Origin of the sequence: Salinispora sp. H7-4 (assembly GCF_013416675.1) — a bacterium.
GTDB lineage: Bacteria > Actinomycetota > Actinomycetes > Mycobacteriales > Micromonosporaceae > Micromonospora > Micromonospora vitiensis.
Map to the genome: position 1 here is coordinate 1 of NZ_JABZED010000045.1, position 57,671 is coordinate 57,671.

At 71.1% G+C, this 57,671-nt stretch carries 44 protein-coding genes (1 of these 44 running past the window's edge); 16 read left to right on the forward strand and 28 right to left on the reverse strand.

The window, feature by feature from the left end:
• Nucleotides 1-129 precede the first annotated feature (129 nt).
• Entirely contained in the window at nucleotides 130-1,446 is a 1,317-nt protein-coding gene (locus tag H0524_RS17700; RefSeq protein ID WP_180199650.1) for an APC family permease, read from the forward strand.
• A 410-nt stretch (nucleotides 1,447-1,856) separates the two neighbouring features.
• On the opposite strand, the gene H0524_RS17705 is transcribed toward H0524_RS17700, so the two are convergent.
• The 18 genes from H0524_RS17705 to H0524_RS17790 all read right to left on the reverse strand — a co-directional run bounded on the left by H0524_RS17705 (nucleotide 1,857) and on the right by H0524_RS17790 (nucleotide 17,728).
• Nucleotides 1,857-2,396: a hypothetical protein gene (locus tag H0524_RS17705; protein WP_180199651.1), complete on the reverse strand. Its 540-nt coding sequence runs from the start codon at nucleotides 2,394-2,396 to the stop codon at nucleotides 1,857-1,859.
• A 165-nt stretch (nucleotides 2,397-2,561) separates the two neighbouring features.
• Nucleotides 2,562-3,830, reverse strand: coding sequence for a cytochrome P450 (locus tag H0524_RS17710; protein WP_180199652.1), 1,269 nt, complete (start codon nucleotides 3,828-3,830; stop codon nucleotides 2,562-2,564).
• A complete protein-coding gene (locus H0524_RS17715; RefSeq protein ID WP_180199653.1) occupies nucleotides 3,827-5,383 on the reverse strand; it encodes an AMP-binding protein in 1,557 nt (518 codons plus the stop codon). Before H0524_RS17715 ends, H0524_RS17710 begins: the two co-directional genes overlap by 4 nt.
• A 23-nt stretch (nucleotides 5,384-5,406) precedes the next feature.
• Nucleotides 5,407-6,141 (reverse strand): class II aldolase/adducin family protein, encoded by a 735-nt coding sequence (locus tag H0524_RS17720; RefSeq protein ID WP_180199654.1) that lies wholly within the window; start codon nucleotides 6,139-6,141, stop codon nucleotides 5,407-5,409.
• Nucleotides 6,138-6,839, reverse strand: a complete 702-nt coding sequence (locus tag H0524_RS17725; protein WP_180199655.1) for a DsbA family protein — start codon at nucleotides 6,837-6,839, stop codon at nucleotides 6,138-6,140. The genes H0524_RS17720 and H0524_RS17725 overlap by 4 nt, the downstream gene beginning before the upstream one ends.
• The gene (locus H0524_RS17730) at nucleotides 6,836-7,774 is read right to left on the reverse strand and encodes a thioesterase family protein (protein ID WP_180199656.1); all 939 of its coding nucleotides are present in this window, start codon (nucleotides 7,772-7,774) and stop codon (nucleotides 6,836-6,838) included. Before H0524_RS17730 ends, H0524_RS17725 begins: the two co-directional genes overlap by 4 nt.
• 15 nt (nucleotides 7,775-7,789) lie before the next feature.
• Nucleotides 7,790-8,578 (reverse strand): alpha/beta fold hydrolase, encoded by a 789-nt coding sequence (locus tag H0524_RS17735; protein ID WP_180199657.1) that lies wholly within the window; start codon nucleotides 8,576-8,578, stop codon nucleotides 7,790-7,792.
• On the reverse strand, nucleotides 8,575-9,573 hold the full coding sequence (locus tag H0524_RS17740; protein ID WP_180199658.1) for a beta-ketoacyl synthase N-terminal-like domain-containing protein: 999 nt from the start codon (nucleotides 9,571-9,573) through the stop codon (nucleotides 8,575-8,577). The genes H0524_RS17735 and H0524_RS17740 overlap by 4 nt, the downstream gene beginning before the upstream one ends.
• On the reverse strand, nucleotides 9,570-10,685 hold the full coding sequence (locus H0524_RS17745; protein ID WP_180199659.1) for a beta-ketoacyl synthase N-terminal-like domain-containing protein: 1,116 nt from the start codon (nucleotides 10,683-10,685) through the stop codon (nucleotides 9,570-9,572). The genes H0524_RS17740 and H0524_RS17745 overlap by 4 nt, the downstream gene beginning before the upstream one ends.
• The gene (locus H0524_RS17750) at nucleotides 10,663-11,817 is read right to left on the reverse strand and encodes a beta-ketoacyl synthase N-terminal-like domain-containing protein (protein ID WP_180199660.1); all 1,155 of its coding nucleotides are present in this window, start codon (nucleotides 11,815-11,817) and stop codon (nucleotides 10,663-10,665) included. The genes H0524_RS17745 and H0524_RS17750 overlap by 23 nt, the downstream gene beginning before the upstream one ends.
• Nucleotides 11,814-13,019 (reverse strand): beta-ketoacyl synthase, encoded by a 1,206-nt coding sequence (locus H0524_RS17755; RefSeq protein WP_180199661.1) that lies wholly within the window; start codon nucleotides 13,017-13,019, stop codon nucleotides 11,814-11,816. Before H0524_RS17755 ends, H0524_RS17750 begins: the two co-directional genes overlap by 4 nt.
• A gap of 4 nt (nucleotides 13,020-13,023) precedes the next feature.
• Entirely contained in the window at nucleotides 13,024-13,278 is a 255-nt protein-coding gene (locus H0524_RS17760) for an acyl carrier protein (RefSeq protein ID WP_018719849.1), read from the reverse strand.
• Complete coding sequence (locus tag H0524_RS17765; RefSeq protein WP_180199662.1) at nucleotides 13,275-13,865, reverse strand: 3-hydroxyacyl-ACP dehydratase FabZ family protein; 591 nt, start codon at nucleotides 13,863-13,865, stop codon at nucleotides 13,275-13,277. Before H0524_RS17765 ends, H0524_RS17760 begins: the two co-directional genes overlap by 4 nt.
• On the reverse strand, nucleotides 13,858-14,283 hold the full coding sequence (locus H0524_RS17770) for a 3-hydroxyacyl-ACP dehydratase FabZ family protein (protein ID WP_180199663.1): 426 nt from the start codon (nucleotides 14,281-14,283) through the stop codon (nucleotides 13,858-13,860). The genes H0524_RS17765 and H0524_RS17770 overlap by 8 nt, the downstream gene beginning before the upstream one ends.
• Nucleotides 14,280-15,020 (reverse strand): 3-oxoacyl-[acyl-carrier-protein] reductase, encoded by a 741-nt coding sequence (gene fabG / locus H0524_RS17775; RefSeq protein WP_180199664.1) that lies wholly within the window; start codon nucleotides 15,018-15,020, stop codon nucleotides 14,280-14,282. Before fabG ends, H0524_RS17770 begins: the two co-directional genes overlap by 4 nt.
• Nucleotides 15,021-15,103: 83 nt before the next feature.
• Nucleotides 15,104-16,369: a CaiB/BaiF CoA-transferase family protein gene (locus H0524_RS17780; protein WP_180199665.1), complete on the reverse strand. Its 1,266-nt coding sequence runs from the start codon at nucleotides 16,367-16,369 to the stop codon at nucleotides 15,104-15,106.
• Nucleotides 16,370-16,374: 5 nt separating this feature from the next.
• Nucleotides 16,375-17,526 (reverse strand): steroid 3-ketoacyl-CoA thiolase, encoded by a 1,152-nt coding sequence (locus tag H0524_RS17785; protein ID WP_180199666.1) that lies wholly within the window; start codon nucleotides 17,524-17,526, stop codon nucleotides 16,375-16,377.
• A gap of 4 nt (nucleotides 17,527-17,530) precedes the next feature.
• The gene (locus H0524_RS17790) at nucleotides 17,531-17,728 is read right to left on the reverse strand and encodes a ferredoxin (RefSeq protein ID WP_180199667.1); all 198 of its coding nucleotides are present in this window, start codon (nucleotides 17,726-17,728) and stop codon (nucleotides 17,531-17,533) included.
• Between the two features lie 175 nt (nucleotides 17,729-17,903).
• Here H0524_RS17790 and H0524_RS17795 point away from each other — a divergent pair, with 175 nt between their 5' ends.
• From H0524_RS17795 to H0524_RS17810, 4 genes are read left to right on the forward strand one after another with little or no spacing between them, the layout of a single operon-like run.
• Nucleotides 17,904-19,502 carry a (2,3-dihydroxybenzoyl)adenylate synthase gene (locus tag H0524_RS17795; RefSeq protein WP_180199668.1) on the forward strand — a complete coding sequence of 533 codons (1,599 nt, stop codon included), beginning with the start codon at nucleotides 17,904-17,906 and terminating at the stop codon, nucleotides 19,500-19,502.
• The gene (locus H0524_RS17800) at nucleotides 19,499-20,893 is read left to right on the forward strand and encodes an FAD-binding oxidoreductase (protein WP_180199669.1); all 1,395 of its coding nucleotides are present in this window, start codon (nucleotides 19,499-19,501) and stop codon (nucleotides 20,891-20,893) included. Before H0524_RS17795 ends, H0524_RS17800 begins: the two co-directional genes overlap by 4 nt.
• Nucleotides 20,894-20,923: 30 nt before the next feature.
• On the forward strand, nucleotides 20,924-21,154 hold the full coding sequence (locus H0524_RS17805) for an acyl carrier protein (RefSeq protein WP_012014027.1): 231 nt from the start codon (nucleotides 20,924-20,926) through the stop codon (nucleotides 21,152-21,154).
• A gap of 54 nt (nucleotides 21,155-21,208) precedes the next feature.
• The gene (locus H0524_RS17810) at nucleotides 21,209-25,162 is read left to right on the forward strand and encodes a non-ribosomal peptide synthetase (protein ID WP_180199670.1); all 3,954 of its coding nucleotides are present in this window, start codon (nucleotides 21,209-21,211) and stop codon (nucleotides 25,160-25,162) included.
• Between the two features lie 85 nt (nucleotides 25,163-25,247).
• Here H0524_RS17810 and H0524_RS17815 read toward each other — a convergent pair whose 3' ends face one another.
• Complete coding sequence (locus tag H0524_RS17815) at nucleotides 25,248-26,249, reverse strand: acyl-CoA dehydrogenase family protein (RefSeq protein ID WP_180199671.1); 1,002 nt, start codon at nucleotides 26,247-26,249, stop codon at nucleotides 25,248-25,250.
• A 168-nt stretch (nucleotides 26,250-26,417) separates the two neighbouring features.
• Here H0524_RS17815 and H0524_RS17820 point away from each other — a divergent pair, with 168 nt between their 5' ends.
• Both H0524_RS17820 and H0524_RS17825 read left to right on the forward strand, forming a co-directional pair.
• Entirely contained in the window at nucleotides 26,418-27,245 is an 828-nt protein-coding gene (locus H0524_RS17820) for a methyltransferase domain-containing protein (protein WP_180199672.1), read from the forward strand.
• 71 nt (nucleotides 27,246-27,316) lie between these two features.
• Nucleotides 27,317-28,324 carry an MBL fold metallo-hydrolase gene (locus tag H0524_RS17825; protein ID WP_180199673.1) on the forward strand — a complete coding sequence of 336 codons (1,008 nt, stop codon included), beginning with the start codon at nucleotides 27,317-27,319 and terminating at the stop codon, nucleotides 28,322-28,324.
• A gap of 24 nt (nucleotides 28,325-28,348) precedes the next feature.
• Here the strand turns inward: H0524_RS17825 and H0524_RS17830 are convergent, their stop codons facing one another.
• Nucleotides 28,349-29,839 carry an FAD-binding oxidoreductase gene (locus H0524_RS17830; RefSeq protein ID WP_180199674.1) on the reverse strand — a complete coding sequence of 497 codons (1,491 nt, stop codon included), beginning with the start codon at nucleotides 29,837-29,839 and terminating at the stop codon, nucleotides 28,349-28,351.
• A 48-nt stretch (nucleotides 29,840-29,887) separates the two neighbouring features.
• Nucleotides 29,888-30,382: a VOC family protein gene (locus H0524_RS17835; protein ID WP_255436049.1), complete on the reverse strand. Its 495-nt coding sequence runs from the start codon at nucleotides 30,380-30,382 to the stop codon at nucleotides 29,888-29,890.
• A 115-nt stretch (nucleotides 30,383-30,497) separates the two neighbouring features.
• On the opposite strand from H0524_RS17835, the gene H0524_RS17840 reads away from it, so the two are divergent.
• The 5 genes from H0524_RS17840 to H0524_RS17860 are packed head-to-tail and all read left to right on the forward strand — an operon-like array spanning nucleotide 30,498 to nucleotide 36,802.
• On the forward strand, nucleotides 30,498-31,892 hold the full coding sequence (locus tag H0524_RS17840) for an LLM class flavin-dependent oxidoreductase (protein ID WP_180199676.1): 1,395 nt from the start codon (nucleotides 30,498-30,500) through the stop codon (nucleotides 31,890-31,892).
• The gene (locus tag H0524_RS17845) at nucleotides 31,879-33,021 is read left to right on the forward strand and encodes an acyl-CoA dehydrogenase family protein (RefSeq protein ID WP_180199677.1); all 1,143 of its coding nucleotides are present in this window, start codon (nucleotides 31,879-31,881) and stop codon (nucleotides 33,019-33,021) included. The genes H0524_RS17840 and H0524_RS17845 overlap by 14 nt, the downstream gene beginning before the upstream one ends.
• A gap of 24 nt (nucleotides 33,022-33,045) precedes the next feature.
• Entirely contained in the window at nucleotides 33,046-34,113 is a 1,068-nt protein-coding gene (locus tag H0524_RS17850; protein ID WP_180199678.1) for an acyl-CoA dehydrogenase family protein, read from the forward strand.
• A gap of 20 nt (nucleotides 34,114-34,133) precedes the next feature.
• Nucleotides 34,134-35,159 (forward strand): methyltransferase, encoded by a 1,026-nt coding sequence (locus tag H0524_RS17855; RefSeq protein ID WP_180199679.1) that lies wholly within the window; start codon nucleotides 34,134-34,136, stop codon nucleotides 35,157-35,159.
• Complete coding sequence (locus tag H0524_RS17860) at nucleotides 35,156-36,802, forward strand: AMP-binding protein (protein WP_180199680.1); 1,647 nt, start codon at nucleotides 35,156-35,158, stop codon at nucleotides 36,800-36,802. The genes H0524_RS17855 and H0524_RS17860 overlap by 4 nt, the downstream gene beginning before the upstream one ends.
• Here H0524_RS17860 and H0524_RS17865 read toward each other — a convergent pair.
• Genes H0524_RS17865 through H0524_RS17885 form a run of 5 tightly spaced genes read right to left on the reverse strand, consistent with a single transcriptional unit; the run spans nucleotide 36,777 to nucleotide 51,400 of the window.
• Entirely contained in the window at nucleotides 36,777-37,529 is a 753-nt protein-coding gene (locus tag H0524_RS17865; RefSeq protein WP_180199681.1) for a thioesterase II family protein, read from the reverse strand. The genes H0524_RS17860 and H0524_RS17865 overlap by 26 nt on opposite strands.
• Nucleotides 37,529-38,656: a Gfo/Idh/MocA family oxidoreductase gene (locus tag H0524_RS17870; RefSeq protein WP_180199682.1), complete on the reverse strand. Its 1,128-nt coding sequence runs from the start codon at nucleotides 38,654-38,656 to the stop codon at nucleotides 37,529-37,531. Before H0524_RS17870 ends, H0524_RS17865 begins: the two co-directional genes overlap by 1 nt.
• Entirely contained in the window at nucleotides 38,653-39,729 is a 1,077-nt protein-coding gene (locus H0524_RS17875) for a saccharopine dehydrogenase NADP-binding domain-containing protein (RefSeq protein WP_180199683.1), read from the reverse strand. The genes H0524_RS17870 and H0524_RS17875 overlap by 4 nt, the downstream gene beginning before the upstream one ends.
• Nucleotides 39,726-44,930, reverse strand: a complete 5,205-nt coding sequence (locus H0524_RS17880) for a non-ribosomal peptide synthetase (protein WP_180199684.1) — start codon at nucleotides 44,928-44,930, stop codon at nucleotides 39,726-39,728. The genes H0524_RS17875 and H0524_RS17880 overlap by 4 nt, the downstream gene beginning before the upstream one ends.
• Nucleotides 44,927-51,400 carry a non-ribosomal peptide synthetase gene (locus H0524_RS17885; RefSeq protein WP_180199685.1) on the reverse strand — a complete coding sequence of 2,158 codons (6,474 nt, stop codon included), beginning with the start codon at nucleotides 51,398-51,400 and terminating at the stop codon, nucleotides 44,927-44,929. Before H0524_RS17885 ends, H0524_RS17880 begins: the two co-directional genes overlap by 4 nt.
• A 353-nt stretch (nucleotides 51,401-51,753) precedes the next feature.
• On the opposite strand from H0524_RS17885, the gene H0524_RS17890 reads away from it, so the two are divergent.
• The gene (locus tag H0524_RS17890; RefSeq protein WP_180199686.1) at nucleotides 51,754-53,454 is read left to right on the forward strand and encodes an MFS transporter; all 1,701 of its coding nucleotides are present in this window, start codon (nucleotides 51,754-51,756) and stop codon (nucleotides 53,452-53,454) included.
• A gap of 73 nt (nucleotides 53,455-53,527) precedes the next feature.
• Here H0524_RS17890 and H0524_RS17895 read toward each other — a convergent pair whose 3' ends face one another.
• The gene (locus H0524_RS17895; RefSeq protein ID WP_018728129.1) at nucleotides 53,528-53,950 is read right to left on the reverse strand and encodes a VOC family protein; all 423 of its coding nucleotides are present in this window, start codon (nucleotides 53,948-53,950) and stop codon (nucleotides 53,528-53,530) included.
• Nucleotides 53,951-54,181: 231 nt separating this feature from the next.
• A complete protein-coding gene (locus H0524_RS17900; protein ID WP_180199687.1) occupies nucleotides 54,182-55,390 on the reverse strand; it encodes a cytochrome P450 in 1,209 nt (402 codons plus the stop codon).
• Between the two features lie 157 nt (nucleotides 55,391-55,547).
• Between H0524_RS17900 and H0524_RS17905 the strand changes: the two genes are divergently transcribed.
• From H0524_RS17905 to H0524_RS17915, 3 genes are all read left to right on the forward strand, one after another.
• A complete protein-coding gene (locus tag H0524_RS17905; protein ID WP_180199707.1) occupies nucleotides 55,548-56,807 on the forward strand; it encodes a condensation domain-containing protein in 1,260 nt (419 codons plus the stop codon).
• Between the two features lie 50 nt (nucleotides 56,808-56,857).
• Nucleotides 56,858-57,217 (forward strand): MmcQ/YjbR family DNA-binding protein, encoded by a 360-nt coding sequence (locus H0524_RS17910; RefSeq protein ID WP_018728126.1) that lies wholly within the window; start codon nucleotides 56,858-56,860, stop codon nucleotides 57,215-57,217.
• 398 nt (nucleotides 57,218-57,615) lie between these two features.
• On the forward strand, nucleotides 57,616-57,671 hold the beginning of the coding sequence (locus H0524_RS17915; protein WP_180199688.1) for a hypothetical protein. Its footprint extends 385 nt past the window's final position; the window shows 56 of its 441 coding nt (coding positions 1-56); the start codon lies at nucleotides 57,616-57,618; its stop codon lies off the right edge, out of view.

Here is a 57,671-nt window from a genome sequence, read left to right on the forward strand (position 1 = left end):
GCCCACACATTGACCGACACCGCATCCGGCATCGCCCACCTTCACAACATCATCCTCGCCGGCTGACACCAGCACCGTTGCCGCACAACGCCTCCACCGAGTTACGAGACATCTCTTAGGGTCTGGTCCGTGGAGCGGTTGGCGCGGCGGCTGGGGGTAGCTGATGCGGTGGTCATCGGGGTGGGGGCGATGCTCGGCGCGGGCGTCTTCGTGGTGTTCGCTCCAGCTGCGGCGGCGGCCGGCGGGACCGGACTGCTGGTGGCACTTACGCTGGCCGGGTTCGTAGCGTTTTGTAATGCGACCAGCTCGGCCCGGCTGGCGGCCCGCTACCCCGAGTCCGGCGGCACGTACGTCTACGGGCGGGAGCGGCTCGGCCCGTTCGCCGGGTTCGTGGCCGGCTGGGGCTTCGTGGTCGGCAAGACCGCAAGCTGCGCGGCGATGGCGCTGACGGTTGGGGCATACCTCTGGCCGGACCGGGCCCGGCTCGTTGCCGTCATCGCCATCGCGGCCGTCACCGCCGTGAACCTGCGCGGTGTGGGGAAGACGGCGCGGGCCACGAAGGTCCTGGTCGGGGTGGTGCTGGGGGTCCTGTCCCTGGTCGGGGTGGTGCTGGGGGTCCTGTCCCTGGTCGCGGTGGTCGGCCTGACCGGCTTCGCAGCGGAGCGGATCGGCGGCGTCGGTTCGGTCAGCGGCCGGGTGCTCAGCGACGTCGACGGTGCCGGTGCGCCCGGTGTGCTGACCGCCGCAGGGCTACTCTTCTTTGCTTTCGCCGGGTATGCCCGGATAGCCACTCTCGGCGAAGAGGTACGCGACCCGAGGCGAACGATCCCCCGAGCGGTGCCGCTGGCGCTGGGTATGGTGCTGGCGATCTACTTGGTGCTAGCGGTGATCACGTTGGGGGTGCTCGGCCCGGACCGGCTGGCCGCCTCCACCGCGCCCCTGGCCGACGTGGTGACCGCCGTCGGGCTGCCCGGCCTGTCCTGGGTGGTCCGGGCCGGCGCAGCCGTGGCGGTGATCGGGGTGCTGCTCTCGCTGCTCGCCGCCGTGGGTCGGACCCTGCTGGCGATGGGCCGCCGACGGGACCTGCCGGTCGGCTTGGCCGCCGTGCACCGGGTGCACCAAGTGCCATACCGAGCAGAGCTGGCGGTCGCCGTGGTGGTTACAGCCGTGGTCCTCGTCGGTGACGTTCGCGGGGCAATCGGCTTCTCCAGCTGCACCGTGCTGGTCTACTACGCAATCACCAACGCCTCGGCGCTCACCCTCGGCCGTGACCCGGGCCGTCGGCTGCCGGTACGGCTGCTCGCCGTGCTGGGGCTGGCCGGCTGCGTCGCGCTGGCGGTCAGCCTGCCCCCAGCCAGCGTCGGGGCGGGAATCGGCGTGCTCACCATCGGCGCTGCCGGGTACGCGCTGCGTCGGCGGTACCTCGACCGTGCCGGAGGCCGTTGACCAGCTCTCGTAGCCTCCGTCGGAGACCCCACACCCCCTAGACCATCCTAGGAGGATGACCGGATGCGGGCGGCGAGCGGTCGCCACGGTGATGGAAATGCCGGCGGCATCACCATCGCGAGCGCTTCAGCCCAGCGCTGCCGGCCGCCAACCGGATGATGCCGTCGATCACGCAGATCAGCAGACACCACCAGCCGCGAGGGTGGGGCCCGCACCCCGCTGCTACAGCCAACGGGTCTGAGCCAGGACCGTATCGATCATCTCGAACGGCACCTGCTGAGTCAGCTCACCCAGCGGACCCGGCGCGAACGGGCCGGACCCGCACCCCGCGCGAAGTGACCGACTGAGCCAACAGCGGGACTCCCGACTGACCTCGGGGAGCTGGCCAGCTCCGAACACGAGGGCCGGAGTCAGGAGGCCGCGGAGAAGTCGCCCCGACGGCGCAGCCGACCGATCCAACCCTGGGCGGTGTGCCGGGGCACGCCGTAGTGCTCGGCGACTGCGGTCACCGTGCCCATACGGTTGAAAACCTCGACCACGTCATCCGGCATCCGCCGGTAGACCCGACCTTCTGGCACCACTGCCTCGGTGCGACGACGTGCGGCACCGGCCCCACCGGCACGACCCGACCCCGACCGGGCCCCACGTTTACCGTCGGCGCTCCGCGCCGGACGGGGTGCTTGCTCTACGCCGGACTCGGCCGCCTCGCTGGGCACCTCGACGGCTTCCTCGCCCTGAGCCGGTGGGACGACGACGGCGGTGGTAGCGGACGGAAACAGGGCCCGCAGGAGCAGGTTGAGATCGAACGACGGCAGGGTCGGTGCCGAGATGCCGTTGCCGGCCCGCATGGCCAGTTCAACAATGCGCGGCGTTGAGCCATCCACGTCGACAGAGACAACGGTCTCCGTCCCGGATTCCTCAGCCCTGATGGTGATTGTGTAGTCACCCATCGCCAACCCTCCACGTAAGGTCACATGGCAGCACACCAATCGGTAGTGTGGTCAGCCCTACGGCTCGTTCAGCCTAGCGGATTGGGCTGACCACGCGACAGAGGCCAGCGGAGTATGGCATGTTTGTTGCCGGCAGACAACAAAAACAACACACACGACATGCGTTCAGTGTCCAGTAAAGCTCCCGGGCAGGGACTTGACGCCGTTGACGAAGTTGCTCTCCAACCGGACGACCGGACCGGTCAGTCGAAAACGCGACAGATGCGGCGCCAGTTCCCGCAACATCGTTCTCGCCTCCAGTCGGGCCAGGTGTGCCCCGAGACAGAAGTGCGGGCCCATCCCGAAGGACAGGTGCGGATTCGGGTTCCGGTACAGCCGCAGGTCGTCTGGAGCCTCGAAGACGGCGGCGTCCCGGTTGGCCGAGGCGTACCAGAGCACCACCTTGTCACCGGCGGCGATCGGCGTGCCGCAGAGTTCGGTGTCCACGATCGCGGTCCGCCGGAACTGCATGATCGGGCTAACCCAACGCAGCAGTTCCTCCACCGCCGACGGCAGCAGTGTGTCGTCGGCGACCAGCCGCTCACGCTGCATCGGATTGTCGACCAGCGCCAGCACACTGCCGGTGATGAGGTGTCGGGTGGTTTCGTTGCCGGCTACCACCAGCAACAACCAGAAGTTGCAGAACTCTCGGTCGGTCAGCCGTCGACCGTCCGCCTCACCGGTGGCAAGCAACGTCATCAGGTCCCCGCGCGGCGTACGACGCCGCTCGTCGGCCACGCTGAGCGCGTACTGGAACGCCTCGAAAAACGTCTTCCGGTACGCCTCGACGTCGCCGCCGCCGTACTCCGGGTCGTCGAAGCCCACCAAGTTGTTGCTCCACTGGTAGAGCAGGTGCCGATCCTCGCGGGGCAGACCGAGCAGATCCGCGAGGACCAGCAACGGCAACTCAGCCGCGAGGTCGGCAACCACGTCGCACTCCTCTTGCCGAACCGCCCGCTCGACCAGGTTCCGGGCGTGCGCGGTGACGCTCTCGCCGAGTGCCCGGATCGCCCGGGGGGTGAACACCGCGGTGACCAGCTTGCGGACCCGGGCGTGCTGCGGCGCGTCCATGTTGACGAGCAACTGACGAGCCTGCTCCAGGTCCGCGGTGGTACGCGGATCCGCCAGAAATGCACCCTGGCGGCCGGAGGAGAACACCTCCGGCTGCCGAGACGCGGCGACCACCCCCTCGTGCGTGGTGACCGCCCAGAAGCCGGGGCCCTGGCTGAGTATCCGCCCCTCACCGGAGCGCCGCCACAGCGGCGCCTCCGGCACCCAGCTGACCGGCTCTTCACGCCGTAGCCGGGCAAACTCCGCATCCGGCACCCCGGCGGCGTACGTCGCGGGGTGCGCGATGTCCGCACGGTTGCCCGTCGACACAATCTCCGTGCTCATGACCGGCCTCCTGAAATCCCGGTGCCCAACAACCCGCGGAGCACCTCCTGGCGCAACTTGCCGGTGCCGTCACGGGGTAGTTCCGGGACGAAACGCCACCGCCGGGGCACCTTGAACCCGGCCAACGAACGTCGGCAGAACGCGGCGAGCACCTCCCCGCCCCGCTCCGGGGCGAGCCGGGCCGAATCCACCTCGACGATGGCGACCACCCGCTCGCCGTACTCGTCGTCCGGCTCGCCGGTCACCGCCGCGTCCCGGACCGCCGGGTGCGACAGCAACACCGTCTGCACCTCGGCGGGGTAGATGTTCACCCCGCCCGAGATCACGACGTCCCCCGTCCGGCCGGTCAGGTAGAGGTAGCCGTCCGAATCCAGGTAGCCGGTCTCACCGTAGGTGAACACCCCCGCGCGCAGGTGCGCGTCTCGGGTCTTCTGCGGGGCATTGTGGTATTCGAAGGTCTGCCCCACACGGTGGACGAACACCCGCCCCGCCTGGCCAGCCGGCACAGGGTTGCCATCATCGTCGACGATGATGATCTCGTTCGGGGGTACGGCACGGCCGACGCTGCCCGGATGCCGTAGCCAACTGTCGGCGTCCATGAGGGTCACCACGCCGGCCTCGGTGGCCGCGTAGTACTCGACCACCACCGGACCCCACCACTCGATCATCTGCCGCTTCACCTCGACCGGGCACGGCCCACCGCCGTGCCAGACCATCCGTAGGCTGCCGACGTCGGCCGCCGCCCGGACAGCCGCGGGGAGCCGCAGCAGCCGGACGAACTGGGTGGGGACCAGGTGGCAGGCGGTGATTCGGTGCTCCGCCACGGCGGCCAGGAAGGATTCCGGGTCAAAACAGTCGTGCATCACCAGCCGGCTGCCCCGCAGCAATGGGAGCAACGCAAAGAACACCTGCGCCGAGTGATACCACGGCCCCACCAGCAGCACCGCGCCGCGGGCCGGTACCCCGAGGACACGCCCGGCATAGGCGAGCAGTCGGTCCACCCGGGCAAACGGCGCCCCGACGCGGAACAAGCCGTTGCGCACCCCCTTCGGCGTGCCCGTCGTGCCCGAGGTGTACAGCAGGATGGAGCCGCAGACCTGGCCTGCGGGCTCGGCGGCGGGGAGTCCGGCCAGCAACGGCTCGACCGCGGTGCAGCCGGCGTGCTCCCGCTCGCCGGTCACCATGGCACGTACCGGGGCGGGGCAGGAGTGCGCTGCCTCGGCGACCACGGCCGCGTACCGGGGCTCGGTGATCACCAACCGGCTCGCCGAGTCCGACAACAGGTAGGTGATCTCGGGTGCGGTCAGGTGCCAGTTGACCGGCACCACGGTCACTCCGGTGTGGAGGGCGGCGAGCAGCACCTCGAACGTCTCACGCCGGTTGCCGCAGACCACGGCCATGGTGTCACCGACCTGTAGACCCTCGGCGCGCAGCAGGCGGACCCAGCGGTTGACCCGGGCATCCAGGGCCGACCAGTCCAGCTCACCGGCCGAGTCACGAAGAGCCGGTCCACCAGCCCCGCCGGCCAGCAGACCCGTCAGCATTACCACCATCGCGCTCCTTCGGGGTTCTCGGCTCAGTTCAGGAGGTCCGGCTGTTCACGGACGATGTCGGCGTACAGCGGGCGGAAGTTCAGCCGGGCGATCTCCGGCGTGCCGATCGTGCCGCGCGTCGCGGCGGCGGCCTCGTGGTCGATGGGCACCGGACTGCCGGCCGCCTCGGCCAGCAACTGCACCTGGCAGCTACGGTCCATCGTGATGAACCACCAGGCCGCCTCGGCGACGGACCCACCCACGGTGAGCAGCCCGTGGTTACGCAGGATCACCGCCTTGGCCGGCCCGAGCGCCTCGGCGATCCGCTTGCCCTCGTCGTCGGCCAACACCACCCCGGTGTAGTCGTCGAAAACCGCGTGATCCTCGTAGAAGGCGCAGGCGTCCTGCGTGATCGGGCTCAACGGACGGCCGAGAGTGCACCACGCCCGACCATAGGTCGAGTGGGTGTGTGCGGCGGCCACCGTGTCCGCCCGGGCGGTGTGCACGTGGGAGTGGATGACATAGCCAGCCGGGTTGATCCGGCCTCCGCCCTCCAGCACCGCACCCGCCGAGTCCACAAGCAGCAGATCACTGACGCGGACCTGCCCGAAGTGCATCCCGAACGGGTTGATCCAGAACCGGTCGGGGTGCTCCGGATCGCGGGCAGTCACATGACCACCGGCGCCCTCATCGAAGCCGAGGCGGGCGAAGAGCCGGCAGGTAGCGGCGAGCTGCCGCTGCCGCCGCAGACGCTCCTCGGTGGGGGTTCGCCCGGTCATCCGCAGCCTCCCGCGGTGTCGGTGTCGAAGGACGCGCCCGCCGGAACACCGGCCATCGGGTCGGTGGCCGATCCGGTGTGGTTCACCCCGGCGGGCTGCCAGGCGCGCAGGAAGTGGTCGACCCGGTCCAGGCCCCAGAACCGGTGCCGGCCCCACCGGAGGTACGGAATGCCGAACACGTCGTCCTCGTACGCGGTGACCAGGCACCCGGCCGCCTCTTCCCGGATCTGCTCGTCGTTCGGGGCGGCCTGGGCACCGGCCGCGTCGAGGCCGGCCGCCAAGGCAGCTCGACCGAGTACCTCGGATGTGCAGATGTCCGCGCCGCGCGCCCAGCGCTCCGTCACCAGAGCGTCGTAGAACTGCACCGCCCGCCCCTGCCGGCGGGCCCAGAGCCAGGCCAGATGCGGCAGTTCCCACCAGGAGTCGACATCGATCGGCCAGGCCATCGCCAGACCCATCTGCTCCGCCAGCCGCTTGGTGTCCAGCAGGAGGTACCGGTGCTTGGCCCGGCTCATCTGCACGTAGTGGAACTCCGCCCCCCGCTCTGCCAGCGTGGCCGAGGTCCTGGTGTCCGGGTCCCAGTACGGGTACCAGTCGAGCCGGTCGAACACGTCCGGCACCGCCTGCCGCAGCCGGTGCACCGCCAGCCAGCTGTACGGGCTGCGGAACGAGAAGTAGAGGCGAGGTCGGCGCTTCACTCCACGCCCCCGGACAGGGCACGGAGCACCTCGTCGTCGAACTCGGCCAGTTCCCCCGCGCGCGGACCGCTACTGATGGCGTAGCCGTGCAGGATCCGGGCGGTCGCGGTGTGCACCAGCCGGTCGCCTCGGCGGACGTAGCAGTCCATGCGGGCGTCGAACATGACGCCGCGTAAGACGTCGACGACGGTCAGCACGGTATGCACCTCCTCCTCCATCCCGGCCGTCCCCACCAGCTGCACCCGGGCCCGGGAAACCACCGGTATCCAGGACCGCTCGCGGACCAGCCGCCCCACGGAGATGCCCCGGTCGGCGAGGAACCGGTCCACCACCTCCTCCAACGCCCGGACGAATCCGGAGTGCTGCACCCGGTCGGAGAAGTGGCAGTAGAAGTACGGAGCCCGCCAGCTCCACAGGAAGGTGTTCGAGCCGACCGGGGTGAGCACGTCGGCGATGCTCTGGCCCGCAGCGATGGTCCGGTCGTCCGCGCGGGCGGGCACCCCGGCAGCGGCGATGGTCGGCACCACCAGGTCCGCCAGGTGTTCGGGTGCCGGAGTGGAGACCGTCGCCGTGGGTTCCCGCACGAGGGCGATGCGGACCTTGCCCCGCAGCACGACCAGGTCCTGCCCGCCGCGGTGGACCGTCATCCGCACCGTCAGCCTGGCGCCCGAGTCCCCGGTCACCTCGACCCGGGCCTCGTCGTCAACCTCCAGTGTGGCGGGCAGCTGCACCGAGCAGTCGACGACCTCCACCCCGAGGCCGTACTCATGGAAGAGGTCCCGCGTTCCCGGGCCACGGTCGCGCAGCCACTGCAGAACCGCCTCCTCGGTCAGGTAGATGAAGTGCTTGAAGCCGATCCAGGTGCGGATGTTCGCCCCTTCGTAGCGGGGCCGGCCGACCAGGACGGTCAGCGGGGCGGTGGGCGCACTGGTCATTCGTCTGCTCCTCCGTCAGGGACGTACCGCCACCTGGCCCACCTCACCGACGAACCGGGTGGCCTGCTCGGCGACTTCGACGGCGTGGCGAACGTGGCAGAAGTGGTCGTAGTGCTCGTGTACCAGCAGGGTCGCCCGGGGCATGTCCCGGCCCAGGGTCGCCGCCGCCGCCGGGGACAGGGTCGGGTCGGCCCCGCCGGCCAGGATCAGCGTGGGAGTGGTGACCGTGGTCAGGGCCAGGGTGCCGCTGCCGATGAACTGGTCGAAGACGGTGAGGAAGCCGGCCGGTCCGATCCGGTCGATCGCTTTGGCGATCATGCCGTCCAGCACGGCCTCGTCCAACGTCCGAAGCCGCTGGCCCAGCCGCAACCGAAGACCGTCGCGAATGTGCCGGTCGAAGGTACGCCGGGCCCGGTCGAAGACCTGCCAGGTGACGGGCTGCTCCGGCGGGCAGTAGAGCGGGCAGATCAGCACCGTCGCCCGGGCCGACGAGTGACCGGCGGCCATCAGCTCCAGCGTCGCGTTGGCCCCGAAGGAATGCGCCACGATGGTGTCCGGTGGCCGAGGTAGCCGCTGCAGCCCGGCCGCCAGCCAACCGGCCGCGGACTCCTGCCGGCGCCACCGGTAGTCGCTCCCGGGCCGCCAGGGCAGGTCCAGGACCAGCACCCGCCAACGGGGGTCGAAGGCACGGGCGAGTGGCCGCCACGACTCCCACGAGTCCTCCAGCCCGTGGGCCAGCACCACCAGGTCGCCTCCGGGTGCCCCCGGACTCAACTCGTGCACTGGCGGCGCTCCACTGTTCACCGATCCGCCCTCCGCCCCTCGTCGAGCCGGACGGCCCTTCGGCCGTCGATGTCGTCACCACAGCCGACGCTCACCGGACCGGGTGCGCCGGCGGCCAGCAGGGTCGCGGCCAGCGCGACGTTGACCACCCCGGCCGCGCCGTAGCAGTCGCCCCACCGAGCAGCCGGGTCGAAGCCGTCCGGCCCGAGACGGTACGGCGCGGGGGGACCCGTCTCCGGCCACACGGTCGGCTCCGCAACGGCCGGCTCAGCCGTGAGCACCAGGCAGGCCGCCCCGGCGCGCAGCGGAGCAGCGGGTCGGCCGGCCCGGTGCAGGTCGGTGGCGACCTCGTCGGCCGGCTCGACACCCACCACGATCACCCGCCTGGCCCGGCGGGCACGCAGCAGCCGGGCGGCGGTGTGGATGGCGTCCAGACCGGCGGTGGAGCCGGAGCAGATCATCAGGTTCGGACCGCCGAAGCCGTACCAGAGGGCAATGGTGCTGGCGACCACGTTGCTGGAGGCATTCGGCGCGGTCAGCGGGCTGACCGCGCGACCGCCGTCGTGGCGTACCGTCCGGATCACGTCGGCTACCGTGGCGACGTTGCCGAGGTTGCTCGCGACCACCACGGCCACGCCGGGCTCGACCTGCACCGGTGCGGGACGGCCCCGGGGCAGACCGAAGGCCCGGTGGACGGCGCAGAGCGCCAGCCGGGTGGCCGGCTCCTTGGCCAGCAACCCCTTGGGGCCGAGCACCTCGCGCGCCCGATCGGCTGGCACGGCGCCGCGCAGCGCCGCGAACAGTGGCCGCGCGGCGACCCCCGACCAGTCGGCCAGGTCGGCGGCGAGGGCGTCCGAGTCGGGCAGGTGGAGCGCCCATCTGGCCAGCCGAACGCCGGCCGGACCGGTACCGGGTGCGGGAACCGCGTCGCCGCTCGCGGCGGGGACCGAGGAGTCGGTCCGCGCCGCCGCCGTGCGGGCCACGACGGGAAGGTGGTCCGCAACCGGGCTCCTCACGCGGACTCCACCAGTGTGACCGCGTTGACGCCACCGAAGCCGAATGCCTCGGACTGCACCAGCCCGGGGGTCAGCGCCGTCGGCCCGGTGGCAAAGCGCAGCCCGGAACCGTCTGGGAGCGGCCGACGCAGCCCGACCACCGGTGGCACCTGACCGCTGGTCAGGCAGCGCGCGGCCACGTCGAGGTTGACCATGGCGGCGGCGCCGGAGGTGTGCCCGACGGCCCCCTTGACGGCGGTGACGACCGGATCACCGCCGGCCGCGACGAGTACCTGCCGCAGGGCCGCGCACTCGGCGGGGTCGTTGAGAGCGGTGCCGGTACCGTGCGCCACCACCAGGTCCACCTCGCCCGCGACGCGGCCGGCACGACTCAGCGCGTCCCGCATGGCGCGGCCGATCCCCGTCACCGAGGGGGCGGTCTCGTGGTGGGCGTCGCAGGACAGGCCGGTCGCGACGATCCGGGCCACGGCCGGCCGGGTGTCGTCGTCGGGAACCAGAACGGCCGCGGCGGCACCGTCGCCGAGCAGTACCCCCTGCCGGTCCGCGTCGAACGGACGCACCGCGTCCGTGGGTTGGTCGGCGACCCGGCCGATCATCGCCAACATCGATTCGGTGGTGGCGTCGGTTCCGCAGACCAGCACCGCATCGGCGTCCCCAAGCGTCAGATAGTCCTCGGCGAGGGCCAGGACGTGCCCGCCGGCACTACAGGCGTTGCTCAGTGTCAGCACCGTCCGCAGCCCCGGCACCGCCTCCTGTAGAACATCGCCGAAGTGCAGCCGGTGGAGCGGGAACCGTGGACCACCGATGGCGAGGGCTTCCACCGCGGCCAGTTCCCGCAGACCCGTTCCGACCAACGCGACCATCCGACGCGCGGCCGGGTCGATGCCGCTGGCGGCGACGGCTCGACGGGCACAGTCGGCGAGCCACCGGCTCGCCGCCCACACCCGTGCGCCGCCGTCGTCGATGTGGTAGCCGTGAGCGACGTTCAGCGCCACCGGGTCACCGTGTCGCAGCGGCCCGAGTCCGCTCCGTCCGGCCAACAGCGCGGCGAAGGTCTCCGCCCCGTCGCCGAGGCAGGTCCGCACCGCACTAGCGACCAGACGCGCCGGCACCGGACCACCCCCTGACGATGGCGGCGGCGGTGCCGCCGTCCGGGCTGCGCGCGGTCAGCAGCGTCAGAGCCGGGGCGGCCTCGGCCGGGGCGACGGCAAGGAAGGTGGCCAGGGCCAGGCCGCCGGTAGCGGCGTCGCAGCGGCCAAAGAGGCGACTGACCCGGAGCCGGGTCGGCTCGTGGCCGAGAGCCGCGCAGGCCGGGACGTACTCGTCGGTGTCGTCCGGCTCCGTCTCCCCGGTCAACACGGCAGTGACCTCGACCGGGTCGACCCCGGCCCGCCGTACCGCGCGCCGGACACAGCCGGTCAGGGCCCGGTCCGCCGCCGCGCCGCCGCCCGGCCCGTACGCCGTGGTGAGGGCGAGGATCTCGGCCTCCGGGTGCGGGCCGGTCCAGTCTGGACGAACAGTCCGGGCCAGCAGGAACACGGTGGCTGCCTCCCCGGTCGGCACCTGCTGCCCCGGGCGCCCGGTCAACGAGGTCACCCAGGCCCGGTGTGGGCTGAACTCCTCGACCGCTCCCACCAGCATCGCATCGACGTATCCGCAGGTAATGGCGTTGCTGCCGTAGCGCAGGGCGTCGAGGAAAGCCAGCGGTCCGGTGGCCACCGTGGCGTTCACCCCCCGCAACCCGTACCGGATGGCGGCCTGGCCCGCGGCACAGTTCATCACCGTGTTCGGGAACAGCACCGGGTTGACCTGGTACGGCTTTTCCTGGACCAGGGTTTCCCGGGTGTAGCCGCTGGTGGACCGGAAGCTGCCCAGCGAGGTTCCGAGCACCACCCCCAGCCGGGCCCGGTTGGTGTCGTTCACGTCGGCCTGCGCGTCCCGTAGGGCGTCGCCACAGGCCACCACCGCCAGCGCGGTGGCCCGGTCGTAGAAGCTGGTGCCCTTGCGCCCGAGATGAGCGCGGACGTCGAAGTCGACCCGGGCGTGCCCGGTCGGGGTGGGCAGCGGCTCGTCGACCAGCGCGGTCACCTCCACCGGGGTAGCCGGTGCCGGCTCCGCCAGCACCGTGCAGCCATCGATCGTGGGAACCGCGACCTGCGCACCGGCCAGCCGGTCGGCCAGCGCGGCACGCCCCACACCGGCCAGGCCGACCGTGCTCCACCCGGTGACCACGACGCCCGTCATTCCACGGCTCCGATCAGGACGATGGCGTTGTTACCGCCGAAGGCGAAACCGTTGTTCTGTACCACCCGAACGGTGGCCGTCCGGGCGGTGTTCGGCACCGGATCCAGCCGGTCCAACGCCGGATCGGGGTTCGACCAATTGATCGTGGGCGGCAGGAAACCGTGTGCAATGGCGAGGGTCCCGGCGATCGCACCAAACCCGCTGGCCGCCCCCATGGTGTGGCCGATCATCGACTTGATCGAGCTGACCGGAGGCACCCGGTCACCGAACACGTCGAGGATGGCGTGCGCCTCCACCGAGTCGTTGGCCGGCGTCCCGGTGCCGTGGGCGCTGATGTAGTCCACATCCTCGGGTTTGATCGAGGCGTTGCGGTGCGCCATCCGCATGCACTCGGCGATGCTGGTCCGGTCCGGCGCGACCGGATGGTTGGCGTCGCAGTTGAGCCCGTACCCGAGCACCTCGGCATAGATCCGTGCGCCCCGGTCCCGGGCGTGGTCCAGGTTCTCCAGCATCAGGATCGCTCCACCCTCCCCGGTGAGGATGCCGGAGCGATCCCGGTCGAACGGTGAGCAGGCGTCCGCGGTGAGCGCGCCCAGTCGGTAGAAGCCGGCATGCGCCCAGCGGCACACCGAGTCGGCACCGCCGGCGAACATCACGTCGGCCTCGCCGGTGGCCAGCATGTCGTAGGCGTAGCCGATCGCGTAGTTGCTCGCCGAGCAGGCGGTGGCCAGGGTAAGGGACTCCCCGGTCAACTCCAGCTCGGTGTTCACCGCGTGGGCGAGCCGGCCGGCCGTGATCTGACCGAGCAGGTCGGGGTCCATCTGACCGAAGCCGCCCTCCACCTGCTGTGCGGTGACCGCCTCGACCACGACCGACTCCCCGCTCGTGGTCCCCACGACCGCCCCGACCCGGTCGGCCTCGACCGCGGCCGGGTCGAGGCCGGAGTCGGCCAGGGCCAGTCGCGCGGCCGCGGCCGCAAACTGGCTGGACCGGCCCCACCGTGCCGCATCGACCCGACGCAGCAGCCGTTCCGGCTGGAAGTCGGGTACCTCGCCGGCGTTGCGGTGCGGGAAACCACTCGCGTCGAAGCTGCTGATCGGGGAGATCCCCGACCGACCCGTGCGCAGGCCGTCGTTGAACGCGGACACTCCGATGCCGATGCTGGACACCGGGCCGAGCCCGGTCACGGCGACCCGGTTCACCGGCTCAAGCCCCGCCAGCTGAGTGCCGCACCACCGCGTCGTAGACCGCTTTGAGGTTGTTCAGTTGCGGCAGCTCCGACTGCGGGATCTCGATCTTGAACTTTTTGTCGATCCGGGCCAGGATCTCGATGGCGCGCAGCGAGTCGGCCTCGTAGTCCGCCACGAAGTCGCCGGTTTCGGTGAGCTCCTCAGACTCGAGCTCCAGCACCTCCGCCACGATGTCGCGAAGTTCGGCCATACGGGGGTCGGTCTGCGTCATGACAGGTCAGCCTTTCCAGCGGAGGGATGACGGAGCCGGGAACTCCCCGCACCGGGACGGCTCCCGAGCTGTGGGGGCACCGGTGGCCCCGGGGTGGCGGTCGCGGCGCCGACCCTGGCCGGCGCCGCGAGCGCCGTTCGCGAACGGCGGGCGGCCATGAGAGTGCCAACGTGCGCCACGCGTCGGTCACCGACGTACGTCTCGCCGGTGGCGAAGGCGGTGTCGGCGATCACCCGTTCGAGGCGGACGGTGTGCCGGAGCACATCGCCCGGGAAGACGGTGCCGTCGAAACGCACGTCCCGCGCGCCGACGAACATCAGCACCGAGTCATCGTCAACCGGCGAGCCGGCGTCGGCGAGCCAGAGCAGCGCCGCCGTCTGCCCAAGCGACTCCACCAGGAGCGAGGCGGGATAGGCGTAGTCACCGGGCGGGGCGGCGTCGGTCAAATCGCGGTAGCAGGGCTCATTCCCGGTGACCGCCTTGACCGCCTCGATGCGGGTACCCGGAGTCATGCTGAGCACCCGGTCGACCAGCAGCAGGGGGTAGCGCTGCGGTAGCAGCGCGCGGATCTGGTGGTGGTCAAGCATCACTGTCTCCGAAGCGGGCTCGGATGGTCACCGCCGTGATCTCGTCGGCGCGGCACCCCGAGGCCCGGACCGACCAGCCGTGGGGCCCCTCGGCGGTCGCCACGACGTGGAGGGTCAACCGGTCCGGCGGCAGCAGCGGGGCGAGAAACCGCACCGCGTCAACGGAGACCAGCCGCAGGCGGGGCTGCCCGGGAGTCCGCAGCGCCACGTCCACGGCCTGCGCCAGCGCCTCGATGACGAACACCCCGGGGAACACCGGGAAGCCGGGGAAGTGCCCACACAGGTTTGGATCATCAGCGCGGATCGGCACACCCACCACCACGTCGACCTGCGCTCCGGCACCGACCTGGAGGTCGTCGAAAGCGGCCAACGGTGCGGCCCCCGGTGGGCAGGGTCGGTTCGTGGTCGGGGCACTCACAAGGTGATCCCCCCGTCGACCTGGAAGACCTGACCGGTGACGTAACCGGCGCGATCCGAGCAAAGGAAGGCAACGAGCTCCGCGACCTCCTCCGGGCGGCCGAAGCGACCCAGCGGAATCTGGCTGAGCGCCTGGTCACGCAGCTGCCCCGCCAGGGCGTCGGTCATGTCCGTCTCAATGAAGCCGGGGGCTACCACGTTTACCCGGATGCCGTACCCGGCGACCTCCTTGGCCAGCGAACGACTCAGACCGACAATGCCAGCCTTGCTGGCCGCGTACGCGGTCTGTCCGGCGTTGCCGTAGACGCCCGCCACCGAGGACATGTTGACCACCACGCCGGCGCGGCGCTTCATGAAGCGGAACGTCATCGCCCGGCAGAGGTTCCAGGTACCGGTCAGGTTGGTCGACAGCACCGCCTGCCAGTCCTGTTCGGTGGCCAACACCAACGGGCTGTCCCGGGTGATCCCGGCGTTGTTCACCAGGCAGCTGATTGGGCCGAGTCGTTCCTCGGCGGCGCCGACGAACTCGTCGACCGCGGCCGGGTCGGCCACGTCACACGCGGCGGCGTACACCGGCACCCCGAACGCCGCCACCTCCGCCTGGGTCTTGGCCGCCGCCTCGCTGTCGCTGCTGTAGCAACCGGCGACCGCGTAGCCCTGCGCAGCGAGGCGCAGGGCGATCGCCCGGCCGATGCCTCGCGAGACACCGGTCACCAGAGCTCGGAGCTGAGTGGACATGCCCAACCTCCCCTGTCGGGACGCCTGCCGGACGTACCCGACACGACGTGTGGCATGACGGGTGTGTTGTATTTACCCCCGGATCAACATACTGAACCATCGGCACACCCATCAGCAAGCGGTGTCGTATGTTTGCTTTGGTGTCCGGTGTCGGGCGCGGCGAGTTCGGCGAGCACCTGCGCGGTGTCCGCGCCGGGTTCGGGTGCCCCACGGCGGACCCGGGTCGGGGTACGGGAGAACTTCGCCGCCGGCCCGACGATCGGAGCGGTACTGCCGTCACAGAGCGAGGTGGGCTGCAACATCGCCCGCTCGGCCAGGTACGGGTCGGCAGCCACCTCAGCGACGGTACGTACCCTCGAGGCCGTCAGGCCCCGCCGCACCAGGGCGGCGACCACCTCGTCGGCGGGTCGGGGGGCGCACCACCGGGCGAGGACCGCATCCACCTCGACCCGGTTGGCCAACCGGTCGGCGGCCCGGGCGAAACCCTCCGCCCGGGCCAACTCCGGCCGGCTCACCACCTCGGCCAGTTCCCGCCAGTGCCGGTCCAACGCGACAGCCAGGTAGACCTGCCCGTCAACGCAGGGGTAGACGTTCGCCGGTACCACGAAGTCGGTCTGGTTGCCCCAGCGCTGCGGCGGCCGGCCCGCCGCGGCGAGGGTGTGCAGGCCCGCGCTCCCAGCGACCATCGTGTCGAACATCGCCACGTCGACGTGTTGTCCCTCACCGGTCCGCTGCCGGTGCCACAGTGCCGCGAGCGCACCGAGCGCACCGTGTAGGCCGGCCAGTTCGTCGGCGAGGAACGTCGGTGCGCGCACCGGGCCCCCGTCCGGGGTGCCGTTGAGCGCCATCCAGCCGGAGGCCGCCTGGATGACCGGGTCGTACGCGGCCTCCGCCCGACGGGACCCGAACTGTCCCCATCCGGAGATCGAGACGAGGACCAGGTCGGGCCGGACCGCCCGGCACTGTGCCCAGCCCACCCCCCAGCCATCCAGCGTCCCGGGCTTGTAGTTCTCCACCACCACGTCGGCGGTGGCGACCAGCCGCAGGAAGCCCTCCCGCCCCTCGGTCCGGCGTAGGTCGAGCCCAACGCTGCGCTTGTTGCGGTTGACGGTCTGCCGAAACCAGGACAGACCCGTGCCCGGGATCCGGGGTGGTACCTCCCCGTCACGGCCGTGCGGTAGCTCGACCCGGACGACATCGGCACCGAGGTCGGCCAGAACAGCACCGGCCAGTGGCCCCGACCACACCTTGGTCACGTCGAGCACCCGGACCCCGTCCAGGGGCCCGACCAGGTCGTCCCGGGCGTCCCGGTAGAAGTCGGCGGCATCTCGATAGAGTGCGGCGGCCATCGGGCTCACATCCGTTGCAGGATCGAGGCGGTGCCGAGCGCACCGCCGCAGCACATCGTCACCAAGGCCAGTTCCCGATCGGCGCGTTCGAGTTCGTGCAGGGCACTGACCAGCAGCCGGGTCCCGGAGGCGCCCAGTGGGTGGCCGAGGGCGATCGCGCCGCCGTTGACGTTGACCCGCTCGGCGTCGGTGCCGTTCGCCGCCATCCAGGCGAGCACGACGGCGGCGAAGGCCTCGTTGACCTCGACGACGTCGAGGTCAACGAGGTCCAGCCCGGACCGGTCGAGGATCTTGCGCGTCGCCATGACCGGTCCCTCCAGCAACAGGTACGGGTCGGACCCGGTGACCACCTGGTGCCGCAGCCGCGCCTGGGGGCGCAGCCCGAGCGCCGCGGCACGCTCCGCCGACATCCACAGGATCGCCGCCGCGCCGTCGGAGACCTGTGACGTCGTACCGGCGGTGTGCACCCCGCCGTCGACCGTCGGCCGCAGCCCGGCCAGGCCCTCCGGCGTCGTGTCCCGCAGCCCCTGGTCCCGGGTCACCGCCCGGAGGTTGCCCTCGCCGTCGGGGGCGTGGACCGCGACGATCTCCCGATCGAAGTGCCCCCGCGCCCAGGCCCGTGCCGCACGGCGCTGGGACAGCACGCCGTAGGCGTCGGCGGCGGCACGGTCCACGCCGTACTTCGCGGCGATCCGCTCCGCCCCGCCGAACTGCGCCCTGGGTGGGTCGTCCCACGGGTAGTCATCGGTCTTGTAGTGGCCTGGCCCCTGGTAGAGATTGGCGCCTACCGGCACCCGGGACATCGACTCCACCCCGCAGGCGATGCCGACGTCGATGGCGCCGGCAGTGATCAACGCGGCAACCAGGTGGTTCGCCTGTTGCGCCGACCCGCAGGAGGTGTCGATCGTGGAGCAGGCCACCTGCGGGTCGAGGCCTGTGCTCAACCAGGCGTTACGGGTGATGTTCAGGCTCTGCTCACCAACCTGGGTGACGCAGCCGCCGATAATCTGATCCACCTCGGACGGCGGCAGCCCGGCTCGGTCCAGCACCTCGCGCTGCACGGTCCGCAGCAGTTCCACCGCCTTGAGGCCGCTGAGCCAACCGTTGCGTCGACCGATCGGGGTTCGCGCCGCGGCGACGATGACCGCCTCTGACATGGGGTCACTTCTCCCGGAGCGACAGGGCGAGCTTGGGACAGCCCCGGACCGCCGTTTCCACCAGCGGATGTTGCTCCTCGGCGGGCCGCTCGACCAGCACGTACATCAGGTCGTCGTCCCGGATCTCGAACACCTCGGGGGCCTGGTCGGCGCAGACCCCGTGGCTGTCGCACCGGTCATAATCCACGACTATCCGCATCATGTGTCTCCCACCGCTTGTGTTGCATTGACCTAGGGGCACGACCACGATAGATGAAGTATGTGGATTTCCCGACGCTAGAAGCAACAAACACTTGTGCCGACAGAGACACGTCGCATAGCGTCGGCCAGGTCCGCCCCGGCGGACGCTCCCCCGCCTGGCACTCTGGAGGCTGACCATGCTGACCGGATGCGTCCCCTGGCCCGATGAGCTCGCGCAGCGCTACCGGCGCGACGGCATCTGGCGCGGCGAGGTACTGGGAGACCTGCTCCGCCCCGAGGCGGCCCACGACCCTGACCGGATCGCCGTGGTCACCCGCACCGGTTGGCACAGCTACGCCGAACTCGACCGGCGCGCCGACCGGCTGGCGGCCGGACTGGTCGGACTGGGTATCCGGGCCGACGACCGGGTCGTCGTCCAGCTGCCGAACACGCCGGACTTCGTCGTGACGTGTGTGGCGCTTTTTCGGATCGGTGCCCTGCCGGTGCTCGCGCTACCCGCCCACCGCCGCTCCGAGCTGGCCTACCTCGCGGAGTACTCCGGTGCCGTCGCCCTGGTGGTGCCGGACCTGCTGGCGGGCACCGACCACCGGAAGTTGGCCCGCGCCGTGCGGGCGGCGGTGCCGAGCGTCGCACACCTCCTCGTCGCCGGCGAGGCGCAGGAGCTGACCCCGCTGGTCGACGTCGACGCCGACCCGCTGGACCTGCCAACCCCCGACCCGTCCACGGTGGCGTTCTTCCTGCTCTCCGGCGGCACCACCGGTCTACCCAAGTTGATCCCACGGACCCACGACGACTACGCCTTCCAGCTACGGGCCACTGCCGAAGCGATGAGGTTCGACAAGAACGGCGCCTACCTGGCTGCCCTGCCGGTGGCGCACAACGCGGCGCTGGGCTGCCCCGGGGTACTGGGAGCACTGCGCGCGGGCGGGCGCGCCGTACTCGCCGCCAGCCCGGCCCCGGACGAGGTTTTCCCGCTCGTCTCGACCGAGTCGGTCACCCTGACCACGCTGATGCCGGCGCTGCTGCCGGTCTGGATGGAAACCGCCGGGATCTTCGGCGTCGACCTGTCCCAGCTGGTCATCGAGGTCGGCGGCGCCACGCTCAGCCCCGAGGTGGCCCGTCAGGTCCGCCCCACCACCGGCGCGACCCTGACCCAGTGGTTCGGCATGGCCGAGGGGGTCCTCTCCTTCACCCGCCCGGACGACGACGACGAGGTCACCGCAACCACTCAGGGCACCCCGCTCAGCCCCGCCGACGAGCTGCGGGTCGTCGACGACACCGACCGGGACGTCGCTGCCGGCGAGGTCGGCGAGCTACTGGCCCGCGGCCCGTGCACGCTGCGCGGCTACTACGCGGTGCCCGAACACAACCGAACGGTGTTCACCCCCGACGGCTTCCTCCGCACCGGCGACCTGGTGCGCCTCGACGCCGAGGGACGGCTGGTGGTGGTCGGCCGGATCAAAGACGTGATCAACCGAGGCGGGGAGAAGGTCTCCGTCGACGAGGTCGAGGCGCACCTGCTGGCCCATCCGGCAGTCCGGTCGGCGGCCGTCGTACCGGTGCCGGACTCCCGCCTGGGGGAAAAGACGTGCGCCGTGGTCGTCGCCCAGGACGACCCGCCCAGCCTCGCCGAGGTGCGCGCCTTCCTGAGCGACCGAGGGCTGGCCGAGTTCAAACTGCCGGACCGGTTGCACCTGACGGCGGCCCTGCCGTACACGCCGGTAGGCAAAATCGACCGTCGGGCGTTGGCCCGCGCCCACGCCGGTGCGGCATGACCCGCCCGCCGCTGACCGCGCCGGCCACCGACGAGCAGCAGGTGCTCTGGCTCGACCGGCTCCCCGTCGAGCAGCGCCTTCCCCGCCCACCGCTGGACGGTGACACCACCGCCGACGTCGCCGTCGTCGGCGCCGGCTACACCGGTCTGTGGATCGCGTACTACCTGACCACCTTCCGCCCCGAGCTGTCCGTGGTCGTGATCGATGCCGGTCGGGCCGGCTTCGGCGCCTCCGGCCGCAACGGCGGCTGGTGCACCGCGGAAATGCCGGCACTGCTGACGAGCCTGGTCCGTCGACACGGGCCGATGGCCGCGGTGCGGCTGTACCGGGCCGGCCAACGCTCCCTCGACGAGATCCACCGGGTGCTCACCGACGAGGGGATCGACGCGCACTGGCGGCACGACGGCTCGCTGTACGTGGCCCGCAGCGCCCCGCAGGTCGACCGGCTGCGGGGCTGGCACGAGATGCGGCAGAAGCTGGGCATCGGCGGACTCGTCCTGACGGAGGGACCGGAGGCTACCGAGCGGACGGGGCTGGCCGGCGTCCGGGCGACCGCCTTCACCCCGCACTGCGTCACCGTGCAGCCCGCCCGGATCGCACGCGGGTTGCTCGCGGCGGTCGAGCGCCGGGGGGTACGGGTCGCCGAACACACCCGGGCGCTGGCGATCCGGCCTGGCCAGGTCACGACCGACTCCGGCACCATCCGGGCCCGGTCCGTGCTCTGCGCCACCGAGGGCTACACCGGGCGGCTGGCCGGGCACGAACGTCGGGTCCTACCGCTGCACTCGTACGTGCTGGCGACCGAACCGCTGGACGCCGCGACCTGGCAGCAGCTGGGCTGGACCGACTACCGGACCGTCGCGGAGGCCCGCTACCAGTTCGGCTATCTGCAACGCACCCAGGACGACCGGCTGGTGCTCGGTGGCCGAGGAGCCTACTACCGGTTCGGGTCCGGCATCACCCGCGGTGACGCGGGCCGCCGGAAGGCCCACGACCGGCTCCGCCGTACCCTGGCCGAGCTGCTCCCGGAGATAGCCGACATACCGGTGTCGCACCACTGGAGCGGCGTCTACGGCCTGCACCGGCACACGGAGCCGGAGGTGGTCTTCGACCAGCGCACCGGGCTGGGCCACGCCGGCGGTTACGGTGGCGAGGGCATCGCCCTGAGTAACCTCGCCGCCCGCTCCCTCGCCGCGCTGGTCGCCGGAATCAACCGACCGGAGACCCGGCTGTGCTGGGTGGACAACACCGCACGCCGGTGGGAACCGGAACCGCTGCGGTACCTCGGGGTGCGGGGCGTCAGCGCCGTGGCGACCGGAGCTGACCGCTACGAGCATCGCACCGACCGGGCCGCTCCGCTGGCCCGACTGGCCCTACGCGCCATCGTGTGATCCCACCCCGACAGCGACCAGGAGGCTGGCGTGGACGACCGGCAGCGGATGCGCAAGGTCTGGGAGTACATCTTCCAGCAGGCGGTCACCGACGACTCTGACTTCTTCATCGACCTCGACGGCGACTCGATGGCCGCCGCTGCCCTCGTGCACCACGTCGCGGAGGAGTTCGGCGTCTCGCTGCCGCTGTTCGAGGTCTTCGACCGCCCCACACCCGCGGAGTTGCTCGCCGCGGTGCGGGACCAACTCGCCGTCGGCTGAGGCCGCGCGGCGGCCCCGCCCGGTGACCCCACACCCGTCCGTCCGAGGAGCACGATGGACCAGCTCACCGCCGTCCGCGACAGCTTTGGCCTCAGCGATCTGCAGCAGGCGTACCTGATCGGCGAGCTGGGCGACTTCCAGCTCGGTGGTCCGGCGCTGTTCTACGAGGAGTACGCCTGCCCACCGTTCGACACTGACACGTTCACGGCGGCGGTGCGGACCCTGATCCGCCGGCACCCGATGCTGCGGTGCGCGATGGACGACGCCGGCCGGGTACGGATCCTGGACGACCCGCCGTCGCCGGTGACGGTGCGCCCGCTGCGCGGCGAGGCGCCGCAGCGGTGCGCGCAGCTGCTGGCCGAGAGCCGGCACCAGCTGTGGTCCGCCGGCCCGCCGCTGTCCGGCCCGGCCGCCTTCACGATGGTGGTGTGGGAACTCGACGGCGAGTTCCGGGTGCAGATGGCCGGCCGGCTGATGGTCTTCGACGGCCAGTCCGGCGAGGTCTTCGCCCAGGAGCTGCGGACCCTGCTGGCCGGCGGTACGCTGCCGCCGCTGGAATTCACCTACGCCGAGTATCGCCGGCAGCTCGAGGAGCGCCACGACAGCCCGAAGCACGCGCGGGCCCGGAGTTACTGGCTGGACCGGATCGACGACCTGCCCGACGCTCCCGAGCTGCCGCTGCGCCGCGGTGGGCGGCACGACGGCCCGCTGGTGCGGCGCACCTTCGCCCTGACGACCGAGCGGACCGCGGCGTTGAACACGGCACTGCGGCGACGCCGGCTGACCCCGACGATGGCAGTGGCCGCCGCCTTCGCCCGGGTGCTGCGGCACTGGAGCCGACACGAGCGCTTCACCATCAACGTGATGTACGGCGAGCGGCAGGAGCTGCACCCGGATGTGTCCCACCTGATCGGCAGCTTCGCCAGCACTCTGTTGCTGGAGTGCTCTCCCGCCTCCGACCAGGCGGACTTCACGGCGGACGCGACGACGCTGCGCGGCCGGATGGGGCGGGACTTCGCCCACGCCGCGTTCGGCGGAGTGGCGGTGATCCGTGAGCTGAACCGGCGCTCCGGCACGGTCAACGGCGCGCGGATGCCGGTGGTGTTCACCAGCATGCTCGGCATCGGCTCGGATACCGACCCGGTCTTTCTGGAGCTGCTCGGCTGGCGGCGGCTGGAGTCCCTGGTACGGACCCCACAGGTCGCCTTCGACCACCAGGTCTACATGCGGGCCGGCGAGCTGGTGGTCAGCTGGGACACCGCCGACGGTCTCTACCCACCGGGGCTGGTCGACGACATGTTCGCCGCGTACCAACGACTGCTGGTCGCGTTGGCCACCGATGACTCCGCGTGGGGCGAGACTCGTGGTGCCGGGCTGACCCCGGACGGACAGCTCGCCGTGCGGGCTCGGGTCAACGACACCGCCGCCGAGGTCGCCCCGCACACCCTGCACGGGATGTTCCTGGCACAGGCGCGGCGTGAGCCGGATGCCACCGCCATCATCACCGGAATCGGTCACACCACGTACGGTCAGCTGCGGGCCCACGCCGGCGCCGTCGCCGCCGCGCTGCGCGCTGCCGGGCACGGCCGGGGTGACCTGGTGGCGGTGGTCGTGGAGCGGGGCGTCGACCAGATCGCCGCCCAGCTCGGCGTGCTGATGGCCGGCGCGGCGTACGTGCCGGTCTCTCCTGGGTGGCCGCCGCCCAGACGCGCACAGGTCCTGACCGGGGCGACGGTCCGCGCGGTGCTGTCGGCCGCCGACGACGGCCTGGCCGGCGCTCCCGACGACGCCACCCGGCTGCGCCTGGACGAGCTGCCGGCCGGCGATCTACCGGACGCCGAGGCGGTGGACGACCCGGAGGCGTTGGCGTACGTCATCTTCACCTCCGGCACCACCGGCCGGCCCAAGGGCGTGATGATCCGGCACCAGGGTGCCGTCAACACCATCGTGGACGTCAACGACCGGTTTGGTGTCACCGCCGCCGACCGGGTCCTGGCGGTCTCCGAGTTCACCTTCGACCTGTCGGTCTACGACGTGTTCGGTCTACTCGCCGTCGGCGGGGCGGTGGTCGTGCCGGACGCCGACCAGGCCCGGGAGGTCGTCCACCTACACGAGTTGGCCAGCCGGGCGAAGGTGACCGTGTGGAACTCCGTGCCCGCCTATCTGGCGATGTTCGTCGACTTCGTCCGGTCGGTACCGGGCCGCGCACGGCCTACCGACCTGCGGCTGGCGATGGTCAGTGGGGACTGGGTGCCGCTACCGTTGGGCCGGGATCTCGCCGAGATCGCCCCCGCCGCGCGATGCGTCGCGTTGGGTGGTGCCACCGAGGCGTCGATCTGGTCCAACTGGTACGACGTGCCGACCCGGCCGCCGAGGGACTGGGCCAGTGTGCCGTACGGCTGGCCGATGCGGAACCAGCGCTTCCACGTTCTGGATCGGCGGCTGGCCGACCGCCCCGACTGGGTTCCCGGCGAGCTGTACATCGCCGGCCGGGGCCTGGCCGAGGGCTATCTGGACGCCCCGGAGTTGACTGCCGCGTCGTTCGTCAACCATCCGGTCACCGGCGATCGGCTCTACCGCACCGGTGACCTCGGTCGGTACTGGCCGGACGGGGTGATCGAGTTCCTCGGCCGGGACGACCCGCAGGTGAAGATCAACGGCTTCCGGGTGGAACTGGGTGAGATCGAGGCCGCCCTGGTCGACCAGCCCGGGGTCGACGACGCGGTGGTGGTCGCCCGCCGGGACGAACGCGGCGCGTCGCTGGTGGCCTTCGTCGTCTGCCCCGCGGCCATCCCCGGCTTTGCTGACACGCTGCGCGACGGGCTGGGGGCGACACTGCCCGGCTACCTGGTTCCGCCGGCCATCGAGATCCGCGAGACGCTTCCGCTGACCGCCAACGGCAAGGTCAACCGGGCCGCGCTGACCGCCGCCGCCGCGGGTCTCGCCCCGGCCGCCGGGGCTTTCCAGGCCGCCCGCACGCCCACCGAGCACCAGTTGGTCGCCCTCTGGTCCAGCCTGCTCGACCAGCCCAGCATCGGCGTGGACGATGGATTCTTCGCCCTGGGCGGTAGTTCCTTGCAGGCCGCGCAGCTGATGAACCGGGTGGAACGGGAGTTCGGTTCCCGGCTGCCGTTAGCCGCCCTGTACCAGCACAGCACGGTGGCCGAGCTCGGCCGGCTACTCGACGCCGGACGCCCGGCTTCGGGCGTCGTGCAGGAACTCGCGCCGGGCGACGGTCCGCCGGTGGTGCTGATTCACCCGGTCGGCGGTGACCTGCTCTGCTACCGGGGGTTGGTGGATCTGTTGCGGGCCGACTGGTCCCTGCTCGGTGTCGCCGCACCGGCACTGGTCAGCAGCTCCCTGGCACCGCCGACCCTGACCGGGCTGGCCCGGCAGCACCTCGCGGACCTGCTACCGGTGCTGTCCGCAGCGGGCCCCGTGCGGTTGGTCGGCTGGTCCCTCGGTGCCGTACTCGCGTACGAGATGGGACGGCTGCTCACCGAGGACGGTCGGAACTGCGTGGCAGTCCTCATCGATCCGTGGGTGGGGCCCGCCGCGGGCGGCGAACCCACGGCCGGCGAGTTGGTCCGGGCGTTCCTCACCGACGTCACCCGTGGGGAGGTCACCCGGGACGTTTCGGTGGATCCGCGGGTGAGCGCCGAGGAGGCACTGCGCCAGGTCTGGCGCACGACGGTGACCCCGCGGGCGGAGCTGGCCTCGCTCGACCTCGACACGGCCGTACGGCTGTTTGGCGTCTTCGCCGCGCACACCCGGGCTCTGGTGCGCTACGACGTGCCGGACGTCCCGGGGCTCACCCTGCACCTACTGGAAGCCGACGGCGGGTTGGGCGGCGCTGCCGGCGGCTACCTGGTGCCCCTGCGGGACCGCCTGCCCGAGCGCCGGTGGGCCAGCCGTCGCGGCGTTCCGGGAGACCACTTCGCGGTGACCGATCCCGCCGGGGTGGGGGCGGTCGCCACCGCCGTCGCCGGGGCACTGGCGGGTCACTGACCGACGGCCACTCCGGCCGCGGCCCGTCGCGCGGCGGGGCGGCCACGCCGCGGCCGGGACACGCCGCGGGCGCGATGGTACCGGGTCAGGACGCGTGCAGCCGGCCAAGCAGGTCCGCCCGGATGGCTGGCCGGCTACCGAAGACCAGCAGGAACAGCGCCTCCCGCATGAGCCGCTCGGCGGGCTGGTTCCACAGCACGGCCGCGCTACCCGTGGTGGTGGCGCAGAGTCCGGCAGCCCGCAGCGCGAGCGCCGACGCCGCAGCCCGGGCGGAGGGCAGTTGCTCGGGCCCGGCGTTGTCGAGGGTCGCCCGACACGCATCGACGGCCGCATCAAGCGGGCTGGTACCCATCAGCCGGGCGCAGCGGGTCGCCACGCCCAGCGGAAGCGATCCGTTGAAGCGCAGCGTCGCCGCGTCGTTTCGCAGGTAAACCTCGTGCGGAACGGTACCGGTGACCCGCTCTTCGGGGACGAAGTGCCCGGTGAAGGTGACCTGCACCGTCCGGCTCGCGGCCACTGCCACCATGTCGATCGGGGTAACCGTCAGGGTGTCGCTTTCGGCGGCGTCGATCAGGGTCCAGACCAGCGTGTCCGACGCGTCCCGGGCAGCGGTCAGCAGGACGTCGACCAGGCCCCAGCCGGTCACCCAGGGAGCGACGCCGTGCAGCACGTACCCCCCGTCGACCGCCTCGGCGCGGACCGACGCCGGACCGGGCCGGGTAGCGGCGATGGCCAGGCCGGCCCGGCGCACGCCCCGGCACAGCGGCTCCAGCCACTGCTGCGTGATACCGGGCCGTTGGCTTCGGTTCGCCGCCATCACCGCGCTGTGGTGCTGGGCCCAGACGAAGGCGGTGGTGAGGCAGCCACTGGCGACGAATTCGAGGGCCCGGGCGGCGGTGGCGGTGTCCTCAGCGGACACGACACTGAAGGCAGGCGGTCCGGCAAGCCCATAGAAGCCCTCCTCGGCGAGCAGATCGAGGTGGGCGGTCGGGACCGTGTCGGCGGCGTCGACCGTCTCCGCCGCCGGAAACAGCACCTCCTCGGCGATACGATCCGCTCGATCCAGCACCTTGGCAGAGTTGCTCATGGTCGGTACACCGTCCGTTCTGTGGTGGAGGTCGGTGTGGGGTTTGACTGACACCCTAACGAACAGCTCACCGACAACCTAGATACGCCACCACTGAACGGTGTTGTGTTTGTTGTGTTGCCGTTAGGCTGTGGGGTAGACAGACCACGGCAGCGAGGAGCCCGAACGGTGAGCGAGGACCCGGCGGCGAGAGCGCAGGCGGTCGGCACGTTCTACGACCTGATGGGCACCTTCCTGGAGGCCGTCTACGGCGACAACCTGCACTACGGGTTCTGGCCCGACGAGCACGACAACACCCCGATGCCGCAGGCGCAGGAACGACTCAACGACGAACTCGCCCGCCGGCTGGCGGTGCACGCCGGTCACCGCGTTCTCGACATCGGCTGCGGCACCGGCGGCCCGGCACGCCGGATCGCCCGGGTCACCGGCGCCACCGTCACCGGGGTCACGGTGAGCGGGGCGCAGGTCACGCGCGCGACGGAGCTGGCGGCCAAGGAGGGGATTCACGAGCGGACACGATTCGCCCGGGCGGACGCCACCGCACTGCCCTTCCCCGACGCCTATTTCGACGCGGCGCTGGCGCTGGAGGTGCTGGTGCACGTGCCCGACAAGGCCGCCGCTCTCGCCGCTGCCCATCGGGTAGTCAGACCGGGAGGCCGGCTGGTGCTGGCCGAGCTGACCCTCACCCGGCCGATGTCAGCCGAGCACGCACGCATCTGGTCGGCGATGCCGATGTCCACCCCACCGGCCGCCGCCGCCTACCTCGACCAGGTACGTGCCGCTGGTTTCGCCCTCGAGGAGACCCTCGACGCCACCCCGTACATCCGCCGGTCGTTCCAGACCACCCGGGACGCCGTGGAGCGCGAACGCGAGCGGCTGGCCGGAACGTACGGGCCGCGGGTGCTGCGCCAGGTCAGCAACGCGGTACTGGACCTGCAGGCGGTCGCCGAGGGATGCCTGGGCTATCTGGTGCTCACCGCGCGCCGGCCCGGGTAGCCGTCCCCGGCCGACCCAGCGACTCGTCGTACGCGACGGGTCGCCGGCCTGCTCCGACTCGAGGAGGAAGCGTGTACCGGCCCCGCGCCATTCATCGCGCCGTCGCCCGACTGTCCGGGGCACCGGCCGGGCGAACCTGGCCCCAGACCTTCGCCGACCGGCTCACCCACCCGGTGCCCAGGCCCGCCGCGGTGCTACGGCTGATGCGTGAGCGGGGCAACCGGCCCAGCGGCGGGACAGCGCGGGTGCCGGTACGCGACGACGCCGACGTACCGGCGGTGGCGTCGACGGAGACCGCGGTTACCTGGATCGGCCACGCCACCTGTCTGGTACAGCTCGGCGGCCGGACGGTACTCACCGACCCGGTGTGGTCGGACCGGATCCCCGGCACTCCCCGCCGGTTCACCCCGCCGGGGCTACCGTGGGCCGCCCTGCCGCGCATCGACGCGGTGGTGATCAGCCACAACCACTTCGACCATCTGGACGAGCCGACCATCCGCCGGCTACCTCGGGACACACCGGTACTCGTACCGGCCGGGCTCGGCTGGTGGTTCCAGGCCCGGCGGTTCCGGGCCGTGACCGAGCTGGACTGGTGGGAGTCGGCGACCGTGGGCGGCCTGCGGTTCGACTTCACCCCGGCGCACCACTGGAGCCGGCGGGGAATCTTCGACACCTGTCAGAGTCTGTGGGGCGGCTGGCTGATGACCGCGTCCGGCCAGGCCACCCGCCGGGTGTTCTTCGCCGGGGACTCCGCCTACGGGTCGGCGTTCGCCGAGATCGGGACACGGTTCCCGGGCATCGACATCGCGCTGCTGCCGGTCGGCGCGTTTCACCCCCGATGGTTCATGAAACCCTTACACATGAACCCGGCCGAAGCGGTGCGGGCCTGCGGCGACCTGGGCGCCGAGTGGATGGTGACCATCCACTGGGGCACCTTCGCACTCTCCGCCGAGCCGGTGCTGGCCCCGGTCGAGCTGGCCCGCGAGGCCTGGGCCGACGCGGGCCGCCCCACCGCCACGTTGTGGGACCTCGCGATCGGCGAGAGTCGGGTGCTGGCCGCCGCAGCCACACCGCAGTGACCCACCCACGCCCGGTTGGTGGCCCTACCTGTCAGCGACCGGTGTCCGGGCCTTGCGCGCAGCCCGGCCCGCGAAGAACGCCCGCGGTGCCAGCGCCGCCTGGTGCGGCAGCATCAGCGGCAGCCGGTCACCGGTCTCCTGACGCCAGACGAACAGGTGCGCACCCGTGTCGCCGATCGCCCCCTTGGCGAACTTCGGCTGGTTGACCGTGACGAAGGCCAGCTCGGTGTACTCGGTCTCGCGACGCAGCACCAGGTCGCGCAGGATCTTCCCGCCGGTGTGGCTCGGGGCGAGCCCGTTGCCGGTGTATCCGTGCCCGTAGACCACACCGTCGGCCACGCGGCCGAACTGGGGGATGAAGGTACGGCTCCAACCGATCGGCCCGCCGAAGGCATGGCTGAACCGAACATCATCCCAGGCCGGAAAGAACCGGGCGAAGGACTCCCGTAGGTCACGGAAGGCGGCAGCATTGCGAATGTGTCCCCGCCCGGTGTCCCGGCCGGCGAAGTAGTACCACCGCCCACCGGACCAGACCACGCGGTTGTCGGAGGTCAGCCGGGCCGCGTGGGCGAAGGACAGCGAGTTGCTGACGCCCTCCCGACCCGGCCAGTTCACCCGCTCCAGCTGAGCATCGGTCAGCGGCTCGGTCACCATCAGGTAGTTCCACACCGGCATCACCTTGGTGTGCGTCTGGCCAAAGCTGTGCTGCCAGGCATTGGTGGCCAGCACCACCTCGTTCGCGGTGACAGTTCCGGTCGGGGTACTCACCCGGTATCCGTTGCCCACCCGGCGTACGTCGACGGCCGGGGTGTGCTCGTGGATATCGACGCCCTGGCCCCGCACCACCCGCGCCAGCCCCTGCACCAGGCGGTGCGGGTTGACCAGGGCACCGGTGGTGCGCAGCGCGCCGAGCACCTGTGGGGAGCCGATCCGCTCCTGCGCCTCGGCATGGCCCATCAGCTTGAACGAGCCGCGCAGGCCCGTGCGTTCGCTGCGCTTGACCTGGAGTTCGAGCCGGGCCAACTGCTTGCGGTCGGTCACCACCTGGAGCAGGCCGTTCATCGCGAAGTCGGCGTCGATGTCGTACCGCCGGCAGAACCGGCCGATGTCGATAATCGAACGGGCACCGGTGCGGTAGACCCCGGCGGCCTTTTCGCGGCCGTAGTACCACAGCAGCCGCCGCAGCACCTTGCCGGCGGTGAGCCCGACGAAGCCGCCGTTGGCGGTGGACGCACCGCTGCCCACCGTGTGGCTCTCCAGCACCCGGATACGTGCTGAGGGTTCGGCCTCGGCGAGGAAGTGCGCCGCCCAGAGGCCGGTATAGCCTCCGCCGATGATGCAGATGTCACAGCTCGCGTCGCCGTCGAGGGGCTCACCCACCTCGACCGGCTCGGTGTCGTACCAGTAGACGCTGTTCTGGATCTCTTCCACGTCAGTCTCCAGGTCGTCGGGGCCGGCGTCCGCCTGGCACAGCGGTCGGTGGACCGCGCCACGGTCCGCGGCGGCGGACCGCATCCACCACCAGTACGGTATGTCGCATCTATCGAAACCCTACAGTCAACACTATCCGCGCACCGGCTTCGCCCGATCGGCGGCGGTCCGCTCGGCTCGACGCCGCTGGCGTAGACGGTCCATGAAGTAGTCCGCGTTCAGCCAGTAGAACTCCAGCCAGATGTTGTCCGGATCGCGCAACCAGATGCCGTAGCCGGCCTCCAGGAACAGCTCGCGGACACCTGAGTGGGCGGCTCCGACGGCATCGAGGTGCGCTGCCCACCGGTCGAGATCGATCCGCTCGGGCACGTGGTAGCCGAGGTGGTGCAGGCCAACCCGGCGCTCGTCGAAGGGCTCCGGATCAGCCTCGGCGGCCTGTCCGAGGACGATGGCGGCCAGCGACTGCCGGTGCACCAGCGTCCGGAAGGTGAACCCGGACTCGGCTGGCGTGGCGTCTCGAACGACGGTGAAGTCCATGACCCGGCAGTACCACTCGGTGCTGCGGTCCAGATCGCGCACGGTCAGATTGACGTGGGTGCTGCCGTTGAGTTTGGGCACAGGAAGCATCATAGGCGCTTGAGTCGTATCTTGGGTGTAGCATGTTGTCATTAGGGCCGGTAGCGTGTCCTCACCTGGCAGCGTGGCCGCCGGTACCGGCCGGAACGGATGTGAGGAACCGGGCATGCATCTGAACGTGTTCACCCAGTGCTCTCCGGCACCCCAGTTCAAAGGCATGTGGAGGGTCGCGGGCGACCGGACGGCGACCGGATACCGTTCGCTGGAGTACTGGATGGCGCGGGCCCGGCAGCTGGAAGCGGCCTGCGTCGACGCGCTCTTCTTCGCGGACATCCACGGCGTCTACGACGTGTACCGAGGGTCCTGGGCGCCAGCGGTACGGCACGCGGTGCAGATTCCCTCGATCGACCCGGCTCTGCTGCTGCCCGCGCTCGCAGCCACCACGCGGCACCTCGGCTTCGCAGTCACCTACTCCACCACCTACCACCCCCCATTCGAGTGCGCCCGGCTCTTCTCCTCACTGGACCACCTGACCGGCGGCCGGGTCGGCTGGAACATCGTCACCTCCTACCTGCGCTCGGCCACCGCCAACGGCCTCGGCGCCTACCTGGACCACGACGAGCGCTACGACCGCGCCGACGAGTACGTCCGGGTGACGCGGGCCCTCTGGGAGGAGAGCTGGGATGCCGATGCGGTGGTGCGGGACGCCGAGCGCGACACCTTCACCGACCCGACCCGGGTCCACGAGATCGACCATCACGGCCGGTGGTTCTCGGTACGTGGTCCGCACCAGTGCGAACCGTCACCCCAACGCACCCCGGTGCTCTACCAGGCCGGCTCGTCGCCGCGAGGGGTCGAGTTCGCCGCCCGGCACGCCGAGGTGGTCTTCCTGACCCTGGCCGACCCCACCACGGGCGCCGAGCCGGTGGCCGACCTGCGCGCCACCGCCGCCCGGCACGGCCGGGACCCACGCGCGGTGAAGGCGTTGCAGGGAACCATGGTGATGGTCGGCCGGGACCGCGCGGAGGCGAAGGCTCGGGCCGAGGCGTACAACACGCTGTGGAGCAGCGAGGGGCAGCTGGCCAAGTGGTGCGGCTGGATGGACATCGACCTCTCTGCCTTCCCCGACGACAGCCCGGTCGACGAGATCCGCAGCCAGGCCAGCCGTTCCTTTCTCGGCTTCCTTCGCAGGCTGACCCCGGACCGAACCTGGACGGTGCGCGACGTGAAGTACCTCGTCTCCCGACCCCGCCGGCCCCGGGTCGATGCCCCGGTGACCCTGTTCGGCACTCCTGAGCAGGTCGCCGACCGGATGGAACAGTGGCTCGAGGTCGCCGACGTGGACGGGTTCAACCTCATCCCGTGCCCCCCGTCGGGCGGGGTGGACGACATCTGCGACCTGCTGATCCCCGAGCTGCAACGACGGGGCCTGTTCCGCACCGCCTACGACCCGCTGGAGAGCACCCTGCGGGAACGGTACTTCGGCCCCGGTAACCGCACCTACTCCGACCCGGCCCGCACCGAGGCCACCCGGGAAGGCTGGGCAGATGGACCTGCGTGACACCGAAGAGCAGGCCGCCTTCCGCACCGAGCTACGGGCCTGGCTCGCCGTCGAGGTGCCCCGATTCGCCGTGGACGGCTCCGGAACAACACCCGGCTGGACGAAGGCGCTGCACACCGCCGGCTACACCGGACTGACCTGGCCGACGCGTTACGGCGGACGCGGCCTGTCCCCCGCCTACCAGGGCATCTACGCCGAGGAGAGTGCCCTCGCCGAGGCGCCGGACCACATCAACGTCATCGGCCTCGGGATGGTCGGACCGACCATCGTCGAGCACGGCACGCCGCAGCAGCAGATCCGCTTCCTGGAACCCATCCTCTCCGGCGAGATGGTCTTCTGCCAAGGGTTCTCCGAGCCCGACGCCGGCTCCGACCTCGCCGCCGTTCGCACCCGGGCGGTGGCCACCGCCGGTGGCTGGCGGGTCACCGGCGAGAAGGTCTGGTCGTCACATGCCCACCATGCCGACTGGTGTCTGCTGCTGGCCCGTACCCAACCGGGCTCCGCACGGCACCCGGGGCTGACCTGCCTGCTGGTCGACATGCGCTCGCCCGGCGTCCAGGTACTACCGCTGCGGCAGAACACCGGCGACAGCGACTTCAACCAGATCGTACTCACCGACGCGTTCGTGCCGACCGACTGCGTCCTCGGCCCGGTCGGCGGGGGCTGGCAAATCGCGATGACCACACTCGCACACGAACGGGGCACGTTCGGCATCACGCTGACCGCCCGGCTCAGCGTCGAGTTCGGCCGGCTGGTGCGGACCGTACGCGAGCTCGGGCTCACCGGCGATCCGACGGTCCGAGCCGAGATCGCCGACCTGCACGTGCACCTTCAGGGACTGCGCTGGACCGGCTACCGGGCGATGAGCATGCTGAACCGCACCGGCAGGCCCGGGCCGGAGAGTTCGATTCTCAAACTGCACTGGTCGGTGACCAACCAGCGGCTGGCGGCGTTCGCGCTGCGGCTGCTGGGCCCGGCCGGAATCCTGGACGGCCCGGACAGCCCCGCCGCCGGCCACTGGCAGCACCTACGGCTGCGCAGTCGGGCCAACTCAATCGAGGGCGGCACGTCGGAGATCCTGCGCGGCATCATCGCCGAGCGTGTCCTCGGCCTTCCCCGAACCCGGTGACCCTGCGGCGGAAAGGACTCTCGGATGGACTTCGCCCTCACCGACGAGCAGCGTGACCTGCAGGTTGCTGCCGCGCGCTACCTCGCGGACCGGTACCCACCGGACCGGATCGCGGCGCTCGCCGACGCCGCCGCCGGGGATCCCGACGCCTGGCCGGAGCTGCGCCGGCAGGGCTGGTGTGACCCCGAGTTGGGCATGGTGGAGAAGGGACTGTTGGCCCAGGAGAACGGCTACGCCCTCCACCCGACCGCGTGGTGGAGCACGGTGGGGCTGGCCCAACCCGTGCACCGCGCGGCCGGCGCCGCCATGCCACCCGGACCGCTCACTCTGGCCTGGCAGGACGAGGCCGGGACCGACGGCGGGTGCCGGGCGGCTCCCGCCCACGGCGGCGGTTGGCGACTGGTCGGCACCCGGTGTCTGGTCACCGACGTAGCTGAGGTGTCCGGTGTGCTGGTCGCCGCGGACACCCCCGACGGCCTCGCACTGTTCGCGGTAGCGATGCCCGCCGACGGCATGACCGTCACCCCGCAGCCCACCCTCGACCGGCTGCGCCGCACCGCTCGGCTGCGATTCGCCGGCACACCCGCCGAGCCGTTGGTGACCGCCGACACCGGGCGCCAGGTGCTGGCCGCCGCCCGCCGACACGGCGGCACCCTGCTGGCCTGCGAGGCGGTCGGGGTGGCCCGTCTGGCCCTGGACCTGGCCCGACGGCACGCCGAGCAGCGGGTGCAGTTCGGTCGCCCGATCGGTGCCTACCAGGCGGTGGCGCACCAACTCGCCGACAGCTACGTCGCGGTCGAGCTGGCCACCTCGCTGTCGCTGCGGGCTGCGTGGTTGGTGGGTGCCGCCGACCGCGGTGACGCCGACGAGGCGGAGGTGGGCCCGGCGTACGCCGCGGCCGTGGTCGCGGCCCGCGAGGCGGCGGTGCGGGCCTGCGAGACCGCCCTCCAAGTAACCGGAGGGCTCGGCGCGACCTGGGAGTATCCGCTGCACTGGTGGTACCGCCGTGCGCTCTGGCTGGACTGCTTCGACCTTCCCACCGCCGCGCACCTCGCCACGCTCGCCAGTCAGGTGCTGGCCGCACCTGCCTGACCCACCGACAAGGAGCCGTGATGCTGACGAGACGACGCCCCAGGATCGACGTACCGGCCATCCTGCGGCTCATGGAGGTCGGCGACTACCTGCTGCCGTACACGATCCGGGCGGTCTGCCTGCTGGGGGTGGCCGACCACCTGACGCAGGGGCCGCGCCCCGTCGCCGAGTTGGCCCGGGCCGTCGGGGCGGACGAGCCCGCACTGACCACGGCGCTGCGCTACCTGGCCACCCGCGACCTGTTCGCCGAGATGGCCCCGGGGGAGTTCGGCTTGACCCCGATGGCCGACCTGCTGCGGGCTGACCACCCGTACTCCGCCCGGGACATCTTCCTCTCCCCCGTGGCCTGTACCCGGGCCATGGAGGGTCTCGACCACACGCTGCGCACCGGCGAGGGCGCGTTCGATGCCGTGCACGGCATCGGGATGTGGGAGCACTTCCGCGGCAACCCGACCGACGGCGCGGCCTTCGACAAAGTGATGAGTGGGGTCACCGGGATGGAGCTACAGGCCATCCTGCGCGCCACGACCTGGTCGCGATTCGGCACGGTGGTGGACGTCGGTGGCGGGAACGGCCGCTTCCTCGGCGACCTGCTGGCGCGCTACCCGACGATGCGCGGGGTGCTGTTCGACCTGCCTACGGTGGTCGCGAACGCGCCCACGACGCTCGCCGGGGCCGGGGTGGCCGACCGCGTCCGGATCGTTCCCGGCAGCTTCCTCAGCGACAACATTCCGCCGGGCGGCGACGCGTACGTGCTCAAGCGAATCCTCTACAGCTGGCACGACGACGTCGCCACCGAGGTACTCAGGCGCATCCGGGCCGTGATGGCCGACGACGGTCGGGTGTTCATCCTCGAAGCCGGCCGGCCGTCCGAGGAGGAGACCAGCCCGTTGGCCCGCCGGATGGACATGCTGATGTTGACCCTGAGCGCCGGCGGCGCACGCGGCCTCGACGAGCAGCGGGCCCTGCTGGCCGGCGCCGGTCTGGAGCTGGTCAGCGCCACGCCCACGGTGATGTTCCCGGTTATCGAGGCCCGTCCGGTATGACCCACCTACTGTCCTGGCTAGCTGAGCCGAGGTCCGACCGGGGCATCCGGTTCGCCCGCCCGGACGGCGACTGGGACCGGTGGTCGTACGACGAGTTGGCCGAACTGGCCCACGAGTACGCCGCCGGCCTCATCGCCCGCGGGGTTCGCCCGGGCGACGTGGTCACGGTGGTGCTGCCGAGCGGACCGGCGTTCGTCGGCGCACTGTTCGGAACGCTGCTGGCCGGAGCGACGGCGGCACCGCTGGCACCGGCCGCCACCTTCGGCGACCCGGACCGGTACGCCGAACACGTCACCTCCGCGCTGGCCGCGGCCCGTCCCCGGCTGGTCGTGGTTGACGCTGCGGCCGGTACGGCGGTGACGCCGCTGGCCCGCCGGGCGGGGGTGCCCACAGTCGAGCCGGAGGACGTTCGCGCCGAGTCGCTGGGAGCGCACCAGCGCGCACCGGCACGGTTGGCGCTGGTGCAGTTCACCTCTGGGACCACCGGCAACGTCCGCGGTGTGCGGGTTCCGTATGCGGCGTTGGAGGAGAACATCGGCGCGATCCGGCGCTGGTTGGAGATGACCCCGGAGGACGCCACCGCCTCCTGGCTTCCGGTGCACCACGACATGGGGCTGGTCGGCTGTCTGCTGGCGCCGGTCGTCACGGGCGCCGACCTGTGGCTGCTGTCGCCGGCGGACTTCGTCCGGCAGCCCACCCGGTACCTGGCATGCTTTGGCCGGCTCGGCGCCCGGTTGTCCGCGATGCCGGGCTTCGGACTGGCCCACGTGCTCCGCCGGGTACGCCCCGAGCAGCTGGCCGGGATGGACTTCCACCGCTGGCGGGCAGTGATCGTGGGCGCCGAGCGGGTCCTGCCCGACGTACTGGACCGGTTCACCGCGTTGCTCGCCCCGCAGGGTCTACGGCGGAACGCGCTCCTGCCGGCGTACGGCTTGGCCGAGGCGACGCTGGCGGTGACCGGGGTGCCGCTGCGTACCGGCTGGCGCCGGTCCACAGGTCCGGAGGGGGTGCCGGTGATCGGGTGTGGTGTGCCATTGGCCGGTTCCCGGGTGACGATCGTCGACGACGACGGGCAGCGGACCGACGACGGCGTACCGGGTGAGATCGTGGTCGATGGAACGGGGGTCGCCGACGGCTATGTGGGGGCCGCCGGATTCCGCGCGACGACCTTCGCCGGCGGCGCTCTTCGCACCGGCGACGCCGGCTTCGTTCAGGGCGGGGAACTGTTCGTCCTGGGTCGGATGGGTGACAGCCTGAAGATCCGCGGTCGCGCCGTCTTCGCCGAGGACCTGGACGCTGTGCTCTGCGGGGCGCTGGCGGTGCCGCCCAGCCGGTTGGCCACCGTACTCGGACTGCGAGCCGGTACGCCCACCGCGGTGGTGTATCTGGAACATCCGCGGCAGGAGTGGCTGCCCCGGATCCCCGCGCTGCTGCGCCCGCTGGTCGACGACGCGACGGTGGTCACGGTGCCGGTGCCCGCCGGTGGGGTGCCCCGGACCACCAGTGGCAAGCCGAAACGCCGTCTGCTGTGGCACCGCCACAGCAGGCGACACACCGGTTCCAGCGCGGCAGGTGGTGACGTCGGCCGGGATCAGGCCCCGCCAGTAGCCCTGTCTGTCAGGGTTGACGGAGGCTGCGGCTGATGCCGGCCAGCACCTTGCCACGCTGCGGCACCAGATAGAAGTGATTGCCGTCGAAGACGGTGAGGTCGAAGGCGCTCTGGCTGTAGTCCGCCCAGGCCGCCACCTCGTTGACCGGAGCCTCGGGATCGGCGTCGCCGACCAGGGCGGAGATCGGCGTCCGCAGTACTCCCTCGGCGGGACGGTAGCTCTCTATCAGCTGGTAGTCCGCCCGTAGCGTCGGCATCAGCGCCGACCGCAGCTGCGGGTTGTCCAGGGCCTCCCGATCGGTGCCGCCGAGCCGGCGCAGCTCTGCCCAGAGAACGTCGTCCGGGCCGAGGTGCTTGCTGCCCGGCCGGTGGTAGCGCGGTGCGGGACGGCCGGAGACGAACAGGTGCGCCAGGGGCAGCTCCAGTCGCCGCTCCAGCCGGTGGGCGACCTCGTAGGCCACGGCGGCGCCCATGCTGTGGCCGAACAGGGCGAGCGGCAGGTCGTGGCGGGGTGCGAGCACCGCGGTGACCAGGTCGGCCAGGACGCCCATGGACACCACGGGAGGCTCGGCGACCCGGTCGAGCCGACCCGGGTACTGCACCGCGAGCAGCTCGATGTCGTCCGGAAGCTCCGCCGGCCAGGCACGGTAGAACGGCGCGCTGCCGGTGGCGTGCGGGAAGCAGACCAACCGAATCCGCGCCGTTGGGCGCGGCCGGTAGCAGCGCAGCCACCGCCGGGCAGTCACGTCGACAGCGCCCATCAACTCACCGCCGCGTCGCCGGCGGCCGCGAGCGCCTTCAGGTCATCGACGCCGAGCATCCTGGGCGCGTCCGCCGTCAGCAGGTCAGGCGGGCCCAGGATCACCGTCAGCTCCTGCCAGAGCTGGCAGAGGGTGAGGTGGTACTGGCCCTGCCGCAGCGGGTCCTCACCGCGCTCGACGGTGTCCCGTAGCACCCGTAGTGCCCGTCGTACGCCCTCCGGCCAGGTCGTGCCGAAGACAGTGTCGTAGTGCGGCACCTCGGTCGGGCCGAATACGATCGCGCTGGGGGTGCTGGTGTCGCGCATCCCGGCGAAATGCGGGTCGGCGCCGATCCCCGCGACTTCCCGCGGGAAGTCGGGACGCGCCGTCCACACCGTCGGACCGTGGGTACCGACCAGGGACAGGTTTCCGGCTTCGGTGCCGATGGTGACCCGGTGCATGAGGTGCGCGTAGTTGTCCGGGTCGGCCGGATCCATCTGGTTCTGCACCCGGAGCGTGATCGGCACACCGGCCAGCACCCCGTCGAGGCCACGGAACGGCAGGTCCAGGCCGGTCGCGCCGGTCACCGCCGCCGGTAGCGGGGGCAGATCGGTGAACCGCCAGGGCCGCACCCCACCGAGGGCCTGGCCAAGCAGGTCCAGCAGCGAGTACGCCAGCTGAAAGCCGCATGCCGCGTCGAGGTATCGGGCCGGCTGTCGGCGCAGCAGTTCGCGGGCCGCGCCCAGGAAGCGGCGTACCGGCGTGATGTGCCGGTAGAACGGGTTGAGTTGGTAAACCACCGCGTGCTTGCGGGCCTGCCGGAGGCTGCGGGCCAACTCGTCGTGGTGCAGTGGGTGCTCCTGGAGCACGTGGATGCCCCGCGCCATCAGCTCCATCGCCAGCTCGGAACCCCGCCCGCCGAGCAGCCCTCCACGGATCACCACGCAGGCGATGTCGATGTCGTCCGGCAGCTGGTCGACTCCGGTGTACAGCGGCACTCCGTAGTGCTCGGCGCAGACCCGGGACCGGTTGCTGCCGCTGGCGAGGACACCAGCGAGGTGGAAACCCGGATCGGCCTGACGGAACGATTCCAGATAGACCTGACCAAACCGCGTGCCGCAGACGACCACGCGGGTGGGGCGGTTCATATCGCGTCCTCCTCGTAGGCGGCGTCGACGACCTCCGCGACCACGGACGCCAGCGACACCGCGGGCGCCGTTGCCAGCTCGGCGAAGGTGTCGGTCGGGTCGAGCGTCTCGGCGGCGTGGTGGATTCCCGGAGGTACCGCGCCGGTGAGCACCGCCCGTGCCGTCAGCGCCGCCATCGTGCCGGTGAGTTCACTGGCACCAGTGCCGCAGACCGCGGCGGTTCGACCGCCATCGGGACCGGCCAACGTGACCACCACGTTCTGGTAGGGACGGTGCCCGAACACGTCGAGTTCGGCGGCCCGGCAGAGCAGGTCGGCGGCTTTTCGGAGACCGGCGTTTCCCGGGCGCGGTGCGGTCCGCAGCGCCGCCAGCACCCGGTCCCCGGCGAAGACCGAGTACCAGTCGAGCTGCCGCAGCCCCAGTGCGGAGGCGGCCCGGGCCGCCTCCGCACTGAGATACGGCTGGCCGGTGACCAGTTCGGGGAAGAACGGCACGATGATGTCGCCGACCGGAGCCAGCGCGCCCGGCACCACCCGGTCGTCCCGCCACGCCGCCGACGGCCAGCCAAAGCTCCCGGTCGCCGCGACGTAGTCGATCGCCGCGGTGCGGGTGAACCGATCCCGACCGCCGATGTAGCCGGCCAGCCGGTCGCCCTGCGGCAGTTGCGCGGCGAGGAGCCGGGGCAGCAGCCCGGTCAGCCCGGGCATCATGCCCGCCGACACCACCGCAACCCGGGTCCCGTCACCGGTGGTGAGCACGTGCGCCACGGCGTCGTACAGCGTGTCATCGCCGGCGGCATCGACGTAGTCCGCCCCGGCACCGACGGCGGCCCGGGCGACGGTGTCGGTCAGGTCAGTCGCAGGGCCGGCGCAGTTGAGCACCACCCGGGCAGCGAAGCAGAATCGGGCCAGGGCGGCCGGATCCCGAGCATCGACGGCCAGGCTCTCGACCCCGGCGACCGCCACCGGCCGCCGGGCGCCGGCCCGTAGCGGGCCGACATCCCAGGACCGCAGCAGGTCCAGGGCGGCTCGGCCGACCGCGCCGGAAGCACCGAGGACGGCGACGGCGGTCACCGGGCCGACCCCGGATCGGCGGCCGCGATGGCTGCCACGGCCTTCTCCCCCAGCACCGCCCGGTGATCGCCGTCGACGTCGAGCTCCCGCACCTCGCCGAGGCACAGGTCAGACCAGAACTCCAGTTCGTCGGTGGAGTAGGGCACCGCACCGGTCGGCCGCAGCACGGTGATGTCACCGGCGTAGAGGTTCGGCTCGTAGCCGACGGTCGCGGTGAGCCGAGCGGCGAACCCCTCGCCGATCGCTGCGTCGCCGTTCTCCGCCCGATGCGCCTCGGCGGCGTCGGGCAGCCTCACCGGACGCCACGGGGAGATCAGGACCAGCTCCGCAACCTGCTCGCCGGCCTCGGTCAGCGCCCGGGCCACCTCCAGTGCGAGGGTCGCGCCGAGGCCGTGCCCAACCAACCGGACCGCGGCGCAGCCGGCCCCGATGATCGACCGGGCCTGTTCGGCCGCGACCCGGGGCAGGTCGTCGAGGGGACCCGCGGTCAGCCCGAACACCGGGCCGGTGGCCGCGAGGTGCGGCACCAGTGCGGTGTACCCGTTGACGCTGCCGTCGCAGCTCGGCACCAGCACCCACGGGATACCCGGATTGGTGTCGTCCAGCGTCGCCAGCCCCCCGTCGGAGGTCGTCGCCCCGGCGCCCACCCCGTCGGTCGCGGGGGTAGCCGCCGACGCAGCCTCAATGTGCCCGGCGAGCGCAGCGACGGTTGGCTGTTCCAGTACCTGACGCAGCACCTGGTCGAAGAAGAGGTCGGCGGCCTGTGGGATCTCGTTCAGGACCCGGCCGGTGATCTGCGCGGCGACCAGGGAGTCGCCCCCGAGTTCGAACAGGTTCTCGTCCCGGCCGACCCGCGGCACCCGCAGCGCCTCGGCCCACACCGCCGCCAGCCCGCGCTCCAGGTCGCTGCCGGGTGCGCTGGACACTGTGGTCGACATCGACTCTCGACGAGGCAGGCGCCGCCGCAGCGCGGCCCGGTCGACCTTGCCGTTGGCGTTGAGCGGGAACGTGTCGACGATCTGCACCACCGCCGGAACCATGTACTCCGGCACCCGCTCGGCCAGGTGTGTGGCGACGTCCTCGCGTGCGATCCGAACCCGATCGGTCTTGAACTGGGCCGCCAGCACACACATTCCCAGTTCGGCGATGAAGCCGTTCGGCTCGGGCAGACACAGCGGCTGGCTGGCACCGGCCGCACCGAGCACGTCGAGCCACGTCTCCCGGCCCAGGAAGACCTGCTCGGTGCCCTGCCGCAGATCGGTGAAATCCGCGGTGGCCTCGTCCACCCGGACCAACAACTCCAGCGACGTCATGATCTGGTGGTGGTCCCGGGTCATCTCGCAGGCCACCAGCCACCCCTGCGGAGCGAGGACCGCACGCAGTCGCGCCAACGCCCGCACCACGTCGGTGCTGGCGTGCAACACGTCGCCGGCGACGACCACGTCGAAGGAGTTCGGGGCCAGCCCCTGCACCACCAGATCCTGGTCGATATCGAGCGGTTGCAGTTGCAGGCCGGGGCGCTCACCGAAGCGGGTGCGCAACTCGTTGACGAAGAACGGGGACAGGTCGGTGGCGAGGTAGTCGACCGCGTTGCCGTCGAGCGCGGCGAGCACCGCGGCGGTGGTACCGCCCGCACCGGCACCGATCTCCAGTACCCGCAGGGCACCCGGTTCGACTCGCTGTTCGGCGACACGCCGAACCAACGAGGCGGCCGCCTCGTTGGCCCACCGGTTGAACAGGGTCCGTTCGTACAGACCCTGGGAAACGTCTACCTTGCCCTGCGGGAACAACAACGTCAGCGGGTCATCCTCGCCCCGCAGCAACGCGGGCAGCTGGCCGGTGCTGGCGCGGAAGTACGCCAGCAGCTCCGCGTCCTCGGCGGTGGCGATCTTGTCGACGGCCCGCCATGCGGCGCCGGTGTCCGCCGCCACTCCGGTCTCGGTCAACCCGTACCGGTCGTCGGTGTCGACGTCGAGCAGACCCGCGCCCGTGAGGGCGCGCAGCCACCGGCGGACCAGCCGGTGGTGGCGCGGCGCGACGCCGACGGTGTGCAGGAGTTCGGCTCGGGTGTGCCGCCGGCCGGCGACGAACAGACCCGCCACGCGGAACGCGTCAAGCATGGCGGGCAGGGCAACCGCGTCCAGCCGGTGCGCGTACGTCAGGTAACGCGCGTGGTCGACGCCGTCGAGCGTAGCGTCGGCGTCGGCGCACGCCTGCACACCGAGTTGCTGCGCGGCGGCGGCCTCGGAGGTAGCCCGGGCGGTGGTCACCGACCGGCTGGCCGGCTCGACGAACGCGGCGAGGCGCCGCTCCAGCGGGCTGTCCCCGTCCACCACCACCGCCGCACCGGCGACGCCAGGATGTGACCCGAGTGCGGTCTCGATCTCGGCCAGCTCGATGCGGTAGCCACGGATCTTGATCTGCAGGTCCTCCCGACCAAGGAACTCAATGGTCCCGTCGGGCAGGTAGCGGCCCAGATCCCCGGTTCGGTACAGCGTCTCGCCAGTCTCGGGGTGGGTAACGAACCGGTCGGCGGAGCGGGCCGGGTCGTTGAGGTAGCCCAACGCCAGCCCGACCCCGCCGATGTACAGCTCACCGGTGACCAGATCGGGGCGGGGGCGCAACGCGGAGTCCAACACGTGGAAGGTCTGGTTGGTCAACGGACGGCCGTACGGGATGCTGCGCCACGCCGGCTCGACCTGCTCGATCGGGTACCAGATCGACCAGATCGACGCCTCCGTCGCCCCGCCGAGGCTGACCACCCGCAGGCCCGGCACCCGCTGCCGGATCTGGTCGGGCAGGGCGACCGGGATCCAGTCGCCGGAGAGCATCGCCAGTCGCAGATCGGGGGCCGTGGCCGCCGGTGCGGCCTCCAGGTAGTCGTACAGCATCTGGAGCTGGGCGGGGACGGAGTTCCAGACGGTCACCGTATGCGCCGCCACCAGCTCCGACCAGTGCGACGGGTCCCCGCGCCGCGAGGAGTCCGGCAGCACCACCGCACCGCCGACCGACAACGGGCCGAAGATGTCGTACACCGACAGGTCGAAGCCGAGGTTGGACAGGCCGAGCACCCGATCGTCCGGGCCGACGTCGAAGCGGGCGTTGATATCGAGCACGGTGTTGAGCGCGCCACGATGGTTGATCATGACACCCTTGGGTGTTCCGGTGGAACCGGAGGTGTGGATGACGTAGGCCAGCTCCTCCGGGTCGCCGGAGCCGTCCACCGGGCCGGGTTCACCCGCCGGCAGCGTGTCGACCGCGAGCAGCCGGATCCCGTCGGCCCAGCCGCTCGGCTCGACCCAGGACTGGACCAGGGCGCAGCGGACCCCGGCAGCCTCGAGGATGGTCCGCCGTCGGGCGGCCGGCTGCGAGGTGTCCACCGGGACGTAGACACAGCCGGCCAGCAACGCGCCGAGTACCGCGACGACCTGCTCCCAGCCCCGGTCGGTGACGATCCCGACGAGTTCCTGACGGCGGCATCCAGCAGCGGTCAACGCCTCGGCCACCCCGGTCGCCCGGCCGAGCAGCTCGGCGTAGCTCAGCGCACCGTCGCCGGTCACGACCGCCGGCCGGTCCGGAGTACGCAACGCCTGCCGGACCACCCGGTCGTGCAACATCCCAGCGGGCGGCGGCGCGGTGGTGCGGTTAACCTCGGCCCGACGGTCCAGCTGCGCGCGGGGTGGTTCGGGGTACCCGGTGCCCGTCCATGCCGCGTCATCGATGGCGAGGCGGTGCAGCAGCCGCTCGTACGCGGCGAACATGTCCGCAACCAGTCCGGGTGGGAAGACCTCCTCCCGGACGTCCCAGTTGGACACCAGACCGCCGTCGCGCTCGATGTTCTGGCAGTCGATCCAGACCTGCGGAGTCTGGCTGATCCCGTAGCCCAACTCGCCCGAGGGGGCGTCGCCGGCGGCCGACCCGGCGTCGGAGATGCCGATGGCGCTGGTGAACACGACCGGGAACAGCGCCGCTTCCGGGCCCTGCCGACGAGCGATCTCGCGCAACAACTCGATGCCACTGAAGCTGCGGTGGTCCAGATCCTCCCACAGCTGCGCCTGTAGGTCGCGGGCACGCTCGTGGAACGGCCGGGTCGGTTCGGCGTCGACCGCCAACAGATCTACCGACGTGAAGTCACCGACCAGGGCGTTGACCTGGGGGTGTAGCGGCATCCGGTTGAGCAGGGTGAGGTCGAGGGTGAAGCGGGACCGGCGACTCCATGCGGCGATCGTGTCGGCGTAGGCGGCCAGCACCGCCCCGGACGGGCTGATCCCGTGCCGACCGGCGCGCTGGCGCAGTAGCGCCCAGGCATCCGCCGGTATCCGGGTCTCCCAGCGACGGAACCGGCCGTCGCTGTCGGCGGGGCGGGCCACCGTGGGCAGTTCCGGTGCAGCGGGCAGGTCGTCGACCCGGGCCAGCCACCACCGCTTGTCCCGTTCGTGGCCCGGACCGCTTCGAGCCGCCCGTTCGGCCAGCTGGTAGTCCCGGAAGGTGATCTCCAAAGGCGGCAGCGGCTCGTTCGGACGGTGGTACAGCCGGTGCAACTCATCGAGAATGACCTGGACGCTGATGAAGTCGGCGATCAGGAAGTCGATCGACACGTGCAGAACAGCCCGGTCGTCGGCCGTGGTGATCCGGGCGGCGAACAACGGCCACTGATCCGGGGTGTGTACGAGGTGGTCCATTTCGGCGCGGACGGCATGCAGTGCCGCCTCCGCCACCGCCGGGGGCCGACCCGTCAGGTCAATCACCGGCACCTCGAAGGGGGGTACCTCGGGCAGCACCCGCTGGGCGCCGTCGGCCTCGACCACCGCGCGCAGCATGTCGTGCCGGTCGATCAGGGCGCGCCAGGCGACGGTCATCCGCTCCGGGTCGAGCTCCGGATAGCTCAGTTCGCCGTAGCCGTGGCAGGCCACCCGGCCGTAGGCGAAGGTCTCCCCCCGACCGAGCAGGTACGCGGCCTGGACGTCGGTGACCGGGAACGGATCGTGGCGATGCTCCGGGTCAGGCACCAGGGAGGCTGGCTCGGGCGCCGTGTCAAGGTACGCGAGGAGCTCGTCCCGCCGCGCACGCAGCGCGTCGCGGCGCTCCACGGTCAGCACACCCCGGGGGGCCCGAAACCTCAGCTGGCCGGCCTCGGACCACACCCGGACCCCCGCGCTCTCCAGCTCCGCGAGCAGGTCACCGGCGGACGACTGACTCATAGGATGCCCTCCTCGAGGTCACCGGATTCCACCGCTGCGCGGTGGGCGTCGAAGACGTCGGCCAGTTGCGCCACCGTCGGCGCCAGGAACAGCTCCCGCAGGGACAGCTCCACACCGTGCCGCTGCCGCAGTAGCTCCACCAGCCGGGTCGCCAGCAGGCTGTCACCGCCGAGGGCGAAGAAGCTCTGCTGCCGGCCGAGCTGGTCGCAGTCGAGCACCTCGACCCAAAGCTCGGCGATCAGCTTTTCGCGGTCACCACGCGGGGGTTCCTCCCATTCCTCGACCGCGTCGGGGCCGAGGAGTGCGGTCAGCGCCCGCCGGTCCACCTTGCCGTTGGCCGTGAGCGGCAGGGTGGGTACCTCATGCACCTGTTCCGGGACCATGTAGGACGGGACCCGCTGGGCCAGAAGCCCGACCAGCGCGGTGGTGTCGACCGCGGTACCGGCGGAGGGGACGACGGTCAGCGCCAGCCGGCGGTGTCTGCCCTCGCCGACAGTCAGGGCGACGGCGCGGGCCACAGCGGGGTGCGCCTCGGCCGCCGCCTCGATCTCGCCCAGCTCGATCCGATGGCCGCGGATCTTCACCTGGAAGTCGACCCGGCCGAGGAACTCGAGGGTTCCGTCCGGCCAGTAGCGGCCCAGGTCTCCAGTTCGATACCAGCGGCCGTCGTCGGTGTTGACGAACTGCCGGGCGGTGGTCTCCGGGTCGCCCCGGTAGCCGTGGGCCACGCCGGCACCGCCGATCCACAGTTCGCCGGACACCCAGTCGGGGCAGTCCCGACCGCGCGGGTCGACCACTCGGTAGCGCTGGTTACGCAGCGGCCGCCCGTACGGCACCGAACGCCAGTGCGCGGGCACCTCGCCGACCTCGCAGGCGTTGGACCAGATCGCCGCCTCGGTGGCACCACCGAGGGCCACGAACCGCGCCTCGGGCTGGTGCCGGCGCAGCCGGCCCGGCAGATCCAGCCCCACCCAGTCGCCGGAGAGCAACACCAGCCGCAGACCAGGCGGCAGCCCGTCGGCGTCCGCCGCGACCAGCAGCATGTCCAGCAGAGCCGGCACCGAGTTCCACAGGGTGACGCCGGCCTCGCGGCCCTGGACAGCCCAGCTGCGGGCCTCCCGGCGGTCCTCGTCGGCCACCAGGACCACCGCCCCGCCGGCGGTGAGCAACCCGAAGATGTCGTAGACGGACAGGTCGAAGTCGAGCGAGGAGACGGCCAGAACTCGGTCTGCAGGGCCGACGTCGTACCGCTGGTTGATGTCGTCGACCGTGTTCAGGGCGGCCCGGTGGGTGATCTCGACGCCCTTCGGCTCACCGGTCGAACCCGAAGTGAAGATGGCGTATGCGAGTCGGTTGGAGTCCATCGCGACCGGCGCCGGCAGTGGCGAGGCCGGTGTGTCCGGCGCGAGCACCGGGTGGGTGGTACCAGGGTCGGCATCCGCGATCACCACCCGGGCATCGGCCCGGGCGTAGATCCGGTCCCGCCGGTCGGCCGGCTGGTCGAGGCCGACCGGCACGTACAACGCGCCGGCAGCCAGTACGCCGAGCACCGCGGCGACCTGGTCGACACCGCGCGGCAGGGTAACCGCGACCGCGTCACCGGGCCGCACGCCGTGCTCCCGCAGCGCCCCGGCGAGGCATAGCGCCCGACCGGCGAGGTCTCCGTAGGAGACTTCTGTTCCGTCGGCGGCGACCACGGCGACCGCCGTGGGGGCCTCGGCAGCACGGGTGAAGAAGCCGGTGTGCAACAGACCGTCCGGCATCGGCCCAGCCGTGTCGTTGGCCTCGGCGCGGGCCCGCTGCTGGGCCACCGGCAACAGCGGCGGTCCTGCGGTCTCCCAGTCCGCCGTGGACAGCCAGCGCAGCAGGTTCCGGTACGCGTCGAACATTCCGTCGAGCAGCCCCGCGGGAAACAGTTCCTCCACCGAGTCCCAGTTGTAGGTGAGGCCACCGTCGCGCTCCATCACCTGGTTGTCCAGCCACACCTGCGGGGTCTGGGATATGCCCCAGACCAACTCGCCGAAGGGGAACGACATGTCGCTCATTCCGCCGGTCACGCCGAGCGCGCTGGTGAACACCACCGGCATACTCACCGCGCCGCCCTCGCGGCGGGCCATCTCCCGCAGCACCCACAGCGCGGAGACGGTGTCGTGGGCCATGCCCTCCCAGACCTGCTCCTGCATCCGCCGGACCACGTCGAGCCAACGCTCTCCCGCCCCGGCGCGGTATCCGACCAGTAGCAGCGAGGTGAAGTCGCCGAGGATGTGACCGACGTCGGGGTGCACGTCTCGCCGGTTGAACAGGGTGAAGTTGACCGTCAACTCGGTGCGGCCGCTCCAGGCCGACAGCACCTCCGCGTACGCCGCCGCGAGGACGCTGGCGGGAGTCACCCCGTGGCGGCGGGCCCGCTCGGTCAGCCGCCGCCACTGCTGCGGGTCGAGGCGGTCCTCCCGGCGGCGGAAACGCGGTGCGACCACAGTGTCCGGGTCCACGGCCAGTGGCAGCGGTGGGGCCGGCGGCAGGCCGTCGAGACGGTCCAGCCAGTACCGTTGGTCGGCGGCCACGGCCTCCGCAGCGGGGGCGGCCAGGACGTAGTCGCGGAAGCCCACCCCGACCGGGCGCAGCTCGACTGCCAGGTCGCGGTAGAGCGTCGTCAACTCATCGAAAAAGATCACGATGCTGAGCGCGTCGAGCACGATGTAGTCGAAACTGAAGCCGAGACGAACTCGCCCGTCGCCGTACCGCACCCCACCGATTTTCAGCAGCGGCCAACGCCCCGGATCGGGAACCCGGTGGGCCAACTCCGCCCGCAGGCCACTCAGCGCCTCGTCGCCACCGTCGCGGACGTCGATGCGGAACCAGCCGACCTCCGGCAGTACCCGCTGGTCGCCGTTCTCGTCGAAGATCGCGCGAAGCATGTCGTGCCGCCGCACAAGGAGGTTGACGGCTCTCTCCAGTCGGTCGAGGTCGACATCCGCGCCGTCGAACTCCCAGTACCAGTGCGAGCCGACCCCACCAAGGGCGAAGTCGCTGCTGCGTCCCAGCCAGTACGCCCGCTGCACGTCGGTCGGTGGGAACGGCTCATGTCGGTGCGCCGGGTCCGGGCGCACCGCCGCCGGGGCGGGGCGGTCGGGCCGACCTCGACGGAGGGTGGCCGCGAAGTCGCACAACGCCGGTGTGGCGAACAGCTGCCGTAGGTTGGCGCCGACCAGACCTGCCGTGGCGAGCAGCGACATCGACCGGATGGCGACGAGACTGTCCCCGCCGGCGGCGAAGAAGGTCTGCCGGCGACCGACCGCGGGCACGCCGAGCAACTCGGCCCAGATCCGGGCGACGTCGCGCTCGATGTCGCCGACCGGTTCCTCAAGCGGCTCCGGCTCAGCCCGAGCGGCCTCGATGATCCGAGCAACCGCCCGCCGGTCGATCTTGGCGTTGGCCGACAGCGGCAGTTGACCCGTCGGCACCACCTGTTCGGGCACCATGTACGCGGGCACCTGGCTGGCCAGGAAGTCCCGCAGGTCAGGCGGGTCGACGTCGGCGGTGACGGCGGCGGCCAGCCGCCGTGGCGTGCCGAGGGCCACCACGACCGCCCGGCGCACGGCCGGGTGCCGCTCCAGCGCCACCTCGATCTCACCGAGTTCGATTCGGTGCCCGCGAATTTTTACCTGGGCGTCAGCGCGGCCGAGGAACTCCACCGTGCCGTCGGGGTGGTATCGGGCCAGGTCGCCGGTCCGGTACCAGCGCACCCCGTCGAGTTCGACGAACGCGCGTGCGGTGCGTTCCGGGTCACCCCGGTAGCCGTGGGCCACCGACCGTCCGCCGATCCACAGCTCGCCGGTGACCCAGTCGGGCCGGTCTCGGCCGGCCCGGTCGGCCACCCGCAGGTGCTGGTTGGCGAGCGGCAGTCCGTACGGCACCGACCGCCAGGTCGGTGGTATCGGTACCGGTACCACCTGGACGGTGGAGTGGATGGCGGTCTCCGTGGTGCCGCCGAGCACCACCAGGGTGGCCGCCGGGGCCTGCGTGGTCAGCCGGCCCGCGAGGTCGAGACCGACCCAGTCGCCGCCGAGCAGCGCCAGCCGCAGCGGGAGGCGGGTCTGGTCCCCCGGGGCCGCGGCGGACAGCAACATGTCGAGCAACGCGGGAACGGATTGCCAGACGGTGACCCCGTGCCGCAGTACCAGCTCCCGCCAGTGCTGCGCGTCGCGTCGGTCCTCCTCGCCGACACAGACCACCGCCCCGCCGACGGACAGCAGGGCGAAGATGTCGTAGACCGACAGGTCAAAGTCGAGCGAGGAGACGGCGAGCACCCGGTCCACGGCACCGACCTGGAATCGCTGATTGATGTCATCGATGGTGTTGACGGCCGCCCGGTGTGTCACCTGCACGCCCTTCGGCTCGCCGGTCGAGCCGGAGGTGAACAGCAGGTAGGCCAGGTCGTCCTCGCGGCCCGTCACGGGTGCGACCGGCGGGGTCGACCGGTCGTCGACGTCGACGACGCGGATGTCGGCCGGCAGTCCGGGCGGAGGCACGGCCGCCACCACATGGCGCACCCCGGCAACCGTGTGGATCCGGTTGCGTCGTGCGGTGGGCTGGTCGACGCCGACCGGCACGTACACCCCGCCGGCGCGTAGGACCGCCAGCACCGCCACGACCTGTCGTGGACCCTTCTCGACGGTGACCGCCACCGAGTCGCCGCGGCGTACACCGTGAGTGACGAGGGCGCCGGCGACCCGGTCGGACCATTCGGCGAGCTCGCCGTAGGTGAGCAGCCCGTCGGTGCCCCAGAGCAACGCGGGCCGGTCCGGCTCCGCGGCGGCCCGGGAGAAGACGTCCTCGTGCAGCCGCCGACGGCGTACCGCGCGGGTGGTGTCGTTGACCGTCGCGCGTACCTCGCGGGTCTGCGCGGGCAGCAGTTCCGGGGGTTCTCCGGTCCAGTCCGCGTCGTCGCACAGCCAGCCGAGCATCGTAAGGTACGCCTGGAACATGTGGCCGACCAGGCCGCGCGGGAAGAGCCCGTCCACCACGTCCCAGTTCAGATACAGGCCGTGCTCCCGTTCGGTGACCTGTACGTCGAGCCAGACCTGCGGGGTCTGCGACATTGTCCACCCCGGGGTGCCGAAGCTCTCCCGGACCTGGCCTTCGAAGAGTTCGCCGAGACTGAGCGCGCTGGTGAAGACGACCGGGGCGCCGACCGGTTCTTCGCCGCGCCGACGGTTAAGGTCGCGCAGCACGTCCACCCCGGTGTAGCCGGGGTGTGCCGCGTCGGCGCGCATCCGGTCCTGCACCCCTCGGGCGAAGCCCACGAACGAGTCCCCCGCCGCGGTGTCCACCTCCAGCAACAGCAGGTTGGTGAAGTCACCGACCAGGTGCGCGACGTCCGGATGCACCGGCTGACGGTCGTAGAGCGGTAGGTTGAGCAGGAAGCGCTCGGTGGCGCTCCACCGGCCCAGCACGTGGCCGAACGCGGCCAGGAAGAGCACCGGCAGGGTCAGCCCGTACGAACGGGCCCGCCGGCTGAGCTGCTCGACCAGCGCCGGCTCTACCCAGTGGTGGTGTCGGACGACGCGCTGGCCGTTGACCTGCCGCGGGTCGACGGCCAGCGGCAGCTCGGGCGGTCCGGGCAGCTCGGGGAGCCGGGAGCCCCAGTATTCCCGGTCGCGCTCCCGTTCGGCGCGGCGGCGTTGGTGCAGGGTCGCCAGGTACTCAGGGTAGGTGATTCCGACCGCGGGCAGGGCCGCTTCGGGGTCCCGGTAGAGCCGGGCCAGGTCGGACATCAGGACCCGGAAGCTGTGTGCGTCGGCCACCAGCATCTCGATGTGCACATGGCAGCGGGTGGCGCCGTCGGCCAGCAGGGAGAGTTGGACGTCGAAGACCTCACCACGGGCGACGTCGAGCCGCCGGTGGGACATCCGGTCCCGCAGACCGCACAGGTACCGTTCGGCGGAATCGGCGTCATACCCGCGTAGGTCGTGCACGGTGAGGCCGGTCCAGAGGCTCTCGTCGAGGATCTGTTGCTGTCCGTCATCGTCGAACCGGGCACGCAGCATGTCATGCCGGCGCACCAACGCGCGCACGGCGTCCCGCAATCGGGTCGGGTCCACGTCACGACCGTCGAACTCGTTGTAGAAGTGCGCGCCGACGCCGCCGAGGGCCTGCCCGTCACCCCGACCGACCCAGTACGCGTGTTGCATCGGCGCCAGGTCGAACGGAGCATCGCCGTCGACGACGGCGATGCTGTCCGCCTCCGATCCGCTGATGTCGGGAGCACGCTCAGCGATGATCTGCCACCAGTCGTCGAGCGTGCGGCCCTCGATCAGTTCCGCGAAACCCACCGACACACCACGCTGGTGCCACTGCCCGACCAGTCTCATCACACCGATCGAGTCGAGGCCGAGGTGGAGAAGATCGGCGCCGTCGGCGATGGCGTCGGGCGGTTCACCGAGAAGCGCCGCGATGTCCTGACGCATGCTGTCACGGCTGAAGGGTGGGGTGTGTTCGGCCTCAACGCCCAATCTGGGTCTCCCATGTCCGACGGAGCTGTTGCTTTGCTCCCGCACGAGTGTGCCGACGTCAAAGTAACAGTGGCGCAGAACCGAGTCCAGGCACGTAGAGTAGAAAGAACAACCTACTTACTATAAGCGTCACACACGCCACTGGTGTGAGCGGCGACGTGGGCGGCCGGTCGGGGCCGACGGAAGGGTGGCACCACCATGGCGACCGGACTCCCGGCGGAGGGCACCTGCGTGGCCTGGTGGGCCCCGATCGCCGGCCCCGGTGACGCCGCACGCTTCTCCGTCTCGCATTCCGAGAGAGGGATCTGATGTCCGACGACACCCGAACGCCATCCAGTGCCGAGACCGGCACGGTGCAGGCGCCCGCGCCCGCGCCGGCACCGCCCGACGAGTTCGCCCCCCCGATCACCGGACGTAAGCGCACCCTCGCGCTCGTCGTGGTGCTCACCGGATTCGTGCTGGACCTGCTCGACATCACCATCGTCAACATCGCGCTGCCGTCGATCCGCGACGGCATCGACGCGACGGCCGCCACGATGCAGTGGCTGGTGGCCGGCTACGCCCTCGCATTCGCCTCAATGCTGATCATTTCCGGTCGACTCGGCGACATCGTCGGCGTCCGTCGGATGTTCCTCATCGGCGTCGCCGGGTTCACCCTCACCTCACTGCTGGCCGGCCTCGCCCAGACCCCCGAACAACTGATCGTCCTACGGTTCGTGCAGGGCGCGATGGGCGCGATCATGGTGCCTCAGGTCTACACCCTCATCCAGCTCCTCTACGCGCCCAAGGAGCGCGGCCGGGCATTCGCCGCGATGAGCGCGGCGCTCGCCTTCGGCACGGTGGGCGGCCCGTTGGTCGGCGCGTTGCTGACCACCGCCGACATCGCCGGGCTCGGCTGGCGGGCGATCTTCTTGGTCAACGTGCCGATCGGGATCGCCGCGTTCATCGCCGCGCGGGTGCTGCTGCCGGAGTCGGAAGCCAATCGCCGGGAACGGCTCGACCTGGTCGGAGCCGTTCTGATCACGCTGGCGGTGCTGCTGCTCGTCTACCCGCTGGTGCAGGGCCGAGAGCAGGACTGGCCGGTGTGGACGTACGTCAGCATGGTCAGCGGCCTGCTGGTCTTCGCGGTGTTCGTCCAGCACCAGCGAACCCGTACCGACTCACCGCTGGTACCGATGTCGCTGTTCCGACACCGCTCGTTCAACGCGGGTCTGGTGGTGGTCTTCCTCTTCCAGGGCGCGGTGATGTCGTTCTTCCTGGTCATCACGATCTACCTACAGATCGGGGTGGGATACAGCATCCTCCGGGCCGGTCTGTCCGGCCTACCCTGGGACATCGCCGTGCCGTTGCTCGGCTGGCTGTCCGCCCGGGCGATCACGCCCAGAATCGGCCGGACGGGCCTTCAGCTCGGCTTGGTGCTGCTGATCGCAAGCATGTTCTGGTTCATGTGGGTGATCGACAGCACCCCGCAGGTGAGCATCTGGCAGCTACTGGTGCCGATGTTCATCGGTGGCGCCGGCATGGGTATGACGTTCCCGCCGCTGATGGGCTACTCGCTCGCCGACGTCCCGGGCAACCAGGCCGGATCCGCCTCCGGAGTGGTCAACGCCAACTACCAGATCGGCGTGACGCTCGGCATCGCCGCCTGCGGCACGCTGTTCTTCAGCCTGCTGGCCGCGCAAACGCCCCACGCCACCGCCACCGTTGTGCCGGAGCTCCGCGCAGATCTGGTGGCCGTGGGCGTCGCCGACACGCAGGCGGTAGAGATCAGTGACCGTTTCCGCGACTGCCTCGAAAGCCAGCTCGGCGGGGCCGACCCGACCCTGCCGCCAGCGGGCTGCGACAGCGCTGGGCTGGCCGCGGGCAGCGGTACCACCGCGGTGATCGAGCAGCGGTCGGTCGAGGCGAGCCAGATCGGCTTCCAACGGGCCATGGTGGGCACGCTCTGGTACAGCGTGATCAGCTTCGTGCTGGCGCTGGTGGGCAGCTTCCTGCTACCCCGCCGTTGAATCCGTCCCGGAACCCCGCACGGTCTCGGTCCCGCTCTGGTGGGACCGAGACCGCAGTCGGGACGAGTGGACGTCAGCCGAGGCTGGTCCGGTAGGTCGCGAAGGTCCACACGTGCCCCTGCGGGTCACGGCAGGTGAACTCGTACGAGTCGTGCGGCTTCGCCTCCGGTTCGAGCAGGATCTCCGCGCCGGCGGCCACCGCCTTACGATGAAGTTCGTTCACCTCCGTGTCGGTCTCCCGACGGACGAAGGTGCCAGCCGACGCGGCGCCGAGCGCCAACGGCTCGCCGATACGCAGGGTCGAGTTGGCGCCATTGATCATAACCAGACTGTGCTCGCCGACCTGGAGCTCAGCGTGGTAGACGTTGCCCTGACCGTCGTCGAAGACGGCCAGCTTGGTGAAACCGAACGTGCCGGTCAGCCACTCGATGGCCTCCGCCGGGTTTTCGTAGGCGAGGTACGGGGCGACGGTGGGCGCGACGGAGGCATCGGCCATGGGACTCTCCTCGGACTCGGTACTACGGATTGACGCAGGACGAAACTACTCTATGCGTCCGTCGTGGCCGCTCCGACACGACGCAAGAAACAAATCACCGCTGTCAGGTCTTCGGGCCGTCCGGCCGATACCCCTGGCGGCGCACCGTCTCAGACTGGCTCCCGCCGGCCACATACAACAAGCGACACCACATCCTAGCCGGGATGCCGCACGATCCCGGTGAATGCGGCATCAGCGTGCCGCCACCGCGAGAGGCAGCTGGTCGTACGACCGGAGGCTGGCGTGCCGGCGCCGAACCGCCGGCGCGGCGGGCCCGAGCACGGCGACCCGGCCGACCAGACGCTCGAAGACGACCACCGCCATCAGCCGAGCCAGGGCGGTGCCGACGCAGTGGTGCAGCCCGCCGCCGAACCCGAGGTGCGGGTTGGGATCGCGACCGACGTCCAGCCGCTCCGCGTCGGCGAAGACCTCCTCGTCCCGGTTGGCAGCACCGAGCAGCAGCAGCACCGGCCGGCCGGCGCGGATCTTCTGCCCCGCCACCTCGACCGGCTTGCGAGCCACCCGGATGACGTTCTGGATCGGCGCGTCGTACCGCAGAAACTCCTCCACGGCCGAGGGCACCAGCGCGGGGTCGGCCCGCAGCCGACCAAGTTGCTCCGGGTGGTTGAGCAGGGCGGCGACACCGTTGGACACCAAGCCCATGGTGGTCTCGAAGCCGGCGTGGAACAGAAAGAGCATGTTGTCCACGAAGTCGGCCACCGCCGGCCGGTCCGACGCGGACTCCTCCCAGTACATCTCGGCCAGGGTAGGGCCGCCCGGGCTGGCACGGCGGATGGCGAGCAGATCCCCGAAGTAGTCGTGTAGCCAGGGCAGCGCGGTGTTGATGTCGGCCAGATCCGCCGGGCTGAGGTTGGCCGCGTCGAACACCTTTGCCAGGGCGGTGACCCGGGTCAGCACCGCGGGACGGTCGCCGGTCGGGATGCCGATCAGGTCACACACCACACCGACCGGCAATGGCACCGCCAACTCGGTCACCACATCGAGCCGTCCCCGGTCGAGGGCGGGCTCAAGCAACGCATCAGTCGCAGCGGCGATACGGTCGTGTAGCCGACGCACCACCGGTGTGCCCAGGGCCCGACCGATAAACCGGCGGAGCCGGGTGTGCTCCGGCGGGGTCCGGGTGAGCACGATCCGGTCGAGAAAGTCGACGCCCGGGCTGTCGCCCAGGGTCAGCCGGGTGTACTCCGCCGGCATCCGGCTCTCCAGCCGACCGTCACGCAGCAGGGCCGACACCGCACCGTGGCCGGTGACCAGCCACTGGCCGAGCTCCGCACGGGTCAGGGGCCCGCGCGCACGCAGTTCGGCGTAGGCCGGATACGGGTCGTCCTCGGTCGCCAGGAACGCCGCGGACAGATGGGGGCGCGCGGTGTTGGCTCGCATGAGAAGACTATCCGCGAGTCACACCCGAACAGCAAGACCCAACATACGGTCACACGCAACACGCTCGAGGGAGAATGTCGACACCCGTCGGGTCCCGCTATAGGCTCGCCCTGTGCGCGAGGAACCCGCTTCCGTCGGTCAACGCCTCCTGGCTCTCATGGATCACTATCGGGGTCAGGAGAGCGCTCTCAACGAGCAAGTCCTGTGGCACCTACACGGCCCGTACGACCACGACGCCATGACCCGTGCGGTCGTCGCGCTGTCGGCGCGACACGAGGCGCTGCGGACCACCTACCCGCGGGGGCGTCGGCTGCGCCAGCTCGTCCACGAGCCACGGTCACTGGTGGTGCCGCTGACCGATGTCTCCGGCGAACCGGACGCCGCGGCGGCCGCGAAGCGGGTGATCGCCGCCGAGGTCGCCGCCCCGGTCGAGGCGTCGGTGTGGCCGCTGCGCCCGCTCGTGCTGCGGATTACACCCGAGCATCACCTGGCGCTGCTAACCCTGCATCACTACTGCTCGGACGACTATTCCAACGCGCTACTCGCACGAGACCTACGGGCCCTGTACGCACGCGAGGTCGGCGAGGTGATCGACCTGCCCGACCCGCAGTGGCAGTACGCGCAGTGGGCCAACTGGCAACACGAGCAGCTCTCCGGAGAGAACCTGGACCGGCTCACCGGATACTGGCAGGAAAAGCTCACCGGCGCCCGGCTGGTGGAGCTGCCAGCCCGACGGTGGCGACCGGTGCCCGAGGGTGAACCACCATGGATTTCCATCGAGCACTATGTCGACGCGGACACCACGGCTGGTCTCCGACAGCTCGCACGCCGGCAACGCACCACGCTGTTCCCGGTCACCCTGGCGGTGTTCTACGCCCTGCTGCACCAGGAGACCGGAGCGTCCGACCTCACCGTCGCCTCGCTGTTCGCGAACCGGAGCCGGCCCGAGGTCCGCGAGACGGTGGGCTTCTTCGCCAGCATGGTGCTGCTGCGCGAGCGACTCGGCGCAGACACCACCCTCGGACAGCTGATCGCCCAGACCCGCACCACCGTGATGGAAGCTATGCGCCATCAGGATCTGCCGCACCAACTCCTTCCCCCGGACACCGTCGTCGGCGGGACCGGCCGTACCGACGACGTGCTGTTCCAGCTGCTGGGAAGTCTGCTGCCCCGGGCCGACATGGCCGGCGAGGAGCTTGACGACATGGCGGCCCAGCTGGAGCGGCGGCGCTTCGCACTGGAGTTCGTCGTCGTACCGCAGGGTGACGTGCTCTCGGTGTTGCTGCTCTGCTCCCGGGCGGAGTTCGACCCGGGATGGGCGGACGCCTTCGTCCGGAGCTATGTCGCGTTGATCCGGGCCACCGTCGCGACCACCGACGTTCCCCTGGCCGAGTTGCGTGATGCCCTGGTCGCCTGAGGGACCAGTGAACCGAAGCGAACTGTCACCCCGGCGACCCGAGGAAGACAATGATTAGCGAAGACGACGTACGGCAGCGAGCCCTGACCCTCCCGGAGGCGCACGCAAGCGCCCACTTCGACAACGCCGACCTACGGGTACGCAACAAGATCTTCGCGTCCTTCCCCGCCGGGGCCGGCACGGTCATGCTGCGGCTGAGCCCGCAGGATCAGGCAGAGCTGCTGGCCGAGGACCCGGCGACCTTCTCCGCGCCCGACAACCACTGGGGGCGGCAGGGCTGGACGAGCGCGCGATTGGACCGGGTCGACCCGGTCCAACTCGGCGAACTACTCACCGAGGCGTGGCGGCTGCGCGCGCCTCGACGACTGGTGACCGCCTTCGACGCGCGACACGGCGACACGGCGGACTAGACCGGCTTCCGGGCCGGCGACCAATCACTGGAAGTGCACCAGGCGAGCACTCGAACCTGCGGAGTGTCGCTTCAGGTGGTTCACCGTGCCGAACGCGGAAGAGGGTCCGGCCATCGCGACGGTACCGCACCCGACACCCGACACCCGGTAGGTGTGGCTCCACATGTGGCGGCCCGCCGTCATGTCTGAGATGACACGTTGCTACCCCCACCTCTTCCGGTTTCGATCTCGAAATTACCAAGGTACGAACCCGCTCCGCCCGTGTCGTGCCATTCCTTTCAAGATCACCCCGCGGCATCGATCAGATCCAACGTGAATACTCAATAGATTGAGCCGATCGGATATTCCCACACCGTGTTCGTCCGCTCTAGGGTTGAGCACCAACAGGAGGGGGAATTATGTTGCCGATGGTCAAGGCCCGAAGAGTAGGCACCACCGACGTCGCGATTTCGGT

Coding starts and splice junctions, on each gene's coding strand:
- H0524_RS17705 (WP_180199651.1), bottom strand. CDS start 2,396: ATGGGTGACTACACAATCACCATCAGGGCTGAGGAATCCGGGACGGAG.
- H0524_RS17710 (WP_180199652.1), bottom strand. CDS start 3,830: ATGAGCACGGAGATTGTGTCGACGGGCAACCGTGCGGACATCGCGCAC.
- H0524_RS17715 (WP_180199653.1), bottom strand. CDS start 5,383: ATGGTGGTAATGCTGACGGGTCTGCTGGCCGGCGGGGCTGGTGGACCG.
- H0524_RS17720 (WP_180199654.1), bottom strand. CDS start 6,141: ATGACCGGGCGAACCCCCACCGAGGAGCGTCTGCGGCGGCAGCGGCAG.
- H0524_RS17730 (WP_180199656.1), bottom strand. CDS start 7,774: ATGACCAGTGCGCCCACCGCCCCGCTGACCGTCCTGGTCGGCCGGCCC.
- H0524_RS17750 (WP_180199660.1), bottom strand. CDS start 11,817: ATGACGGGCGTCGTGGTCACCGGGTGGAGCACGGTCGGCCTGGCCGGT.
- H0524_RS17760 (WP_018719849.1), bottom strand. CDS start 13,278: ATGACGCAGACCGACCCCCGTATGGCCGAACTTCGCGACATCGTGGCG.
- H0524_RS17765 (WP_180199662.1), bottom strand. CDS start 13,865: ATGCTTGACCACCACCAGATCCGCGCGCTGCTACCGCAGCGCTACCCC.
- fabG (WP_180199664.1), bottom strand. CDS start 15,020: ATGTCCACTCAGCTCCGAGCTCTGGTGACCGGTGTCTCGCGAGGCATC.
- H0524_RS17780 (WP_180199665.1), bottom strand. CDS start 16,369: ATGGCCGCCGCACTCTATCGAGATGCCGCCGACTTCTACCGGGACGCC.
- H0524_RS17785 (WP_180199666.1), bottom strand. CDS start 17,526: ATGTCAGAGGCGGTCATCGTCGCCGCGGCGCGAACCCCGATCGGTCGA.
- H0524_RS17790 (WP_180199667.1), bottom strand. CDS start 17,728: ATGATGCGGATAGTCGTGGATTATGACCGGTGCGACAGCCACGGGGTC.
- H0524_RS17795 (WP_180199668.1), top strand. CDS start 17,904: ATGCTGACCGGATGCGTCCCCTGGCCCGATGAGCTCGCGCAGCGCTAC.
- H0524_RS17800 (WP_180199669.1), top strand. CDS start 19,499: ATGACCCGCCCGCCGCTGACCGCGCCGGCCACCGACGAGCAGCAGGTG.
- H0524_RS17810 (WP_180199670.1), top strand. CDS start 21,209: ATGGACCAGCTCACCGCCGTCCGCGACAGCTTTGGCCTCAGCGATCTG.
- H0524_RS17815 (WP_180199671.1), bottom strand. CDS start 26,249: ATGAGCAACTCTGCCAAGGTGCTGGATCGAGCGGATCGTATCGCCGAG.
- H0524_RS17830 (WP_180199674.1), bottom strand. CDS start 29,839: ATGCGGTCCGCCGCCGCGGACCGTGGCGCGGTCCACCGACCGCTGTGC.
- H0524_RS17835 (WP_255436049.1), bottom strand. CDS start 30,382: ATGCTTCCTGTGCCCAAACTCAACGGCAGCACCCACGTCAATCTGACC.
- H0524_RS17840 (WP_180199676.1), top strand. CDS start 30,498: ATGCATCTGAACGTGTTCACCCAGTGCTCTCCGGCACCCCAGTTCAAA.
- H0524_RS17845 (WP_180199677.1), top strand. CDS start 31,879: ATGGACCTGCGTGACACCGAAGAGCAGGCCGCCTTCCGCACCGAGCTA.
- H0524_RS17850 (WP_180199678.1), top strand. CDS start 33,046: ATGGACTTCGCCCTCACCGACGAGCAGCGTGACCTGCAGGTTGCTGCC.
- H0524_RS17855 (WP_180199679.1), top strand. CDS start 34,134: ATGCTGACGAGACGACGCCCCAGGATCGACGTACCGGCCATCCTGCGG.
- H0524_RS17860 (WP_180199680.1), top strand. CDS start 35,156: ATGACCCACCTACTGTCCTGGCTAGCTGAGCCGAGGTCCGACCGGGGC.
- H0524_RS17865 (WP_180199681.1), bottom strand. CDS start 37,529: ATGGGCGCTGTCGACGTGACTGCCCGGCGGTGGCTGCGCTGCTACCGG.
- H0524_RS17870 (WP_180199682.1), bottom strand. CDS start 38,656: ATGAACCGCCCCACCCGCGTGGTCGTCTGCGGCACGCGGTTTGGTCAG.
- H0524_RS17880 (WP_180199684.1), bottom strand. CDS start 44,930: ATGAGTCAGTCGTCCGCCGGTGACCTGCTCGCGGAGCTGGAGAGCGCG.
- H0524_RS17885 (WP_180199685.1), bottom strand. CDS start 51,400: ATGCGTCAGGACATCGCGGCGCTTCTCGGTGAACCGCCCGACGCCATC.
- H0524_RS17890 (WP_180199686.1), top strand. CDS start 51,754: ATGTCCGACGACACCCGAACGCCATCCAGTGCCGAGACCGGCACGGTG.
- H0524_RS17895 (WP_018728129.1), bottom strand. CDS start 53,950: ATGGCCGATGCCTCCGTCGCGCCCACCGTCGCCCCGTACCTCGCCTAC.
- H0524_RS17900 (WP_180199687.1), bottom strand. CDS start 55,390: ATGCGAGCCAACACCGCGCGCCCCCATCTGTCCGCGGCGTTCCTGGCG.
- H0524_RS17905 (WP_180199707.1), top strand. CDS start 55,548: ATGGATCACTATCGGGGTCAGGAGAGCGCTCTCAACGAGCAAGTCCTG.
- H0524_RS17910 (WP_018728126.1), top strand. CDS start 56,858: ATGATTAGCGAAGACGACGTACGGCAGCGAGCCCTGACCCTCCCGGAG.